The 49052-nt window shown below is 59.1% G+C and carries 40 protein-coding genes, 1 tRNA gene and 3 pseudogenes; 28 read left to right on the forward strand and 16 right to left on the reverse strand.

Going from position 1 to position 49052, the window contains the following annotated elements; genetic code table 11:
- Together ABRP84_RS10070 and ABRP84_RS10075 are read left to right on the forward strand one after the other, a co-directional pair.
- Window positions 1-1104, forward strand: a 1104-nt coding sequence (locus ABRP84_RS10070) for an NAD(P)-binding domain-containing protein (RefSeq protein ID WP_349853626.1), incomplete at its 5' end; no start/stop codon positions are given.
- 127 nt (window positions 1105-1231) lie between these two features.
- Window positions 1232-2470, forward strand: a complete 1239-nt coding sequence (locus ABRP84_RS10075) for an FAD-binding oxidoreductase (protein ID WP_349853627.1) — start codon at window positions 1232-1234, stop codon at window positions 2468-2470.
- On the opposite strand, the gene ABRP84_RS10080 is transcribed toward ABRP84_RS10075, so the two are convergent.
- Complete coding sequence (locus ABRP84_RS10080; protein WP_284637508.1) at window positions 2467-3282, reverse strand: carbon-nitrogen hydrolase family protein; 816 nt, start codon at window positions 3280-3282, stop codon at window positions 2467-2469. The genes ABRP84_RS10075 and ABRP84_RS10080 overlap by 4 nt on opposite strands.
- Window positions 3283-3373: 91 nt before the next feature.
- Between ABRP84_RS10080 and ABRP84_RS10085 the strand changes: the two genes are divergently transcribed.
- Both ABRP84_RS10085 and ABRP84_RS10090 read left to right on the forward strand, forming a co-directional pair.
- A complete protein-coding gene (locus tag ABRP84_RS10085; protein WP_034659553.1) occupies window positions 3374-3637 on the forward strand; it encodes a hypothetical protein in 264 nt (87 codons plus the stop codon).
- Window positions 3634-4812 (forward strand): alpha/beta hydrolase, encoded by a 1179-nt coding sequence (locus ABRP84_RS10090; RefSeq protein ID WP_349853628.1) that lies wholly within the window; start codon window positions 3634-3636, stop codon window positions 4810-4812. Before ABRP84_RS10085 ends, ABRP84_RS10090 begins: the two co-directional genes overlap by 4 nt.
- 28 nt (window positions 4813-4840) lie before the next feature.
- Here ABRP84_RS10090 and exaC read toward each other — a convergent pair whose 3' ends face one another.
- The 5 genes from exaC to dnaK form a co-directional block, all read right to left on the reverse strand.
- Window positions 4841-6361 carry an acetaldehyde dehydrogenase ExaC gene (gene exaC, locus ABRP84_RS10095; protein WP_349853629.1) on the reverse strand — a complete coding sequence of 507 codons (1521 nt, stop codon included), beginning with the start codon at window positions 6359-6361 and terminating at the stop codon, window positions 4841-4843.
- 360 nt (window positions 6362-6721) lie between these two features.
- Complete coding sequence (locus ABRP84_RS10100; RefSeq protein ID WP_349853630.1) at window positions 6722-7249, reverse strand: heat shock protein transcriptional repressor HspR; 528 nt, start codon at window positions 7247-7249, stop codon at window positions 6722-6724.
- A gap of 20 nt (window positions 7250-7269) precedes the next feature.
- Window positions 7270-8475, reverse strand: a complete 1206-nt coding sequence (dnaJ, locus tag ABRP84_RS10105) for a molecular chaperone DnaJ (RefSeq protein ID WP_349853631.1) — start codon at window positions 8473-8475, stop codon at window positions 7270-7272.
- A 98-nt stretch (window positions 8476-8573) separates the two neighbouring features.
- On the reverse strand, window positions 8574-9296 hold the full coding sequence (grpE, locus tag ABRP84_RS10110) for a nucleotide exchange factor GrpE (RefSeq protein WP_005279390.1): 723 nt from the start codon (window positions 9294-9296) through the stop codon (window positions 8574-8576).
- On the reverse strand, window positions 9296-11158 hold the full coding sequence (gene dnaK / locus ABRP84_RS10115; protein WP_349853632.1) for a molecular chaperone DnaK: 1863 nt from the start codon (window positions 11156-11158) through the stop codon (window positions 9296-9298). Before dnaK ends, grpE begins: the two co-directional genes overlap by 1 nt.
- Before the next feature lie 459 nt (window positions 11159-11617).
- Here dnaK and ABRP84_RS10120 point away from each other — a divergent pair, with 459 nt between their 5' ends.
- From ABRP84_RS10120 to ABRP84_RS10145, 6 genes are all read left to right on the forward strand, one after another.
- Window positions 11618-11803 carry a hypothetical protein gene (locus ABRP84_RS10120; protein WP_023024121.1) on the forward strand — a complete coding sequence of 62 codons (186 nt, stop codon included), beginning with the start codon at window positions 11618-11620 and terminating at the stop codon, window positions 11801-11803.
- 204 nt (window positions 11804-12007) lie between these two features.
- Window positions 12008-13186 carry a sensor histidine kinase gene (locus ABRP84_RS10125; RefSeq protein ID WP_349853633.1) on the forward strand — a complete coding sequence of 393 codons (1179 nt, stop codon included), beginning with the start codon at window positions 12008-12010 and terminating at the stop codon, window positions 13184-13186.
- 91 nt (window positions 13187-13277) lie between these two features.
- Window positions 13278-13433, forward strand: a complete 156-nt coding sequence (locus tag ABRP84_RS10130; protein WP_349853634.1) for a hypothetical protein — start codon at window positions 13278-13280, stop codon at window positions 13431-13433.
- Window positions 13418-14092, forward strand: coding sequence for a response regulator (locus ABRP84_RS10135; RefSeq protein ID WP_349853635.1), 675 nt, complete (start codon window positions 13418-13420; stop codon window positions 14090-14092). The genes ABRP84_RS10130 and ABRP84_RS10135 overlap by 16 nt, the downstream gene beginning before the upstream one ends.
- 602 nt (window positions 14093-14694) lie before the next feature.
- Window positions 14695-18135: a bifunctional proline dehydrogenase/L-glutamate gamma-semialdehyde dehydrogenase gene (locus ABRP84_RS10140; RefSeq protein ID WP_349853636.1), complete on the forward strand. Its 3441-nt coding sequence runs from the start codon at window positions 14695-14697 to the stop codon at window positions 18133-18135.
- Window positions 18136-18280: 145 nt separating this feature from the next.
- Complete coding sequence (locus ABRP84_RS10145) at window positions 18281-19741, forward strand: AI-2E family transporter (RefSeq protein WP_349853638.1); 1461 nt, start codon at window positions 18281-18283, stop codon at window positions 19739-19741.
- 57 nt (window positions 19742-19798) lie between these two features.
- Here ABRP84_RS10145 and ABRP84_RS10150 read toward each other — a convergent pair whose 3' ends face one another.
- Window positions 19799-20389 carry a nucleosidase gene (locus ABRP84_RS10150; RefSeq protein WP_349853640.1) on the reverse strand — a complete coding sequence of 197 codons (591 nt, stop codon included), beginning with the start codon at window positions 20387-20389 and terminating at the stop codon, window positions 19799-19801.
- 219 nt (window positions 20390-20608) lie between these two features.
- Here ABRP84_RS10150 and ABRP84_RS10155 point away from each other — a divergent pair, with 219 nt between their 5' ends.
- Complete coding sequence (locus tag ABRP84_RS10155; protein ID WP_349853642.1) at window positions 20609-21271, forward strand: hypothetical protein; 663 nt, start codon at window positions 20609-20611, stop codon at window positions 21269-21271.
- Window positions 21272-21431: 160 nt separating this feature from the next.
- On the forward strand, window positions 21432-22106 hold the full coding sequence (locus ABRP84_RS10160) for a hypothetical protein (RefSeq protein WP_023024149.1): 675 nt from the start codon (window positions 21432-21434) through the stop codon (window positions 22104-22106).
- A 141-nt stretch (window positions 22107-22247) separates the two neighbouring features.
- On the opposite strand, the gene ABRP84_RS10165 is transcribed toward ABRP84_RS10160, so the two are convergent.
- Genes ABRP84_RS10165 through ABRP84_RS10175 form a run of 3 tightly spaced genes read right to left on the reverse strand, consistent with a single transcriptional unit; the run spans window position 22248 to window position 25215 of the window.
- Complete coding sequence (locus ABRP84_RS10165; RefSeq protein ID WP_349853644.1) at window positions 22248-23531, reverse strand: sulfate adenylyltransferase subunit 1; 1284 nt, start codon at window positions 23529-23531, stop codon at window positions 22248-22250.
- On the reverse strand, window positions 23531-24430 hold the full coding sequence (gene cysD, locus ABRP84_RS10170; RefSeq protein WP_349853645.1) for a sulfate adenylyltransferase subunit CysD: 900 nt from the start codon (window positions 24428-24430) through the stop codon (window positions 23531-23533). Before cysD ends, ABRP84_RS10165 begins: the two co-directional genes overlap by 1 nt.
- Window positions 24430-25215, reverse strand: coding sequence for a phosphoadenylyl-sulfate reductase (locus ABRP84_RS10175; protein ID WP_349853647.1), 786 nt, complete (start codon window positions 25213-25215; stop codon window positions 24430-24432). Before ABRP84_RS10175 ends, cysD begins: the two co-directional genes overlap by 1 nt.
- A gap of 172 nt (window positions 25216-25387) precedes the next feature.
- Between ABRP84_RS10175 and ABRP84_RS10180 the strand changes: the two genes are divergently transcribed.
- The 3 genes from ABRP84_RS10180 to ABRP84_RS10190 all read left to right on the forward strand — a co-directional run bounded on the left by ABRP84_RS10180 (window position 25388) and on the right by ABRP84_RS10190 (window position 29636).
- Window positions 25388-25804: a methylenetetrahydrofolate--tRNA-(uracil-5-)-methyltransferase gene (locus tag ABRP84_RS10180; RefSeq protein ID WP_349853648.1), complete on the forward strand. Its 417-nt coding sequence runs from the start codon at window positions 25388-25390 to the stop codon at window positions 25802-25804.
- A 125-nt stretch (window positions 25805-25929) separates the two neighbouring features.
- Window positions 25930-27672, forward strand: coding sequence for an ABC transporter ATP-binding protein (locus ABRP84_RS10185; protein ID WP_349853649.1), 1743 nt, complete (start codon window positions 25930-25932; stop codon window positions 27670-27672).
- On the forward strand, window positions 27672-29636 hold the full coding sequence (locus tag ABRP84_RS10190; RefSeq protein ID WP_349853650.1) for an ABC transporter ATP-binding protein: 1965 nt from the start codon (window positions 27672-27674) through the stop codon (window positions 29634-29636). Before ABRP84_RS10185 ends, ABRP84_RS10190 begins: the two co-directional genes overlap by 1 nt.
- An 18-nt stretch (window positions 29637-29654) precedes the next feature.
- Here ABRP84_RS10190 and ABRP84_RS10195 read toward each other — a convergent pair whose 3' ends face one another.
- The 3 genes from ABRP84_RS10195 to ABRP84_RS10205 all read right to left on the reverse strand — a co-directional run bounded on the left by ABRP84_RS10195 (window position 29655) and on the right by ABRP84_RS10205 (window position 31478).
- A complete protein-coding gene (locus tag ABRP84_RS10195) occupies window positions 29655-30182 on the reverse strand; it encodes a hypothetical protein (protein WP_239269257.1) in 528 nt (175 codons plus the stop codon).
- A 98-nt stretch (window positions 30183-30280) separates the two neighbouring features.
- Window positions 30281-31048, reverse strand: a complete 768-nt coding sequence (locus ABRP84_RS10200) for a DUF6114 domain-containing protein (protein WP_349853651.1) — start codon at window positions 31046-31048, stop codon at window positions 30281-30283.
- Window positions 31038-31478 carry a DUF6230 family protein gene (locus ABRP84_RS10205; protein ID WP_232208551.1) on the reverse strand — a complete coding sequence of 147 codons (441 nt, stop codon included), beginning with the start codon at window positions 31476-31478 and terminating at the stop codon, window positions 31038-31040. Before ABRP84_RS10205 ends, ABRP84_RS10200 begins: the two co-directional genes overlap by 11 nt.
- On the opposite strand from ABRP84_RS10205, the gene ABRP84_RS10210 reads away from it, so the two are divergent.
- The 10 genes from ABRP84_RS10210 to ABRP84_RS10255 all read left to right on the forward strand — a co-directional run bounded on the left by ABRP84_RS10210 (window position 31477) and on the right by ABRP84_RS10255 (window position 44438).
- Window positions 31477-31653 carry a hypothetical protein gene (locus ABRP84_RS10210; RefSeq protein WP_349853653.1) on the forward strand — a complete coding sequence of 59 codons (177 nt, stop codon included), beginning with the start codon at window positions 31477-31479 and terminating at the stop codon, window positions 31651-31653. The genes ABRP84_RS10205 and ABRP84_RS10210 overlap by 2 nt on opposite strands.
- A gap of 373 nt (window positions 31654-32026) precedes the next feature.
- Window positions 32027-33103 (forward strand): oxygenase MpaB family protein, encoded by a 1077-nt coding sequence (locus ABRP84_RS10215; RefSeq protein ID WP_239269260.1) that lies wholly within the window; start codon window positions 32027-32029, stop codon window positions 33101-33103.
- Between the two features lie 78 nt (window positions 33104-33181).
- A complete protein-coding gene (locus ABRP84_RS10220) occupies window positions 33182-34768 on the forward strand; it encodes a succinic semialdehyde dehydrogenase (protein WP_349853654.1) in 1587 nt (528 codons plus the stop codon).
- 166 nt (window positions 34769-34934) lie between these two features.
- Window positions 34935-35741 (forward strand): NAD(P)-binding protein, encoded by an 807-nt coding sequence (locus ABRP84_RS10225; RefSeq protein ID WP_349853655.1) that lies wholly within the window; start codon window positions 34935-34937, stop codon window positions 35739-35741.
- A complete protein-coding gene (locus ABRP84_RS10230; protein ID WP_349853656.1) occupies window positions 35741-36640 on the forward strand; it encodes an oxygenase MpaB family protein in 900 nt (299 codons plus the stop codon). Before ABRP84_RS10225 ends, ABRP84_RS10230 begins: the two co-directional genes overlap by 1 nt.
- Before the next feature lie 106 nt (window positions 36641-36746).
- Window positions 36747-39701, forward strand: coding sequence for a (Fe-S)-binding protein (locus tag ABRP84_RS10235; protein WP_349853657.1), 2955 nt, complete (start codon window positions 36747-36749; stop codon window positions 39699-39701).
- A 34-nt stretch (window positions 39702-39735) separates the two neighbouring features.
- Window positions 39736-41043, forward strand: coding sequence for a cation:proton antiporter (locus ABRP84_RS10240; protein ID WP_349853658.1), 1308 nt, complete (start codon window positions 39736-39738; stop codon window positions 41041-41043).
- A gap of 75 nt (window positions 41044-41118) precedes the next feature.
- A complete protein-coding gene (locus ABRP84_RS10245; protein ID WP_349853659.1) occupies window positions 41119-41769 on the forward strand; it encodes a DUF1707 SHOCT-like domain-containing protein in 651 nt (216 codons plus the stop codon).
- Between the two features lie 55 nt (window positions 41770-41824).
- Window positions 41825-43054, forward strand: coding sequence for a pyridoxal phosphate-dependent aminotransferase (locus ABRP84_RS10250; RefSeq protein ID WP_349853660.1), 1230 nt, complete (start codon window positions 41825-41827; stop codon window positions 43052-43054).
- 256 nt (window positions 43055-43310) lie between these two features.
- Window positions 43311-44438, forward strand: coding sequence for a YibE/F family protein (locus ABRP84_RS10255; protein WP_349853665.1), 1128 nt, complete (start codon window positions 43311-43313; stop codon window positions 44436-44438).
- On the opposite strand, the gene ABRP84_RS10260 is transcribed toward ABRP84_RS10255, so the two are convergent.
- Together ABRP84_RS10260 and dcd are read right to left on the reverse strand one after the other, a co-directional pair.
- Complete coding sequence (locus tag ABRP84_RS10260; RefSeq protein ID WP_349853661.1) at window positions 44435-45757, reverse strand: UDP-glucose dehydrogenase family protein; 1323 nt, start codon at window positions 45755-45757, stop codon at window positions 44435-44437. The genes ABRP84_RS10255 and ABRP84_RS10260 overlap by 4 nt on opposite strands.
- A gap of 36 nt (window positions 45758-45793) precedes the next feature.
- Window positions 45794-46363: a dCTP deaminase gene (dcd, locus tag ABRP84_RS10265; RefSeq protein WP_349853663.1), complete on the reverse strand. Its 570-nt coding sequence runs from the start codon at window positions 46361-46363 to the stop codon at window positions 45794-45796.
- 63 nt (window positions 46364-46426) lie between these two features.
- Here dcd and ABRP84_RS10270 point away from each other — a divergent pair.
- A tRNA-Gly gene (locus tag ABRP84_RS10270) sits at window positions 46427-46500 on the forward strand.
- 96 nt (window positions 46501-46596) lie between these two features.
- Here ABRP84_RS10270 and ABRP84_RS10275 read toward each other — a convergent pair.
- Window positions 46597-47256 (reverse strand): annotated as a pseudogene (locus tag ABRP84_RS10275) (integrase core domain-containing protein); the annotation flags it as partial.
- A 189-nt stretch (window positions 47257-47445) separates the two neighbouring features.
- Here ABRP84_RS10275 and ABRP84_RS10280 point away from each other — a divergent pair.
- Window positions 47446-48781, forward strand: a pseudogene (locus ABRP84_RS10280) (IS256 family transposase).
- Window positions 48782-48804: 23 nt separating this feature from the next.
- Window positions 48805-49052, forward strand: a pseudogene (locus ABRP84_RS10285) (transposase); the annotation flags it as partial.

A 49052-nucleotide genomic window follows, 5' to 3' on the forward strand; every position in this document is an offset into this window, starting at 1 on the left:
GCCGATGCCTCCTCCCCCGCCTCCCAGGTAGTTGCCAACTATTACGGCGCCTACGAAGAGAAGTTTCAGCTGCGGCCATACCGCCCGGCGCGCGTCAGCAGCGTCCGTGCCCTGCCCGGCGCGCACGGCGCGCGCAATGAACGCGGAGCACACACTGAACGCAGCGCGCACGATGAGCGCGCAACAGAAACCCCAGACGAGCCACGCAGTGTGCACGCTTCGCACGACGAGCCCGAGCCGCGCGGTGCGTTCCTCGTGACGTTGGAATCCGGCGAGCAGTTTTCCGCGGACACCATCGTCAACGCCACTGGCGCGTGGGATAGGCCGTATATTCCTTATATTCCGGGCATCGGCAGTTTCGGCGGGCGCCAACTGCACACCAAGGACTATTCGGCGGCGGAGGATTTTGCAGGCCAGCGCGTGTTGGTCGTTGGCGGTGGGCTATCCGCGGTGCAGTTCTTGCTGGAGCTTGAGGGCATCGCCCAGACCACCTGGGCGACGCGGCGGGCTCCGGATTTTACGGATACGGAGTTTGATAAACAGTGGGGCTTGGATGTGGAAAAGAAGGTCCGCGAGCGGGTCTTTAGCGGCAATCCTCCAGCCTCGGTGGTCTCGACCACCGGGATTCCGCCCTGGCAGGAATACCTGGATGCGGTAGAGCGCGGCGTTTTAGTCTCGCGCGGAATGTTCGATGCCATCGACGCGACCGGCGTGCGGTTTGGCGAGGCTGCGACGAGTAGCAGGACTGCGGCGAGCGATGAATCTGCGGCGCACCGTGAGACGGTGGCGGACGGCGACGCTGCTGTGAGCGGTGGGGTTGTGGGGGCATCGGAAAGCGTGGTGGCATGGCGGCCGTACCCGGCGGACACGCACGTGGCGGTGGACGTCATCTTTTGGAATACCGGTTTCCGCCCGGTTCTGGACCACCTGGCGCCGTTGCGCTTGCGCTCGCGCAAGGGCGGGATTGTCATGCGCAACGAGGTCTCGCCTGTCGCGAACCCACGGGTTTTCCTCGCCGGATACGGGTCGACAGCCTCGACGGTGGGGGCGACGCGCGCGGGGCGCTTGGCGGCGCGCGAGGTTATCAAGGTGCTGGGACTGTAGCGCGGGGACGATAATGCGGGGCTGCTAAACCGGAGGCCGTTGGAGCGGGCGCCGCTGCCCACCAAAAAGGCAGGCGCGGGGTGAAAGTGCGAAATAGAGGCGAGCAAGCACACTAGGATGGGAAAGCATGTGGGAATTGGGCGAGCACTTCCGGAAGTATGCAGACGACTACCGCGATGCGGTACATGACCAGTTTTTCCTCATGGTGCCGGAGGCGCGGCAGGTCTTTTCCCTTTCTATGCAGGACACCCACCGGTCCATGGTGCACGCATTGGCGTGGGTGATTGAACATACGGAGCCCAGCAAGGCCGGCACGGGGGTTGGATCCGGGGTTGGGGCTGCGCTGCCCGAGGGCGTCCGGGAGAAGATTGCGCAGCTCGGCCGCGATCACCGCAGGCACGGCTTCCCGGCCGAGGTGTACGCGCGGTTCGAGGAGGCGCTCATCAAGGGCCTGCGGGTATTGGCGCTGACGCGGTACCAATACGACTTCGCTTGTGCCGTCATCCACGAGGTCTGCGCGGAGATGGCCACTGCGGCGCGCGAGGCGGACCTGGCCGGGGAGGCGCCGGCGTATTCGGGGCAGGTGGTCGCGGTGGATCGGCCGACGCGCGAAACCGCGACCATTCGCGTCGAGGCGGGAATGCCCGCAGCCTTTGAGCCGGGACAGTATTTCCCCGTTACCACCCAGTACCTTCCCGGCCAGTGGCGGATGCTCACCCCAGCCCAGCCAAGCGATGCCACCGGCCAGCTGGTCTTCCACGTCGCCGCGGTGGGCGAGGCTTCGCGGTCGCTTGCGCATACCAAGCCGGGTGATTGGTGGACTTTGGGCCGGCCCACCGGGTCCATCTGGCAGGACCTGCGCGCGTTGCGCGGGGGCAGGCTGGTCATCGTGGCCTATGGCACCGGTTGGGCGGCGGCGCGGTGCTTAGCGCTGGCGGCCCGCCAGGCCGCGGATGCGGGCGAGGAGGGACTCGCGAAGAACCTGGACCTGCAGATTTTTGCCGTTGCGGATAGCCCCGGCGCGCACTATGACACGCATTTCCAGCAGAACCTTGCGGCCCTCTACCCCGATCTCAACCTGCGCCGCATCATCCGGCAGGAAAACGACCCGTGGTTGCTGGGGGCACGGCCGCTTGCCGATGCCGCCACCCACACCCTCTCCCCCGACCCGACCGATGTAGTAGTCAACGAGGTCGAGTTATCCACAGGCACACCCACTTACTTCGCCCTCTTCGGCAGCGCCGAGGAGGTAGCGGAAGGAAGGAGGGGGTTGGAGAAAAGGGGCATCGGCAAGCAGTGGATCTTAAGCCACAGCTGGGGCCGCGACCGGGAGTGGCTGCCGGAGGATTATGCGGCGCAGTCTTAGTCGTTAAGTTCTAGCACCGGCAGGGAGCGGCGCGTCTTCGCTACTTCTTGCGGGTCGATATCGGCGTAGAGGATTTCGTCTTCGTAGCCGGCCTCGGCCACGCGCACGCCGTTGGGATCGACGATGGTGGAGTGCCCAATGCCGGTCGGGCCCGAGGGAGAACCGGCCTCCGCATTGCCGCCCGGGCGGGATTGGCCCGCGGCGAGGATATAGCTGGTGGAATCCAGTGCCCGCGCCGCCGTGAGCAGGCGCCACTGCTCCAGCTTGCCGGGGCCATCTGCCCAGCTGGTGGGCACGACGATGAGTTGCGCGCCCTCGCGCGCGAGGTCCTTGAACTGCTCCGGGAAGCGGATATCGTAGCAGACCACGACGCCGACGGTGAGGTCATCGACGTCGAAGGTCACCAAGGATTCCCCGGGCTGCACCGTGTCGGATTCGCGGTAGTCAAAGGCATCGTAGGTGTGGATTTTCTCGTAGCCGCCCAGCACGCCAGGGCCCGCGACGAGCGCGGTATTGGATACGCGGTTGATGGTCTTATCCTCGCGCTCGATGGTATCGGCTGGGCAGAACATGCCGACGACGACGGTGACCTCCAACTCCTCCGCCGCTTCCTGAATCGCGGTGGCGAACGGGCCTTCGAGGTTCTGCGCTTGCTCGTCTAGGCGGCCCGAGCGGAAGTTCTGCGAGGTGGCCTCTGGCAGCACGATAAGGCGCGCGCCCGCCGCCGCGGCCTCGCGGATTTTATCCAGGGCAAGTTCTTGATTTTCCTCGATACTGCCGGTAGATGTCAATTGCACTGCTGCTACTTTCATAAATCCCAACTTAGTGCAGCGTCACCTAGTTATCCACAGGTTGGCGATTTTGCCCTCGCGGCCACAGCCCGCAGCGGCCACGCTTAAGGCCATGAGTTATGTAGATATTCCTGAATACCTTCCCGCACATGTACGCACGTTGAGGGCGCGGCCGGCGGCGGCTATGCCGGGGGCACGCTTAAGCGTGGCTTCCCGGACGTCTGCCGCCCTGCAGCGCGCGGTGGCGCAGTGGTCTGAGACGCAGCAGCTTAGCGATGCCACCGTTTCCGAGCGCCTGCGCAGCCTCCACGTCTTCCTGGACCGCAGCGGCGCGCTCGATTCCTCGCTCGCTGCGAGCTTGAGGAGGGCGCGATGAATTTATCGACTGCCCTGCGCCACAGCGCCGCGCAGCTCGCCGCGGATCGCTCTGGCCTGCACACTCACTATGTGGACTCGCACCACGATTGGCACTCGCTATCGCTGGGTGGGCCCGCGGGCGTGGCGGCGCGATCCGGGTTAGCGGAGGCGACCGAGTGGCTGAGTAGCCCCCTTGGGCAGATGGAGCAGGTCATCGAGGTGCTTGACCGGCACGCGGACCTGCAGGCCTGGCGCGAGGGGGTGGAAGCGCAGATCATTTCTTTTCTAGGCAAGGTTGATGAGTTTTCTGGGCCCGCCGCGCTAGCTGGAGGCGTGCTGCTGCGGGAGGTGCGCGCGCTTGGCGATGCCCTCGACTGGCTCTGCTCCCAAGAAATCGACGCCCTCTGCACGCCCGCGGGGGTGGAACCGCCGCAGCGGCTCGAGGATTTTGCCGATCTTCCCCTCGATACCATCCACGAGATTAACCTCGCCCAGGCCAGCGACCGCGTGGCGAAGCTGGCCGCGGATAATCCCGATATGCGCATCGTGGAGACCAGCCCCGGACGGCTGGTGGCGCTGGTGGATCCTGAGGGCTTTCGCACGGAGCCTGCGTCCGTGACCACGTTTGTCGAAGGCGTGCATTCCTCCGACCCCACTACCTGGCAGCGCGCCGTGGACCGTGGCCGCAATATCGCTAAGGCGAGCGGTGGTCCTGCCGCCGTGTGGTTGGGTTATCAGGCCCCGTCGAGTTTGCCGCGCGCCGTGCATGCCGATCCCGCGCGGGCGGCGGGGCAGGAGTTGGTGCGGTTTCAGCGGGGCATCGGCAAGCGGTATCCAGGCGCAAAGCGAACGGTGGTGGGTTATTCCTATGGCTCCGTCGTGACCGGATACGCGGCGCGCGAGGAGGAAATCGCCTCCGATATCGTACTGGTGGGAAGCCCCGGCACGAGTGCTCAGCATGCCCGCGAGCTGCACGGCACCGTGTGGGCGGCGACCAATGACAATGACCCCATCGCTATCGCGACGGGGCCACTGAGCGGGATCCACGGACCGGATCCCACCGTCCAGTCCTTTGGTGCCACTCCCCTCCCCGGCGCGGATGGCCTGCCCGGGGACCACGGGTCCTATTGGGAGGACCCACAGTTCCTGCACGGGCTGGGCACGGTGACTGCTGGGGAATCGAGGACGGATTAGCGCAGGTTGGGGAACGCCAGTTGTGGGTTTAGAACAGGCCTGCGGGGGCGTCCGAATACGAGACCAGCATGTTCTTGGTTTCCTGATAGTGGCCGAGCATCATCAAGTGATTCTCGCGGCCCAAGCCTGATTCCTTGTAGCCACCGAAGGCGCTGTGTGCTGGGTAGTCGTGGTAGTGGTTGACCCACACGCGGCCGGCCTGAATATCGCGCCCGGCGCGGTAGCAGATGTTTTGCTGGCGCGACCACACGCCGGCGCCGAGGCCGAAGTTGGTGGTATTCGCGATCTCGATGGGCTCATCGTAGTCCTTGAAGGTTGCCACTGAGAGCACGGGCCCGAAGATTTCCTCTTGGAAGATGCGCATCTCGTTGCTGCCCTTAAATACCGTGGGCTCGATGTAGTAACCGTTTTCGAGACCCTCCACCTTGTTCACGTGGCCGCCGATGAGCGTTTCCGCGCCTTCTTCCGGGCCGATCTTGAGGTACTCGGTAATCTTGTCCATCTGCTCCTGGGAGGCCTGGGCACCCATCATGGTTTCGGTATCCAACGGGTGGCCAATCTTGATCTTCTTGACGCGCTCGATGGCAAGCTCCAAGAACTTATCGGCAATATCCTCATGGACCAACGCACGCGATGGACAGGTGCAGACCTCGCCCTGGTTGAGGGCAAACATGACGAATCCCTCGACGCACTTTTCCAGGTAGGAGTCATCTTCATCCATGATGTCTTTGAAAAAGATGGACGGCGACTTACCGCCGAGTTCCAGGGTGACCGGGATAACCTTGTCTGCGGCGGCCTTATTGATGAGCTTGCCCACCGGGGTGGAGCCGGTAAACGCGATCTTGGCGATGCGATCCGAACCCGACAATGCCGCACCGGCCTCCTCGCCCACGCCGTTGACGATATTGAGTACGCCATCTGGGAGGAGGTCTCCGATGATGTCCATGAGCAAGAGGATGGATGCTGGCGTTTGCTCCGCAGGCTTGAGCACGATGCAGTTACCAGCGGCTAGGGCCGGTGCAATCTTCCAAGAGGCCATGAGCAGCGGGAAGTTCCACGGGATGATTTGGCCAACCACGCCGAGCGGCTCGTGGTAGTGGTAGGCCACGGTGTCTTCGCTGATCTGGGACAGGCGGCCCTCCTGTGCACGGATGGCGCCCGCGAAGTAGCGGAAGTGGTCAACGGCCAGCGGGATATCGGCGGCCAAGGTCTCGCGGACGGCCTTGCCGTTTTCCCAGGTCTCCGCCACAGCGATCTTTTCGAGGTTTTCTTCAATCCGGTCCGCGATGCGGTGCAGCAAGAGCGCGCGCTCTGCTGGCGTGGTCTTGCCAAAGGTAGCAAACGCCTTTTCCGCGGCGTCGATGGCCGCATTGACATCGGCTTCCTTGCCGCGGGCCACCTGACAAAATACTTCACCGGTCACGGGGCTGATGTTGTCCATGTATTCGCCATCGACTGGCGGGACCCACTTACCGCCAATGTAGTTGTCATAGCGGTCGCGGTAGTTAACGATAGCCCCTTCGGTTCCGGGCGCTGCGTACAAAGTCATGATGGTGGTGTCCTCTCGTGTAGAAATTCTGACTGTGGCTCTTGCCAGGTATGGCCCTTGCCGGGTATGGCTCGGACCACTGCAGGCGCTCTACTGTGGTGTACCTCACCTGCTTTCCGGCCATAGTAATGCAATTTTTCGCATCTCGCACAAAATAGGGGTGGGGAATTAACATTTCTTCACAGGCCAAAGTCCGGTTATGCGGGTGTGGCATTGCCAGGGTGAGGGACTTTTGGGCAGAGATAAACCCTCCATACCTGTGCGGGCGCTACGCCGTGAAAGGTATGGAGGGTTTAAGTTGAGGTTTCTCGTCCGCAGGACGAATTAGGCGGTTTAGCCGGTTTAGCCGGTTTAGCCGGTTTAGCCGCCGTTGTTTCGGCGATTGCGTTTGCGATCGCGCGCGGTGCGCGGGCTCCACATCACCACGGAGGTAGACCGCGGGACGTGGACGAGCTCACCGCTGCGTTGGGAACGCACTGGGGCCTGCGAACCTTGCGGGCCCTGTGCGCCGCGGGTGTACTGCCCCTGCGCTTGGGGGTGCTGTGCCCCCGAGCGCTGCCCGGCGGCGAGCTGGTCGCGGAGGGTGCGGACCTCATCGGCAAGCGCATCGCGTTCGGCCTCGAGCCGATCGCGTTCTTCGGTTAACTCGATGATGGATTTGATGCCGGCAAGGTTGACGCCATCGTCTTGCGAAAGCGCCTGAATCTTGCGGAGCAGTTCAATATCGCGATCCGAATAACGGCGGCCGCCGCCGCGAGTGCGGGCCGGGGAGACCAAACCCATGCGGTCATAGGTGCGCAGGGTTTGGGCGTGCATCCCGGAAAGCTCGGCGGCCACGGAAATGACGTAGACCGCGGTGGCGGAGCCTTCTGCCTTTCCAGTACTCATTGTGCAATGCACCTCCTGCCTTAATTGCTCTCCGCGCCGGCCCAGCCTGCGCGGGGATTAAAGCCAGAGTCCTTTTCGGCTTGTGCATAGGTGCGCAGGGCGCTAGAGGCCGCAGCATCGAGCTTGGAAGGCACGGTGACCTGCACGCTCACCAAGAGGTCGCCAGACTTGCCGGCGCGCTTGGCAATGCCGCGCCCACGCACGCGCAGGGTGCGGCCATCCGGGGTGCCAGCCGGGATCTTCACGCGGACCGGGCTATCCAAGGTAGGAACCGTGATGGTGTCACCAAGGGCGAGCTCGGCAAACGAGACGGGGACGGTGATGTGGATATCGTCGCCGTCGCGGGTAAAGACCTTGTCAGGCCTGACGGTGACCGCAACGAAGAGGTCACCGGCCGGGGTGCCATTCGGGCCTGCCTCGCCTTGGCCGGCGATACGGACCTTTTGGCCGTCGATGACGCCGGCGGGGATGCGGACCGTGATGTTCCGGGTGCGGTGCACCGTTCCGGTGCCGTTGCAGTCTGGGCACGGATCTGTGATGCGGCGGCCCGTGCCATCGCAATCCTTGCATGGGGCGGAAAAGCCGAACGCACCGCGGTTTTCCGAGGTGTATCCGGAGCCATTGCAGGTCCCGCACGTTGAGGTCTTGCCGGAGGAAGAACCCGAGCCATGGCACGTGGTGCACGGCGCGTTACCGCTTAAGGCCAGCGGGATGGTGGTCCCCTTGGCGGCCTCGCGGAAATCGAGGGTTATTTCCGTTTCGACGTCGGCCCCCCGCGACGGTTTAGCTGAGTGGCCAGCACTACCGCTGCGGTTGAAAACGCTACCGAAGATATCCCCAAAACCGCCGCCTTGAGACGATCCTCCAGTGGCGCCTCCGAAGAGGTCCGAGAGGTCGAAGTCTTGCGCACCTTGTCCACCCATGTTCGTGGATCGAAACCCGCCGGGAAAGCCGGCGCCTCCGTTCCGTCCGAAGCCACCGCCATTGCGCAGCATGGCCTTGAACTGGTCGTATTCTTTGCGTTCGGAGGCATCAGAAAGCACATCGTATGCTTCCGCAACCCGCTTGAACCGGTCCGCTGCCGCAGGGTCATCGGGGTGGGTATCGGGGTGGTTTTCGCGGGCAAGCTTGCGGTACGCGCGCTTGATCTCGCTTTGGTCTGCGGACGAGGAGACCCCCAGATCCGCGTAATAATCTTTGTCTGCCCATTCGGGTTTAGCGCTCACTGGGCATCTCCTCCTTTCAAGAAGAATCGGTTGTAATTAGTAAAAAGGGCGCCGGGGGAAGTTGAATCAGTCAGTTCCCAAGGCGCCCTTTTCCCGGATTAATCGGCTTGTTCGGTGCCTTCCGAACTGCCGGAATCCTCACCGGGGTCCGCGATGATGACCAGCGCGTTGCGCACCAGCCTCTCGCCTACGCGGTAGCCCTGGCGCAGCACGGTGCCGAGCACCTGCTCATCGCCGGAGGACAAATCCTGCACGGCCTCGTGCATCTCTGGGTCGAAGGGTTCGCCCTCTTCACCAAAGGCGGTGAGGTTGTGCTGCTCTAGGCCCTTGCGGAGCTTATCCGCAACCGCCTTGAGCGGGCCCTCCAGGTCACCGTGCTGCTTGGCCAAATCGAGGTCATCGAGCACCGGCAGCAAGTCACTAATGACCTTTGCCTTCGCGGTTTCGATAACGGATTGGCGGTCACGCTCGGTGCGGCGGCGGTAGTTGGTGTATTCCGCATTCAGACGCTGCAGGTCTTCGGTGCGTTCTGCCAACTGCGCCTCCACATCGTTGGTGGCAGCGCCGGTGGAGGTGGGCTCATCGCCCTCCGCCTCGGCTTCGACCTCATCGGCGTTGACATCAGCCAGCGCGTCTTCGAGGTCCGCATCAAGGGTGGGATCCAACTTGGCTTCTTCGGAGGCATCAGCCTGCGCGTCGTTGGCAGCCTGTGCTTCCTCAGCCTTTTCGGCGGCAGCCTCAGCGCGGTCAGCCGAGGTAGCCTCCGGATCCGTGTTTTCCGGGTCGCCTGGGTTTTGCGGCATTCCGCTGTCCTGAGTCATTACTTGTCGCCATCCTTGTTGTCGTCGGAGTTCTCGTCTTCGTCCACAACTTCAGCGTCGACCACGTTCGGGTCGCCCTGTGCGGCGCCGGCATCGCCAGCACCCTCAGCGCCGCCCTCTGCAGCCTGTGCCTCGTAGATCTGCTTGCCCATCTCCTGGGATTCGGTGGACAGCTTCTCTACTGCGGACTTGATGGCGTCGAGGTCATCGCCCTTCAGCGCCTCGTCGACGGCGTCAGCAGCCTCGGTGACCTTGGTCTTGGTGTCCTCAGAGACCTTGTCCTCGTTGTCCTCCAAGAACTTGCGGGTCTGGTAGGAGGTGGACTCTGCGTTATTGCGCAGCTCCTGCTCCTCGCGACGCTTCTTGTCTTCCTCAGCGTGCTGCTCGGCGTCCTTGACCATACGGTCGATCTCTTCCTGGGAAAGGCCAGAGCCTTCCTGGATCTTGATGGTGTTTTCCTTGCCGGTGCCCTTGTCCTTGGCGGTCACGTGGACGATGCCGTTGGCGTCGATGTCGAAGGTGACCTCAATCTGGGGCATACCGCGAGGTGCCGGTGCGATGCCGCCGAGCTCGAAGGAACCCAGCAGCTTGTTGGCGGTAGCCATCTCGCGCTCACCCTGGAATACCTGAATCTGCACGGAAGGCTGGTTGTCTTCTGCGGTGGTGAAGGTCTCGGACTTCTTGGTCGGGATGGTGGTGTTGCGCTCGATGAGCTTGGTCATCACGCCGCCCTTGGTTTCAATGCCGAGGGAGAGCGGGGTGACATCGAGAAGCAGCACGTCTTTAACCTCGCCGCGCAGCACGCCTGCCTGGAGGGCAGCACCCACTGCAACGACCTCGTCCGGGTTAACGCCCTTGTTCGGGTCCTTGCTGGTCAGCTCCTTAACCAAGTCAGATACGGCCGGCATACGGGTGGAACCGCCGACCAGCACAACGTGGTCGATATCGCCGACGGAAAGGTCAGCATCCTTGATGACCTGGTTGAACGGAGCCTTGGTGCGGTCCAGCAGATCCTGGGTGATCTTCTGGAACTCGGTGCGGGTCAGGGTCTCATCCAAGAACAGTGGGTTCTTGTCGGAGTCAACGGTGATATAAGGCAGGTTGATGTTGGCCTGCTGGGAGGAGGACAGCTCAATCTTGGCCTTCTCTGCAGCCTCGCGCAGACGCTGCACGGCGCGCTTGTCCTTGGTCAGGTCAACGCCCTGGGAGCTCTTGAAGCGGTCCACCAGCCAGTCAACGATGCGCTGGTCCCAGTCATCGCCACCCAAGGTGTTGTCACCTGCGGTAGCCATAACCTCAACGACGCCATCGCCAATTTCCAGCAAGGATACGTCGAAGGTGCCGCCGCCCAAGTCGAAGACTAAGATGGTCTGCTCTTGCTCGCCCTTTTCCAGGCCGTATGCAAGCGCAGCCGCGGTGGGCTCGTTGACGATGCGCAGGACGTTCAGGCCGGCGATCTGGCCAGCTTCCTTGGTGGCCTGACGCTGTGCGTCCTCGAAGTATGCAGGAACGGTAATAACGGCGTCCGTAACATCCTCGCCCAAGTAGGACTCTGCATCGCGCTTCAGCTTCATCAGCGTGCGAGCGGAAATCTCCTGGGAGGTGTAGTCCTTGTCATCGATGTTGACGGTCCAGTCAGTACCAATGTGGCGCTTGACGGAGCGGATGGTGCGGTCCACGTTGGTCACGGCCTGGTTCTTGGCGGACTGACCAACCAAGATTTCGCCGTTCTTAGCAAACGCTACAACGGAAGGCGTGGTGCGGGAGCCTTCGGAGTTAGCGATAACGGTGGACTCGCCACCTTCCAGTACGGAAACGACGGAGTTCGTCGTACCAAGGTCAATACCTACTGCGCGTCCCATGATTCATTCTCCTTTTTATCGAGTGCAGTTAATAAAGTTGATTGTCAGTGACTCAACTTCTCGTTGCGTCCGTGCGCTACTCTAACAGAAGTTGCGAACTCGTTCATAAATTCTTGAGCCCGTGTCACTCAATCTTTATAACCGTTAAGGCTCAAATCTTATTCCCACCGGCTCAACTCTGCTTTAAAATTATTCCATTGCCCCAGCTCTTAGCCTCAAACCCCGCTCCCCTCTTCCGCTTCAAACAGGAGCGAACTACTTTTAAAAACACACTCTGACACACCTAAAAGCTACCCAAAGCGCCGTAAAAAGGTGGCCAAAAGTTACCTCACAAAGGATCCAAAAGAGGCTTGGCAGGCGTATTCAACTCGCACATACTGGAAACCACAGCAGCCACTGGTTGCTACCCAGAGAGATTGATTTGTAGTTTCACTCCGCCAATTCGAAAGGAAACGTCCAATGCTCGACACCCTCGTAAACCTCAGCTCCTCCCTCGATTTCGAGGCAATCTTCAAGGCCATCAAGGGCGCTGCTGAGCTGTCCTCCGAGTCCAACTCCGACTCAGTGGACCTGTCCTCCGTAATCGAGGGCCTGTCCTCCAAGGACAACGCTGACGCTGCTACCGAAACCGCAGCCAACGCTTAAGTAAACCTTCGCGTTTACACTCCTTCATGAAGACCGACTAAACCCCCGCACTTTTCCACGCAGGTTTTAAACCTCGCACCGGAAGGTGCGGGGTTTAGTTGTTTTCATTTGCTGGTTTCACGCTTCCAGGCCTTAAGCTAGGTGCGAGACGCCAAAAGCTTTTCACAACTATTCAGCCTGAGCACCAAAGAAGCACATTCCACCGTGACTTTTACTCCGCCACTTCCATTTCGCCACCGCCTTCGCGCGGCGATGACCCTACAGCGCACCGCAGCGCTAATCGCCATCATTTGCTTGGCGCTTACCCTTTTCGCCGCATTTCTCACCCCAACTAAACACCAACTTTCAGCGGCAATCGTCGGGTTAATTTTGACGGCCATCACTACATCTGCCTATCGATACCCGAAGACCATGGCAGTGGGGTTTCTGGCAATTTGGATTATTGCCATCCTTACCGTGGGAATCCCCTACGCCAGTTCCGTTTTCTTAGCCCCGGTATTCCTTGCCGTATTCGCTTTTCGCAGTACCAAGTGGCAGTCGATTCTTCTCTGCGTAGTGTTTTGGCTGGTAGGACTGGTAGATCCTAGTACGTTGCGGCTAGTCCTCAATCCAACACCGGCACTGGTCTGGGGAATTTTCTTGGTCATTAGCACCTTCATCGGCAGCTCACTCGCCCATTCCGCACGGCGCTATAAAACCGCCATGGTGGAGTGGAATAACGATGTCAAGCGCCGACAGTCCGACCTAGCTGAAACCCTGCATAACTCGGTAATTTCCAGCCTTACCGTCAATACCATGCAGTTAGAAGCGCTCAGTTTGGAATACACCACCACACCGGAGCTCAGCCGCCGCCTCGATGAATTAAGCGATGCGATGCGCTCGTCGATGTCTGAAATACGCGCTTTAACTAAAGTCTTGCGTTCCAATATTGACGGCATCAACGACGAACTCAGTTTTAAACCAGCACCACGCCCTACAAGCCTTGCACAGGTACTGGCCTGGGAAGAAGAACAGCTATCAAAGCTCAACCGCACGCCAATCATTAAGGTAAGCGGAGAAGATTTTTGCCCCCAGTTTTCTCCTTCTGTTCTTGACTCGGTCGCAGCCATCACCAGGGAGGCTTGCCTCAACGCCGTCAAGTACTCGCCGCCTGGGGCGGAAATTAGCGTATCGGCACAACCACATTTGGGATGGACGATTCTTACTATCCGCAACCCTATTGCCAAGCCAACGAGCACCACGCCGGAGACTTCCTCCGGCATAGGAATTAATTCGATGACGCGCCTTGCGGCAACTATCGATGCTCGGCTGGAGGCAGGTCGTGTCAATGAATACTGGGAGCTCACGCTCGCGCTGCCCCCGTCTGCGCATGAAGAACGTTAGTTCAGCCACCTTCGCTGGCAGCGCCACCATTCCTTTACTACACTTACGTATGTTTCTTATAAATCCGGTTTTTATATAAAGGAGTCGTGCAATGCAGGCTGCCCTCGCTAGCTTTCTCGCGCCCCTCATGCTGTCCGCCTCTCTCGTTGGCGCAGACCTCACCCCTGGCGACCTCCCGCAAAACAATAAATACGAGTCCTCGGCAGAGCTCGTCTTCGGCTGCCCAGCCCCATGGTGCTTCAAGTAAAAACTTCGCTGCTCCTAGTCGATGATGACCCACTAGTCATCGAGGCACTCGGCCACTATTTCGCTGCGGCCGAAGATATGGAAATCAGCGCCGTCGCAGAAAATGGGAAAGCCGCATTACAGCAGCTAGAACAACACGATGTCGATGCCGTCATCGCGGATATTCATATGCCGGAGATGGACGGCACAGCACTGCTGCGCGAGCTTAATGAGCTGCCTAATCCACCGGTATTCATTGCTATGACCGCAATGGATAATGACGACACCCTAAGGGAAGTCCTGTCCAATAAGGCGGCAGCCTATATCCTCAAAAGCTCGAAGCCGGCCTATATTTTGGATACGGTGCGCGAGGCCGTCCGCGGTGGCACGGTCGTGGCTCCCCAACCTTTAACGCGCTTATTCCAACAAATGCCTGGCTGGAGCGAAAACGATGCTCAATCTACGTCTGCGGTTTCCGCCCCTGAGCACCATATTTCGCCTGCTCAAGCTCAGATCCTCGATTTAGTATGCGAGGGAAAATCCAACGAAGAGATCGCAAAAAGCACTCACTATGCTCCGGGAACGGTAAAGAAATATGTTTCTAGCCTGTTAACCGAATTTCACGCCAAGTCTCGTCTCGAGCTAGCGGTCAAAGCGCTAAAAGCGGGGTACGGCAAATAGCTGCATAACAGCGAATGGCGCCTGCCCTTAATCGTGGCCCCACCCCCTCTAAACCCCACATGCTGGGATTTTATTTTTTATCTTTTTACCCCCACAGCCGATTTTGCTAACGAGACTAGCATCACTATATCGGCAACCCTATAATTGATTTCACACACAACTACATAGCATTTCCCGCGCATCAATCGGCTTCATTCGGCCGGTGATGCCCACGCTAGAACCGGAATAGAAAATCACTTCTGAGCTTTCTTTTCTGTCCCCTAGCTCCACATCGCCACAGTGTAGAAAGCAGGTGAGTGTTGAACACCAACTTGGCACGCGTTCGCCGCCATAGCGACAGGCCCCCGGTCCCCAATACCGGTAGCACTATGGCTTGTTGATTCGCTTGGTTTAAACCACCGAGCAGCGGCGCGCGCACTCCGCGTGTTCCACTCCCTGCCACGTATGCGGCGTCCTATTAGCCCGCATGCTTTCCAATTTCCAAAGACTTACCAGCCACTTTCTGCCACCGGCGCTAAAAGTCACAGCACAAAGGCCACACCGCGGTGTGGGTTGGCCACCAACCTGGAAGTACACGTTTCGAAAAAGAGGTTGAATTCCACATGACTTCTCCCGCATACACCCGCACGCCACTATCCGATGATGTTGAGGCCGTACTGCCCGCCGCCATTAAGCGCGCACAGGGCTGGCTCGATTCCACCGCAGATGAAAAGGACAAGGCCACCGAGCAGCTCGCGGAGCTGTTGCGCGATGACAACGGCGTGAAGTTCACCATGGACTTCGTTGACCGCGTCATGCGCCCCGAAGATGACAAGGTCGCGGCCAAGGCGCTGAAGGACATTTCTTCCCAGTACGATCCGTCCTTCCTGGGCAGCATCAATGGCGCGCTCGTCGGCGCCGGCGGTTTCTTCGGCCCGATCCTGCCTAACCTGGTCATGCCGGTAGCGCGCCTGTACATGCGCAAGATGGTTGGCCACCTGGTGCTGGACGCGGAATCGGATGCGCTCAATGACACCCTGGAAAAGGCCGCTGCCTCCGGCGAGCAATTGAACCTCAACCTCCTGGGTGAGGCCGTGCTCGGTGAAGAGGAAGCAATGTCCCGCGCGCGCCGCACGCTGGAGCTCATCAAGAACCCGCGCGTGACCTACGTATCCGTCAAGGCGTCCTCGATGGTGGCGCAGCCGAATAACTGGGACATCGGCAGTTCCGTGGAGCGCCTGAAGGACCGCCTGCGCCCGCTCTACCAGGAAGCCGCACGCCGCAACCCACAGGTCTTTATCAACATGGACATGGAGGAATACCACGACCTCCACTTGACGCTGCGCCTGTTCAAGAGCCTTTTGAGCGAGCCGGAGTTCAAGAACCTGGAATCCGGCATCGTGTTGCAGGCTTACCTGCCCGATACCTTCGACGCCCTCCAGGACATCGCGGAATTTGCCAAGCAGCGCGTGGCAGAGGGCGGCGCCAAGGTCAAGGTGCGCATTGTAAAGGGCGCCAACCTGTCCATGGAGACCACAGAAAGCGAAGTCCACGACTGGCCGCTGGCTACCTACACCAACAAGCTGGACGTTGACGCTAACTACTACCGCCTGCTGGATTACATCCTCCAGGAGGAATTCGCGGACTGCATCCGCATTGGTGTGGCCAGCCACAACCTGTACACCGCCGCCATGGCTTATGAGCTGGGTGTAAAGCGCGGTGTGCTGCACATGCTGGATTCTGAGATGCTGCAGGGCATGTCCCCGGCGCAGCAGGCAGCGGTGCGCAAGGTCTACGAGGGCCGCCAGATCCTCTACACCCCGGTGGTCCACGCAGATGACTTTGACGTCGCCGTGTCCTACCTGGTGCGCCGCTTGGAGGAGAACTCCGCGCCGCAGAACTTCCTCTACGCCCTCTTTGCCCCGGGCGAAGAACCACTGGCAAGCCAGGAAGAGACGTTCCGCAAGGCCGTTGCCAAGCGCTGGGATACCTTCGCTGGATCGCGCCGCACCCAAAACCGCCTCGAGGATTCCGGGCGCCAGGCACCGGATTCCGGACGCTTCAGGAACGAGCCCGATACGGACCCGGCAATTACCCCGAACCGCACCTGGGCCAAGCGCGCGCTTGCGAATGACCCTGGTGAGCACGGCGTCCAAGAGGTCACCGACCCCACCGCTGTTGAAAGCTACGTCGCCCGCGCCAAGGAATTGGGCACCGAATGGGGTAAGCGCCCCGCCGCAGAGCGCGCCGCTGCCCTAGACGCCGTTGCGGACCAGCTGGCCGCCAAGCGCGGAGACTTCATCTCCGTGGCAGCCTACGAGGCCAATAAGACGGTCACCCAGACTGACCCTGAGGTCTCGGAAGCCATTGACTTCTGCACCTACTATGGGCAGTCCGCTCGCTTCTTGGAAGAGGCACACTCCGAGTTCCACCCGCACACCGTCACCGTGGTGACCCCACCGTGGAACTTCCCCATCGCCATTCCTACTGGCGGCATTGCGGCCTCCTTGGCTGCGGGCTCGGCGGTCATCGTCAAGCCTGCTCCCCAGGTAGTCCACTGCGGCAAGATGGTGGTTGAGGCCTTCCGTACCGCACTCGAAGCAGAAGGCTTGGACCCGGATCTGGTGCAGCTGGTGCTTACTGATGAAGGCGATGCCGGCAAGGCCCTACTCTCCCACGATGACGTGGACAACATCATCTTGACCGGTGCATCCGATACCGGCGCGCTCTTCCGCTCCTGGAAGCCCAAGATGAACCTGATGGCAGAGACCTCCGGTAAGAACGCGCTGGTCATCACCCCGGCCGCCGACCCGGACCTGGCTATCCAGGACCTGTACAACTCCGCCTTCGGTCACTCCGGCCAGAAGTGTTCGGCAGCCTCGCTGGTGATTTTCGTTGGCGCTGCGGGCAAGTCCAAGCGCCTGCGCGAGCAGCTGCTGGATTCCGTCAAGACCCTGAAGCCTGGCCCGGGCTATGACATCACCACCACGATGAACGGCCTGGCTGAAAAGCCGAGCGAGAAGCTGCTGCGCGGCCTGACCCAGCTGGAGCCGGGCGAGAAGTGGCTGCTGAAGCCAGAGAAGCTCAACGAAGAAGGCACCCTGTGGTCCCCGGGCATTCGCGATAATGTCCAACCGGGCTCTTGGTACCACAAGAACGAGTGCTTCGGCCCCATCCTTGGCATCATGTACGCCGATACCTTGGAAGAGGCCATCGCTTGGCAAAACAGCACCGGCTATGGCCTGACCGGCGGCATCCACTCCCTGGATGACAAGGAAATCGAGTACTGGATCGACAACGTTGAGGTGGGCAACGCCTACGTCAACCGCGGCATTACCGGCGCGATTGTCCAGCGCCAGTCCTTCGGTGGCTGGAAGAAATCCGTCATGGGACCGGGCGCCAAGGCCGGCGGCCCGAACTACGTAGCCCAGATGGGTACTTGGACCGATGGCGAGCTCAAGCCGCGCGACGTGGATATCGCCCCAGCCAGCGTGAAGATTCTGCAGCGCCTGCGCGATGAGCTTTCTGATGAGCTCAGCCAGAACGATCTGGAATGGCTCTGGCGCTCTGCCGAGCTGGACCGGATTGCATGGCTCGAGGAATTCGGTCGCACCCACGACCGCACCGCACTGGTTTCTGAGGCCAATCGCTTCCGCTACCGCCCACTGTTGACCAAGCTGCGCATCCGCGTGGGCGAGGACTACAAGCTGCGCGATGTCGCCCGCCAGGTACTGGCTTCCGGGATTACCGGCACCGAGACGGAAATCTCCGCCGCCCCAGAGGTTGCCGGCCAGCTGCAGGAGCTCGGCTTCGACGTGAAGTCCATTTCTGACGGTTCCTTCGCCGCCGCCGTGGCCAATGACGAGTCCTCCCGCGTGCGCGCCCTGGGCACCGTGCCGGATTCCGTTTACGAGGCAGCGGTGCGCTCCAACTCCGTGGTGCTGGACCAGCCCGTGCTTGCCGATGGCCGCCGTGAGCTCATGCCTTACCTCCTCGAGCAGGCAGTCTCCGTGACCATGCACCGCTTCGGCATCATCCGCAACGTGGGCAACCTGCGCGACTAATACGCCAGTTGCCGTCGCCGCGGCACAGTGACTAAGCGCCCCACCTTCTTCCGCCCTTTTTCTGCTGGGAATTGGGTGGGGCGCTACCTTTTTCTCTGCTTTTCCCGCGCTATCTCTAGGTGGTTTCGTGTGGCATAGTAGATGAATGACTACGCCAGATAACCACTCTTCCAGCGGCACCGAGCAGCACCCGGGCCAGAACTCGGCGCAGGGCGCGCAGTATCCGTCGACGCTCGAGCAAAACTCCGTCAACCGCAAGGCTGACGCAAAGAACCCCTTTGTCGCGCCGCTGGTCTCCCCCGATGAATCCCAATTGGGCGCTGAGGTAGCCACCGCCGATCCCGCCGATCGCGATAATAAATCCGCCGTGCTGGCCAAGGACTTCCGCAGCATGGCCAAGATTTCGGTGTGCTTTATCCTCATCGTCGCAGGATTGGGCCTGGCGGGTTTCCTGCTGCGCTTTATTTGGGTGGGTCTGCTGCCGGTTATCCTCGCCATCTTGGTCTCGACGGTGCTTTATCCAGTTAGCGCCTACCTGCGCTCCAAGGGCTTTCCCCGCACCCTGGCAGCGGTCACAACGCTTTTGGGTTTGGTGGTTATTTTCGGCGGCATCTTTGCCGCCATGGCGCCCATGGTCACCGCGCAGTCCAAAGTGCTTATCAATGAAGCCGAAGCCGGCATTATGCAGCTGACCAAGATGGTCAATGATTCCCCACTGGATATTGAGGTGGACCAACTGCAGTCGGTCCTCGAGGACATCGTGTCCTTTGCCAAGGGCCAGGCTTCCACCATCGCCACCGGCGTGCTTTCCGGTTTCTCCATGGCCAGCTCCATTGCGGTAGCCACCGTCATCATGCTCTTTATCACCTTCTTCATCATTAAAGACGGCGATAGATTCCTGCCCTGGCTGCGCAAATACACCGGTAACTCCGCTGCCTGGCACATCACGGAACTTACTTCCCGCGTGTGGAAGACGTTGTCTGGCTTCATTCAGGCCCAAGCCCTAGTCGCGCTTGTCGATGCCGTCTTTATCGGCCTCGGCCTCTGGGTCCTCCAGGTCCCACTGGCACTGGCCATCGCCGTCATCACGTTCTTCGCGGGCTTTATCCCCATCATCGGTGCTGTCACCGCCGGCGCCTTGGCCGTCATTATCGCCTTGGTCTCCAACGGGCTGACCAATGCGCTGCTCGCTCTGGCGCTAATCATCATTGTCCAGCAGGTAGAAAGCAATGTCCTCCAGCCCATCCTGCAGTCCAGGGCCATGGGCCTGCACGCGGCCATCGTTTTGCTTTCCATCACCGTGGGCTCCACCCTGGCCGGCATCGTGGGTGCTTTCCTTGCCGTGCCAGTCGCCGCGACCATTACCGTTGTCCTGCGCTACCACGCAGAGATGGCCGCCCTGCGCGCCGGTGAGGTCTCCCCCGATGACATCGAAATCGTCACAGGTTCCAAGTCCACGTCCAAAGACGAAGAAGCTGAGGACGCGGACAATACAGACCCCGAGAACAAGCGCACCGGCGAAGAAGGCGACGGCGACAGCACGCTCGAAGAGTCTCCTCGCGAAAAGGTAAAGCAGCTTTTCGCGGCCATGAGCCCGCAAACCTAAAAAGCCCCGCTCTTCCTCCGCCGTGCGAAACGGCGAGGAAGGCGACGGAGGCATCGGCTAGCGCAAGAAGCCTAAATCGGCTGCGGCAGCGGCAAGCTGGCGGGCGCTGCGGTCCAAGACGCCAGCCCAGGTGCCCATCGATTCCTCATTAGCGGAATCGGACACCTGCTTCAGCAGCGTGCAAGGCACACCAAAGCGCTGGCAGGTAGCGGCAATAGAATAGCCCTCCATATCGCATAGCTGGGACTTTTTCACCAGCTCATTGCGCAATGCGGTAGTAGAGACAAACATGTCACCGGTGGCCAACCCGCGTGCCGGAAGCTCGCCGGAGGTCTCCAGCTCAATGAATTCTGGCAGGAGGTAACGGCTGATATCGGTCAGCACTTCTAGCTTGAAATCGTGCTTGGTCACTTTATTGATCTCGAAGACGCCATCCATGCCATCGACAAGCGCGCCTGCCGTACCAATATTGACCACGCGTTCAGGCAAAGCATCGTTTGCGCGGGCCTCTGCCAATACCTCGGTCAGGGAAATCGCGGCTGGAACCGTGCCGATTCCGGTAATGAGCAGCGCTTCGCCGTCTGGAATGTGCGCAGCTTCGGCGTCCACGGCCGCCACGAATAGTGTTCGTCCAGATAAGTTTTCCATGTCTGCGACAATACCTACACTCCACGTGGTCGCTGGACTCGCCTGCATAGATGCTTATCCTTCCGCGCCGCTGGGAGCACTGTGGTCGGCTGCGCCCGAATTAAAGAATTCCTACGACAAGCCCCGAATGTCCCAGCTATGGTTTAGGGAAAGCCCTTTCCCGTATCCCCACTCTTTTCTCCAGCTTAAACTGCCCTTTAGTTTTAAGGAATCTTTCTCGTGAGCAAGAACAATTCTTCGCAAGAACCAGAATCATCCCCCGCCGCAGATGCAAGTCCGTCGCCGGACGCTGGGCCGCGCGCCGCAGCCCAGGAAGGCACCGAAAAAGGTAAAGGCAAGAGGGGCGTGATGATCACCATCGCCATCATCGCTGTTATTGCCTTGGTGGCGGGAGTGACCTTTTCCTTTAATAGACCGGCAAGCTCCACCAATGAAGCCGCGGAGCCCGCATTTTCTGATTTACAAGAATCCTCCCCTAAGAATGCACCCGGTTCCGAGGAAGATGAATCCACCGACACTGCGGACGACCCTGCGCCTCAAAAGCAAGAAGAGGCTGCGCCTAACAAGCAGAAGGATGGGGCTTCCACGAAGGAAGAATCGAAAGAAAAGAGCATATCCACGGAAGAAAAATGTGGCAGTTACTACGGGGAAGCGATTGGCCAACTCCATCGGCCCATCCAGTTACATTGCGATGACAGCTGGCTTTATGTGGCCGAATCCGGCACCTCGCATTTCTCGCTCTTTCAGTGGAGTGGCAACGGCTGGAATAGGATGCGGCCGGATGGCATGATCCATCCAGCGGAAATTGCCTGCTATACCCGGGGCTACCTGGAGGAAGAAAATGTGCCAGAAGATCTTATTGAGGAAATTGAGCCGTGCTAGTAAGAATCTACCTAGTTACTAGGGCGTACCTACCGTACTAAAACCCGACTTTTTAAATGGTCCTAAGGCAATGGATGGATATAGTATGGCGCGACTTCATTAATTCTCATCAAGTTTTCTACTCAATCCTCCAACCGAAGCATGCAAAGGAGCTCCCTCGTTGACTAATAATTCTTTGGGTCAGCCGGATCCCTCTCAGCACCAATCGTGGAATTCCTCTTCCCCCACCGGAGATTCCACAGGTGATGGTGGAAAAAATGGCAAGGCCGCACGCTTGGCGATGATCGTCCTCGCAATCATTGCCATCATCGCAATCACCGCCGGTGTCACGTGGGCGCTCACGAATAACAGCGACTCTGCTGATTCCACTGACGTCGACGCCTTTGTCCCCGTCACCACGTCTCAAGAGGAAACCGAATACGCCGAAGGTCCTTCCCCTGAGGCTGCGCAGACCGGTAAGGAGGATGAGGACGCGGCCGCAGAGAAACCTGAACCTGCGACGGAGACGACAACGGAGACCCAGATCCGCTCCGATCAATCCACCGGAAATGATCAATGCGATGGCCGCTACATCATGATCGTCGAGTCTGCCATCATTCCTGTGGGCGAAGATCCGTCAGCAGAGACGCAACGCGTGCAAAACAAATACCCGGGTTCCAAGATTCTTTCCGGCAATGCCTGTAGTTCTCTCCGCGGCCAAGTCGACGGAGGCACGGCCTATGCGATCTACTTCGATGCCGGCCACAGCGTGGACAAAGTCTGCGAACTCAAGGCGACGTACGGCGGCAACGCCCGATCCCTAAATAACAACGCAGACTTCAGCGATCCCTGTTAAGAAGGGCTTCTGCCTTTTCGGCGATGGTCCTGATGAAGCGCGCACCACATATGTCTACAGCTACCGCGTTCTCCTCGGATTCGCCCTAGCATCGAGCGAATCGCGGTTGCTGTAGACATCTGTGCGCTTGGTACATGAGTCTTAGCGCAGGCGGTGGCCAACGAAGCCGGCGGCCAGGGTATTGCCGGAGGATTGGTCAATGAGCAGGAAGTTTCCCACGGCGCCGCGGGCGGCGTAATCCTCCACGGGCAGTTCGGCCTGGGTCTGGATGGTGATGCGGGCGATATCGTTCATGACAACGGCCTCGGGATCATCCACGTCAGATACGCCATCGAGATCCAAGGTGCGGGCAAGGGCAGCGATGCGGGCCTTGACCAAGGAGGATCCGTAGCGCAGCTTTACCATCTGGCCAGGTTTCAGGTCTTTTTCGGTAAGTCCTACCACCGTGGCATCGAATTCCCGGGTGGCCGGGGGACGCTGAGCGCCGGCGAGGAGATCGCCGCGGGTGAGATCGACGTCATCGGCAAGCAGCAGCGTCACAGAATCACCGGCGGCGGCCAAGGAGGCAGGACCATCGGCGGTATCGATCTGGGTGACGGTGCTGGTGCGGCCTTCGGGGAGGTGCACCTCGTCGCCCACGGCGATGGACCCGGCTTTCACGCGGCCAGCGTAGCCGCGGTAATCGGTGGCGTGCTCGCGGATGACGTACTGGATGGGAAAGCGAAAGTCCAGCTCATCGGCGCGGCCAGTAGCGACGGGAATGGTCTCAAGGACCTCGAGGACCGTGGGGCCGGTGTACCAGTCCATGGTGGTAGAGCGCTCGACCACGTTATCGCCCTTGAGCGCGGAAATGGGCACGACGGTGGTATCAGTAATGTCCAGGCGCTGCGCAATCTTATGGAATTCGGCCTCGATATCGCGGAAGACCTGCTCGTCATAGTCCACGAGGTCGATCTTGTTGACAGCGAGGACGACGTGGCGCACGCCCAAGAGCGCGGCCACGTTGAGGTGGCGGCGGGTTTGTTCGACGACGCCGTGGCGTGCATCGATGAGCAGCACCACTACCTGCGAGGTGGACATGCCGGTAACCGTATTGCGGGTGTACTGCACGTGGCCTGGGGTATCGGCGAGGATGAAGGTGCGCTTATCGGTGGCGAAGTAGCGGTAGGCCACGTCGATGGTGATGCCTTGTTCGCGCTCGGCACGCAGGCCATCGACAAGCAGGGAAAGATCCATGCCATCGAAACCGCGATCGGAGGAAGAGCGCTCCATGGACTCGACCTGGTCCGCGAGCACGGACTTGGTGTCATAGAGCAGGCGGCCGACGAAGGTGGATTTGCCGTCATCAACGGAGCCAGCGGTGCATAAGCGCAGGGTATCGCGCTGTTTGAGGGCGCCGACATTCGGCTCGAGGGTAGTCGTCATCAGAAGTAGCCTTCCTTCTTGCGGTCTTCCATGGCGGATTCGGAAAGTTTGTCATCGGCGCGGGTGGCGCCGCGCTCAGACAGGGTGGAAATGGAAATTTCCGCGAGCACCTCATCGGGGCTGGATGCGGTGGAGTCAACGGCACCGGTGCAGGACATATCGCCGACGGTGCGGTAGCGCACGGTGCGGGTCTCTAGCTGCTCATCGCCTTTCGGCCCACCCCATTCACCCGGGGAAAGCCACATGCCGCCGCGGTTGAAGACCTCGCGCTGGTGCGAGTAATAAATGGACGGCAGCTCGAGCCCGCGCGCGCCGATGTATTCCCAAATATCGGATTCGGTCCAGTTAGAAATGGGAAAGACGCGCACGTTTTCGCCGGCCATCTTGCCGCCGTTGTACAGGTCCCACAGCTCGGGGCGCTGGCGGCGCGGGTCCCAGCCACCGAAGGAATCGCGGATGGAAAAGATGCGTTCCTTGGCGCGGGCGCGCTCCTCATCGCGGCGGGCCCCACCCAGCACGGCGTCGTACTCGCGCTTGGCGATGGTCTCTACCAGCGGCACCGACTGCAGCGGGTTGCGCGTTCCATCGGGCCGTTCCTGCAGTTCGCCGATATCGATCCAGTCTTGAACGTGGGCGACGTGGAGGCGGGCACCGGATTCTGCGACCAAGTCATCGCGGAATTTGATGACCTCGGGGAAGTTATGGCCGGTATCCACATGGAGCAATTCAAATGGCACCGTGGCCGGGGCGAAGGCGCGGCGGGCCAGTTCGAAGACGACGACGGAGTCCTTGCCGCCGGAAAAGAGGATGCCTACCTTATCGAATTGCCCGGCCACCTCGCGCAGGATGTGGATGGATTCATTTTCTAGGTCTTGTAGGTGTGGGGAAAGTGTGCTCATTATTCGTGTAACCCGCATTCTGTCTTGCCATCTCCAAATACTCGCCCGGAGCGGGCGTCTTCACCATCGCCGACCGGAAAGGTCAACGGCGCATCGCCGATGGACCGGTATCCCTGCAGGGTCAGCGGGTGGATGATGAGGTCATTATCTGCGATGTACTGATCGGTATCGTCCAAGTTCCAAGTGATAATCGGCGAAATCTTTAACCGCCCAGTGCGGTCCAGGCTGAGCGCCGGGGCGTGGGCGCGGTGCTCGGAATCGGCCCGGCGCAGGCCCGTGACCCATCCGGCATAAGGGTCCATGGCCATGTTCAACGGCTCCACCTTGCGCATGCGGTTATACGCGGCAGTATCGCGCGCGTACAGGCGCGGGCCGTAGACCTCGTCTTGTTCTTCGGGGCTCAGCAGCGGCAGCACGCGGACAAGGGGGAGATCCGGGTAGCGCTTATCCACCTCTTCGGCCACTTGGAGGGTTTCTGGAAAGTGCCAGCCGGTATCAATGAAGAGGAGATCCGCTGCGAGCCCGGCGCGGTGGGAGAGCTCTGCCAGCACGGTATTTTCCATGGACATGGTGACCGCAAGCCGGCCAGGGGCGTGCTCGGCGGCCCACTCGGTGATGTTTTCTGCGGATTCGTAGGCGAGCTTATCCGCCCACTTGTCCACTAGCTGTTCATTGCGCGCGGCCACGTCAGTGGAAAGCGGCGCGGTATCGCGCGTGCCTTCGGGCGAGATGTGGGGATCGCGAAAGGACTTTCCGCCATCCAGCAAGTTCGTCGTTGAGTTCATGAGCTCACACACTAGGCAACCCCGGTAGCTCACGCAGCACGTTTTTCCGGAAACGGCGCTGAGCTTGGCCGAAGGGAAGAATAAAATGTTTTATTTCTGAACCAAGCTGACTAGATTTATAGACAATGTAGTCTATCGCGGGCCGACTGAATTCGCCCGAGGAGGAACTTTTATGCAGCGTGTTGCCATCATTGGAGAAGGTCATGCCGCCTTATCCACCGCGGAAAGGCTCCTGAGCGCCGGCATGTGCGTAGACCTCATCTCAGAAAAAACTGCACCGTTCGGTCTACTTCGTCGGTTCGCGGGGCTTGCCGGGGTGCTCGAGGAGGCCGTGCCGCACGAGTGCGCACCGGGTACTACTCCGCGGCTGCGCCTGCTGGGAAACGTGCGCGTGGGAGTAGACGGCGATATCACCCATAACGAGGTCCACCAGTTGGCCGCCCACGGTGACCGCGAGCTCATCGTCATGGAATTAAAGGCCCGTGGCATTCCCGTCACCACGTGGGAGGGACTGTGCACGCCAATCACGGATTTTGAGGACTGGACCAGCGTCATCGCTCAGGCACAGCTGGCACACGTCTTGGTCTAGATTCGGCCTTGCGGGCAGGTATCGAACGGGCAGGTACTAAAAACTAAATATCGTTCGACCCACGTGCGCCAACCAGATATACTTGCGCGGCTAACCCCTATCAATCCCGAAAGAAGCGCAGGTTTATGGATCTAGTCCGAATCCTCTTCACCCGCTCGGCGCCTTATACACCCTACGTAATAGCGGTACTTATCCTGCAGGCGCTGTCCACCGCGGCGACCCTGTATCTGCCCTCCTTGAACGCCAAGATCATTGATGACGGCGTATCTAAAGGCGATATCGACTATATCTGGCGCACCGGCGGAATCATGCTCATCGTGGCCTTTGTCCAAGTCATTACCGCCATCGGCGCGGTGTGGTGCGGAAGCCGCACCGCTATGGGTGTGGGCCGGGATCTGCGCAGCGAGGTCTTCCGCAAGGTCACCACCTTCTCCGCAGAAGATATGAGCGAGTTCGGCACGCCCACGCTTATTACCCGTGGCACAAATGACGTGCAGCAGGTGCAGATGGTCTACATGATGATGCTGAACTTCATGGTCACCGCACCCATCATGTCCATCGGCGGTATCATCATGGCCATCCGCGAGGACGCCGGCATGTCTTGGCTAGTGTGGGTCTCTGTCGCGGTACTGCTGGGCACCATCTCCGTTATCATCGCGCGGCTTATGCCGCTTTTTAGATCCATGCAAGACAAATTGGACGCCATCAACGGCACCCTGCGCGAGCAAATCACCGGTATCCGCGTCGTGCGCGCCTTTGTGCGCGAGGCCTATGAAACTGAGCGCTTTACCAAGGCGAATAAGAATATTACCCAGCTATCGCTGAAAATCGGCCAGCTTTTCGTGCTCATGTTCCCGCTTATCACCATCATCTTGAACGTGGCGACGGGCGCCGTGCTGTGGTTTGGTGGCCAGCGCGTGGATGCCAGGCTTGTCGATGTCGGCGGGCTGACCGCCTTCCTGCAATACCTGCTGCAAATCCTCGCCGCGGTCATGATGGGTACGTTTATGGCGATGATGCTCCCGCGCGCCATCGCCTGTGCCCGCCGCATCACCGGGGTCTTAAACCACGAGCCATCCATTACCCCGCCGAAAGATACCGTCGCCCCAGCCACCAATTCTGGCACCGTGGAATTTCGCAATGTCAGCTTCTCCTACGCAGGTGCAGATGCCCCAGTGCTAGAGGATATTTCCTTTACCGCCACCCCCGGAACCACCACCGCGATCATTGGTTCTACCGGCGCGGGCAAGACCACGCTGCTCTCCCTCATCCCGCGCCTGTACGTTCCGAGCGAGGGCGAGGTGCTGATCGATGCCACCCCTACCACCTCCCTCTCCCGCCCGGACATCGTCAGCCGCGTCTCGCTCGTGCCGCAAAAGGCTTACCTCTTTAGCGGCACGGTGGCATCCAACCTGCGGTTGGGCCGCCCCGAGGCCACAGACGATGAACTATGGGAGGCGCTGCGCGTGGCGCAGGCGGACTTCGTCGATGACCTGGACATACCTATCGCACAGGGCGGTACCAATGTATCGGGCGGGCAGCGCCAGCGCCTGTCCATCGCCCGCATGCTCGTGGCCCAGCCGCGCATTTATCTCTTTGATGATTCCTTTTCCGCGCTGGATGTGGTCACGGATGCCAATGTGCGCGCTGCCATGCACCAGTCTTTTGCCCAGCGCGGCGAGGCCGTCACCACCATCATCGTGGCCCAGCGCGTGGCATCCATCCAAGATGCTGATCAGATTTTGGTCATCGATGCAGGACGGATCGTCGCCCGCGGCACCCACGCGCAGTTACTGAAATCCTCGGGCGTGTACCAGGAAATCGTTGAATCCCAAGAAACCGCTGGAGTAGCTGGAGGAGAGCACTAATGGCCAAGGACACCACACACAACTCCTCCGCTGAGGACGCCGAGCTCCAGGAGCTTGAGGCCAAGGTCGCCGCCGATGAATGGTCCGGTTCCGCGCCCCGCCAAGCCAAGAATTTCTGGCCTTCTGCCAAGCGCTTGCTACTACTTCTCATGCCCTATAAACGGCTGCTAGCGGTAGTGGCAGCGATGAATGTCGTCTGCGTCTTCCTCGCGGTCTTCGCGCCCAAGGTCTTGGGCGATGCCATGGACGTCATTTTCTCCGGCGTTATCTCTCGCGAGCTGCCGGCTGACATCTCGGCGCAGCAAGCCATCGACGGCATGCGTGCCCAGGGCCAGGATCAGGTGGCCGATATGGCCTCAGGCATGGATTTCACTCCCGGCGAGGGCATCGACTTTACCCGCTTGGGCACGCTTATCATCGCGGTGATCGCGATGTACATCGTCTCTGCCGGCTTCCAGCTCTGGCAGGGGCTCATCTTAAACCGCCTGACCATCGACACGGTCTACGAGCTGCGCCAGCGCGTGGAGGCCAAGGTGCATGCGCTGCCGTTGAATTACTTCGATTCCCACCAGCGCGGCGATATCCTCTCGCGCACCACCAATGACATCGACAATGTGCAACAGGCCCTCCAGCAGGCGCTCTCCCAGCTGTTTTATAACATCCTGATGATCCTGGGCATCACCGTGATGATGTTTAGCATCTCTTGGCAGCTAGCCCTATTGGCGCTCTTGGCGCTGCCGCTAACTGGGCTGATCATCGGGGTCATTGGCGGGCGCTCGCAGCGCCAATTCAAAACCCAGTGGCGCGCTACCGGCCAGCTCAATGGCCAGGTGGAAGAGTCCTTCTCCGGCCACGATCTGGGCATCGTCTTTGGCCGCACTGAGGATATGACGCGCCAATTTGATGAGCGCAATGACGAGCTCTTCCGCTCCTCCGCGCTGGCGCAATTCCTCTCCGGCATCATGATGCCCATCATGCAGTTCGTGTCCTACTTGTCTTATGTGGCCATCGCCGTCCTGGGCGGCCTGCGCGTGGCGCACGGGCAGATGACCTTGGGCCAGGCCACCGCCTTTATCCAGTACTCCCGCGAATTTAACCAGCCGCTGGGCCAATTGGGCGGCATGATGCAACAGGTGCAATCCGGCGTGGCCTCTGCCGAGCGCGTCTTCGAGTTCCTCGATGCAGAAGAGCAATCGTTGGAGAGCACCAGCGATGAGCTACCCGGCCGGGCCCGCGGCCGCGTAGAGTTCCAGGACGTTGACTTTTCCTATTCGCCGGAAAAGGAACTTATTACCGGGCTCAACCTGCGCGTGGAGCCGGGGCAAACCGCGGCGATCGTAGGCCCTACCGGCGCGGGCAAGACCACCATGGTCAATCTGCTCATGCGCTTTTATGACATCGATTCTGGGCGCATTCTTATCGATGGCCACGATACCGCTCACATGCCCCGCACCGCCCTGCGCTCCCAAGTGGGTATGGTGCTACAAGATGCCGTCCTCTTTGAGGGCACCATCATGGACAATATCCGCTACGGCCGGCTCGATGCCACGGACGATGAGGTCATCGCCGCGGCCAAGGCCACCTACGTCGATCGCTTCGTGCACTCCCTGCCGGAGGGCTATGACACCGTCATCGACCAAGATGGAGGCGCCATCTCCGCCGGTGAGCGCCAGCTGATTACCATCGCTCGCGCCTTTTTGGCCCAGCCCGCATTGCTCATCTTGGATGAGGCCACCTCGTCCGTGGATACCCGCACCGAGGTGCTTGTCCAAGAGGCCATGAATGCCCTGCGCGCAGAGCGCACCTCCTTCGTCATCGCCCACCGCCTATCCACCATCCGGGATGCTGATCTGATCTTGGTGATGGAAAACGGGGGCATCGTCGAGCAAGGCTCGCACGAAGAACTGCTGCGCGCCCAGGGCGCTTATTGGCGCCTGCACCAATCGCAGTTCAACGAGGCTTAAGGGGGAGCCGCTGCGTGGTTACTGCACGTTGAGCTGGACCTGCGGGGCATGCAAATTAGCGCCCTGCAGGTTGACCAGCTCCATGGTGACATCTTGCAGCGAAATGTGCTCCATCAAAACGTTTGGGATAGGAGCATCGGGCACCACGTGCGGGTCAGGAACGCCCAATTGATCAAGCACCGCGTTGAGATCGCCGTTGGATAGATCGACGTTTACCGGAATGGTGGGGTGATCCACCACTGCAGGCGTTGTCTGCAGTCCAGTGGTCAGGACGGTGACCGGCCCGTCCGTGACGGTGGTTTCCACGTCACCAGTGGTTAGCTTGCCTTGTCCCATAGCTGCGGGCAGGGTCAACGCGAGGTTACGCGCCGCCAACTTATCACCTACGAGCTTCAGTGCTCGTTGTTCACCCTGTGCGGTAGGCACAGTGATGAGCGAGGCGCTTACGTTTCCAGTCAGGGTGACATTATCAGCAGTCACCGTGCTGAGTTCAGATTGCGCTAAGGCCAAGCCTTCCTGCGCACGGGTTTCCTCAGGTTGGTTCACCGCACACACCGCTGTAAAAGCGCAGAGCACTGCGAGCGCACTACCTTTTACCACACGAGCGGAGCGACGACGCGGTAGTGAGCTCAGCCTGAATAGCTTCATGCTGAAACCGCCAGTTCTTTGGCCTGGGACTTTTTCTTCTTCTTGCGCTTCTTAGGAGACTTCTGGCGATCCTGTGGCTGCCAAGCAAATGCGAGCGCACCACCGATAATGCCCAAAAGGCTGCCTATAACGAAGCCACCCAGGTTGGTGGTGGGAAGCGCGACGATCGCTACCAAGATGGCTAAAACACCCAGGTAAGACGACGTCTCCTGCCTAAACCAAGATCCTAGGCCGAACATGATAAGTGCCGCACCAATAAGAAGCGTCGAAACGCCCGACACCGTGGAAATCATGACCAGCAGATCAGAAATGCGCACAGTAATATAGGCCGGCGCAGCGATGGCGATGCCGGACAAGATAAGCAACAAGCCACCCGCGAACGGACGACGCTTGCGCCAGTGTTTAAACCGCTTCCACCAGCTCTCTTTAGGGGCCACTCTGGTTACGGCTTTGTCATTCTTGTTATTCGCTGCGGAATCCTGCGGTTCATTAGCACCTTTGACCGCATCCGCTACCGACTGCGATGTGTTCTCTCCATCGCTTTCCGCTGTGGCCGTGGCTTCAGCACCAGCATCAGCGGTGTCCTCGGCCTTCGTCTCCGAAGCACTAGCATGATCGGCGCCAATGGCGGCCTCGCCAGCGGTATTTCCGGCCGACTCCTGGGAGGAATCTTGTGCGCTGCGTGCAGCTTCGCCGTTATCGGTATCGGTTTCGGTCACCGCAGGCATGCGCAAAGTCTCATCATCAGAAGACTTAGCAGCCATTGTTGTTGCTTCCCCTCTTCACCGTCACATTCACACCAGAGGCAGCGAGCCTTTCTGCTCCCACCGAGGTCGTACGAATATCATCCGCGCTCAGGGTCACCTTCTGCGCGTACAATCCCCACGAACCTGGATCTGCCTTGTCATTGACCTGGCTGGCGTCAACACCCACGTTGGCGTTCGTCAGATCGAGCTGACCCTTAATGTCGGTAGCACCAACCAAGAGGTTTTCTACCTCCACACTGTCATCACCATTCGCGCGAAGAGCGAAGGTGGTCTCGCCAATCCCCGGGACATCAGGAAGATTGGCAGACAGGCACAAGTTGGAAGCCACGGCGTGCTCAAACTTCAAGCGCGCGGCCGGGATGGTTTCCTCTCCCATCTTGTCCCTATCAACGAAGATCGACAATCCCTCACCCTCTAGGTGGCTCATGTTCACCTTAAAGAAGGTTCCTGAAAGTGCGATATTAGCGGTCAAGCCACCTTGGGCTACCGCAAAACCTGTTACACCAAAAGCCGCAAGCCCGGCAGCCAGTGCGGTTGCAAACTTTGGAATGCTAATCCTGCCCATGAAGGAACCTTTCTGTGGAATTGAAAAGGCGGGGTAGCAGCCTGTTTTAGCGGCATCCCCCGTCTACGGTGAATTTTCAGCCCACTCTTTACCGCGGCCAGAGGTACACAAGCCGACGATGAGTATTAGACCTACGCAATCCACTGATTAAATGAGCTTGAACACACGTTAACACTACCTGAGACACGTCACACAAATAGGGGTGCAATTAAATACGCCCGCAACGGTGTAGCCCAAGTCATATGTTTAATGAAGATTATCGCACCCCCTGCCGTTGTCAACTTCCGATCCCCCACTAAACCTGCAGCGCACATCGTTGCACCCCCAAATTTGTGCGCCATGTAATAGGTGCGCACCGGTGTGTGTTACGCTACACAACCATCAGATTTTATCGACTAAGGAGGGTCGAATTGTCCAACTCACTGAAACCCGAAAATGCACAGGCAAACGAAGAAAATACCCACATTGATTCCTCTCAGTCCGGTGCAGAAGAAGTAAACGCTCAGGACAAGAAGGAAGAAAAGCGCGAACTGCGGCGCGCTCCTTTGGGCCCGGATTCCCTGTTGTGGAAGTGGGGCTCGGACAACCGCCTGCAGCTGCTGCGCGGTTACACCGGCATTTTGCAGAATATGCACCCAGCGATTGGTCAGTCCCTTTTGGACCACTCGAAGTTCTTCGACGAACCTTTCGCCCGTCTGCAGCGCTCTACGCCGCAGATTATTCAGTCCATCTACGATGATGGGGACATCGGTGAGCGTATCCGCGACTACCACGTCACCATTAAGGGCACGCTGCAAAATGGCGAGCGTTACCATTCCCTGAACCCAGAGACCTACTACTGGGCACACGCTACCTTCGTCTACCGCGTTATCTACGCCCAAGATCTCTTCGGTACTCCGTTCACCAAGGAAGAGCGCGACCAGATCGTTCGCGAGGGCGTGACTTGGTGGGACAAGTACGGCATGTCTGAGCGTCCGGTCATTGATAACTACGATGACTTGATCAAGTACATGGATGACATGGCAGACACCGTGCTCGAGCGCAACCAGACCGTTGACTTCGCACTGCGCACCGCACGCGTAGAGCCGGTCAAGGCTCCGGAAGGCGTTCCAGAGGCCGTATGGAAGGTTATCTGGAAGCCCATTATGCGCAGCGCCATCTGGTTGACTGTGGCTACCCTGCCGCAGAAGTACCGCGACATCTTGGATCTGAAGTGGACCAAGCGCGACCAAAAGCGCTTCGACCGCATCGCCAAGTCCGTTCGCTTCATCATGGACCACCTCCCAGAGGACAAGCGCTACATGGAGCCTGGTCGTTCCTTGATGATCAAGAACGGCATGATTGAGGGCAAGTACAAGGAGCCGAAGAAGATCCAAGGCTACAACGCCGCCCAAGCTAAGGACTCTGCTGCCACCGCGGAATCTACCGACAAGCCGGATTCCGATGATGCAGTAGCCGCACGCCGTGCTGCCGGCTGCCCGTTCTAAAACACACCGGCTTCCCAATTGTTCGTGAGCTTTTTAGCTCACGAACCTTTTCATTGATCTTTCTGGAGCGTGCATTACATGTCTTTACCACGCCGTCTACAAGAACGGCCCTTGCCACAGCATTTACTGACTGAGCTACAACATCTCACCACTAACTACTCCACTGGTTCGCTGGATAAAGGCGAACACCAAGCGGTCCATTCCCCCCTATTCGAAGAAGAATTAGGATGGGTTGGAGTAGGTTCCGAAGAAGACGTAGATGAGGCTTTCCGCCGTTCGCGTCAGGCCCAAAAGGCCTGGGCCGACACCGACGTTAAGCAGCGCGTAAAGGTAATGAAGCGCTTCCACCACCTCGTGGCTAAACACCGCGAGCTGCTGGCGGATTTCATCCAACTGGAAACCGGCAAGGACCGCACGGCCGCTTTTGATGAGGTACTCGATGTACTAAATAACGCGCGTTATTACTCAAATAATGCGCCAAAGCTACTGGCCACTCAGAAGCAGCCGGGCGCATTTCCGCTCATCACCAAAACTCACTTGCAGCGAGTTCCTAAGGGCGTTGTGGGGCAAATCAGCCCGTGGAACTACCCATTAGCATTGGGCATCTCCGATGCCGTTGCGGCACTACTTGCCGGCAATGGCGTTGTGGCCAAGCCCGATGGATCCACCCCATTTTCTAACCTGATTTCCCTCTACCTCTTGAAGGAAGCAGGACTGCCGAAGGATCTGCTGCAGATCGTTACCGGCTCCGGCCGAGTTGTCGGCTCCGCCATCTCCGAACGCTGCGATTACCTGATGTTTACCGGTTCCACCAAGACCGGCAAGATTTTGGGCACCACCGTAGGCGAGCGCCTCGTTGGATACTCCGCAGAACTGGGCGGCAAGAACCCAATGATCATCGCGCCGGATGCGGACATCGACAAGTATATTGACACCATCGCTACCGCCTGCTTTTCCAATTCAGGCCAGCTGTGCGTGTCGATTGAACGCATCTACGTGCCCGATGCCATCTTCGATCAATTCATTACCGCATTCCGCCGGGCAACCGAGTCCATCAAACTTGGTTCCGGTTTGAACTGGGACTACACGATGGGTTCTCTCATCGGCCAGAACCAATTGGATGTGGTGCAGCACTTCGTCGATGATGCGGTAGAAAAGGGTGCCACCGTTATTACCGGCGGCAAGCCCCGGCCGGATATTGGCCCCTACCACTTTGAACCCACGGTTCTCACTGATTTGGGTGAAGGCACCGAGCTTGCCGAGCAAGAGGTCTTTGGCCCAGTGGTGTATGTGCAACGCGTGCGCGATGTTAAAGAGGCCATCGAGCAGGCAAATAAATTGCCCTACGGCCTGAACTCCTCTGTATTCGGCCAACCCGAGACCGCGCAGGGCATCGCCGAGAAAATCGATGCTGGCAGCGTGACCATCAATGATGGCTACGCCTCCACGTGGGCCTCGATTTCCACCCCGCTGGGTGGCGTCAAGGAGTCCGGCGTTGGCCGCCGCCATGGCCACGAGGGGCTGACCAAATATACGGAAGCGAAGAATATTTCCTCGCAAAGGATCATGCCGATGCGCGGGCCAAGTTGGCTTCCCAATAAGTATTACGGCACCCTGCTGAGCTCCGCGTTGCGCTTAGGAAAGGCCTTGCGCTTCCTCCCCTAAGCACTGCGCAGCATAACCAGCCAGCCTTTAAATCCAGTAACCCACTTCACAATTGTTGGGTATATGTGTACTATCACAACATATCCACAAATTGTGTTCTCTCTGAGTACATAAATTGCCAATACACAGCGGCCGTAAGCGCCCTGTGAAACTCGAAAGGAACAGTATGTTCAAGCCATACCGCCGACCGACCGTCGCAGTCGTCGGTGCCGGAGTAGCCGGATGCGCCGCGGCTTCTGAATGCGCATTCTCTGGATTCGACACCGTTCTTTTTGAACAAGAACCACACATCGGCGGTCACTTCAATTCCGCTGATGCCACCAAGGTCTCCCGGAAGTACCACTTCCGTACCCCGTACCTCCGCCTCACGAAAACTGACGGGTCGCCAGCTTCTGTAGTACGCCACCTTGAAGAGGCTGTTGCTGCCAGTGGCGCCGAGTTCCGCGGTTCCACCGCCGTTACGGGTGCCGAATTCGACCGCGCAGAAGGCAAATGGGAAATCTCCTACCTCGGTGATTCCGGTCAGGAAACCCAAACTTTCGATGTGTTGATTCGCGCCACCGGCGAGGAATCCCCGTGGATTTCCGTTCCGGGACGGTCAAAGGCCAGCGTCGATGACATGTACCTGCACCACGGTGTAGAGGTATTTGGGCTGCCTAATGCCCTCTTTGTTGACGGCCCCACCCCGCGCGACTCTTACCTCAAGCGTCGCCCACTGGCTGTCATCGAAGCCCGCGCCGATCACTGCCGCCGTTACGTCCGCCAGCTCGAGATTCGTGGACCAGGAGAACTAACCGTCAAGCACGATAAGTGGTTGGTTCAGCCCGGTACCGTACGCGGAATCCGCGAAGTGCTCGCAGGGTTCGATGCACCGGCCCACGATTTCAAGCGAGCATCCAACTACGCCCCTGAGTCCGCCTCGTCCGAACGCCAGAATCAACAAAAGTCCGCTACTGCCCTTAAGGAGGCATAATGACTACTCTGAGCAATCCTGAAAGCACTGTAAACGACAAGCACACCCAACCTGCAGATAACAACACCGATAACCTGCCTGAGCTGGGTCCAGATTCCATCCTGTGGCAGCGCTTTGGTGACTGGCGCTCCGCATTCGTCGCACTGTCTGCTGGTCTTTTGCAGATTGCCCAGCGTGACGTCAGCCGGTCCTTGGTGCAGCACTCGAACGTTTTCGATAACGAGGTTGCACGCTTGGTTCGCTCCGCCTTCCCGATCATCCGGACGATCTATGAAGGCCCTGAAGTTGGCGTCATGATTCGTGACTTCCACAAGGACATCAAGGGCACCCACCCAGATGGAAGCCGCTACCACCCGCTGAACCCGGATGTGTACTACTGGGCACACGCCACCTTCGCTGCAATGCCGTACCAGCTGGCCGGCAACTTCATGGATCCTCTGACCCCAGAGGAGCGCGAGCAGCTCTTCCAGGAGACCCGTACCTGGTACACCTTCTACGAGGTTGCAGAGCCCGACGATGCGCCAAAGACGTACGCTGAGTTTGAAGAGTACGTGGACAACATGATCGATACCCTCGATATCAGCGAAACCATCGAGCGCTCTCGCATCATCAACGGCCTTACCCTCGACACCCCAGATCCCAAGGTGCCCAACTGGCTGTGGAAGCCCATTGCACCTTACGCATCTCGTCTGCTGTTGTGGGTTGCTATCGGCATGATTCCGGACAAGCTGCGCAACAAGCTTGGCTGGGAGTGGACCAAGAAGGATGAGCGCAAGCTCAAGATCTTCTCCCGTGCCGTCCGTGGAGTCTTCTCCGTCCTCCCGCGTAAGGCACGTATGGTTCCTATCGCTACCCGCGCCTTTGAGAAGGCGGAAGCTGAAGGCGGCTTCCACTACTAAGGCCAATATCCCTTCACTCATAGTTACTGAATACTGACTCCCACGATGGCGCCTTGAGGCTTTAAGGTAGATAACAACGTGGAGCATCAGTAGTGAAGGAGCACGAATGACAACCGTGTCCGGTTGGATTGCTATAGCCACATCGATTCCGGTGTGGCTATACTTTTTCGCCCGCATAGGCGCGCTCATTAAGTTCATCCGCTCGGGCGGGCCAACCCAACTAGAGCGCACCAATAGCCCTCTAAAACGCCTCGGGCGCGTGCTGGTAGAGGTCTTCGGCCACACCCACTTCAAGGGAAAGCCATTGGTCAATGCCGCTCACTGGGCGGTCATGGTGGGCTTTTTATTCGGCATCCTGGTGTGGTTTGAGGCCTATATCCAAACCTTCGCCCCGGATAAAGGGTGGCCTGGCTTAAGCACCTGGCCGGTGTATCACTTTGTAGAAGAAATACTTGGCATCGGCACGGTGCTGGGCATCTGCTTCCTCATCGGAGTGCGCCTGAAACTAGGCGATACCGAGCGCGGCAGCCGCTTTTTCAACTCCCAAACGGCGGCGGCCCGGTGGGTAGAGGCCATTGTATTCATCGAGGGCCTCAGCATGCTCTTGGTCAAAGCTTCCAAGATCGCGGCCTTTGGTGGCGGTTCCGCAGTCGCGGATTTCTTGACCGTTCACTTAGCTAAGGCACTGCCTGAGTCCCCGGCACTGGTCAGCTTCTTCGCCTTGGTCAAGCTGCTATCCGGGCTCCTTTTCATCTTCTTTATTGCCCGCAATTTCCAGTGGGGTGTCATGTGGCACCGCTTCATGGCGTTTTTCAATATCTTTTTCCAGCGCAATACCTCTGGGGATAAGGCGCTTAAATCCCTGCCCACCCCGGACCTGGAAGAAGACATCACCCCTGGCAGCTGGAAGATGCTGCTGGATTCAACCGCGTGCACTGAATGCGGCCGCTGCCAAGAGCTGTGCCCGGCTTGGAATACCGATAAGCCGCTCAGCCCCAAAAAGGTCATGATGGACTTGCGTCAAGGTGCGCTAGATAATTACAACCCGCACGAGGGCCTCGATGTGCTCTCGATGGCTGGTGTCATCGACGATGACGTCCTGTGGTCCTGCACCAACTGCGGGGCCTGCGTGGATCAGTGCCCCACTGATATCGAGCACATCGACCATATTGCAGACCTGCGCCGCTTCAAGGTCTTGGCGGAATCCGATTTCCCCTCAGAGCTCACCGGCCTATTTAAGAACATGGAAACCAAGGGCAACCCCTGGGGCCGCAATAATTCCGAGCGCCGCGCTTGGATTGATGAGGCGCGTGCCGATGGCATCGAGGTACCCATCATTGGCGAGGACGCCGCCGACTTCTCCGATATGGAATACCTCCTCTGGGTCGGCTGCGCCGGTGCCTATGATGACAATGGCCGCCGCACCACCCGCGCCGTCGTGGATCTACTGCACACCGCCGGCGTAAAGTTCGGCGTGCTTTCTACGGGTGAGACCTGCACCGGCGACCCCGCCCGCCGCGCCGGCAATGAGTTCTTATTCCAAATGATGGCGCAACAAAACGTGGAAACCCTCAATAACGCTTTCGAGGGCGTGCCGGAAGGCCAGCGGAAAATCATCACGACCTGCCCGCACTGCTTTAATACCATCCGCAATGAGTACCCGGACTTCGACGGGCATTTCGATGTCTTCCACCACACGCAGCTACTCAACCGCTTGGTGCGCGAGAAGCTGCTGCAGCCTGTTCCGCGCACCCCAGAAAACCGCAAGCCCATCACTTATCACGACCCGTGCTTCTTAGGCCGGCACAATAAGGTCTTCGATCCACCACGCGAGCTTCTCGAGGCCACGGGCGTCGAGCTGCGAGAGATGGACAAGTCCCGCGATGAGGCCTTCTGCTGCGGCGCCGGCGGCGCCCGCATGTTCATGGAAGAAAAGCTGGGTTCTCGCATCAATGAGTTCCGCACGGAGCAGGCACTAGAGACCGGCGCCGAGGAAATCGCCACTGGCTGCCCGTTCTGCAATGTCATGATGACCGGCGGTGTGAAGTCTCTGGCCGCCGAGTCCACCCCCACCACCCAGGTCAACGACGTGGCCACCATGCTGCGCAATTCCATTTCCCTGGATGACAAGGGCACCCTTCCAGAGCCTCGCCCCAAGGCCTTCTTGGGCACCCCAGTGCGCCACCGTGCGGCCTCAGCTACCACCACCGCTGAATCCCCCAAGGCACCCACGCCTGCCGATGCCCCCTCCTCCAGCAATACCCCCACCGCTGCCACTCCACCTGCTGCGCCCTCCGCGCCTTCTGCTCCTTCGGCACCGGCAGCTCCAAGCGCGCCCTCTGCCCCAGCCACACCCTCTGCTCCGACGGCTCCGGCGGCTCCCAATGCTGCGGCTCCATCCGCACCGGCTCCTTCGGCACCGGCGGACCCCAAGGATCCTTCGGCACCCAACGCACCCAGCGCACCGAGTGCCCCGAAATCCACTAATGCCCCGGCGGCACCTACTCCACCTTCTGCACCGAGTGCCCCCTCCGTGCCCAGCGCACCAACCCCACCGGGTGCTCCCACGCCGCCAAAGGCTCCTAAGGCCCCAGCGGCTCCGGGTTCTTCTTCGACACCAAGTGCCCCGGCGGCTCCGAAGGCTCCGGCAGCTCCAGGTGCCCCGACTCCGCCGGCTGCTCCAGATGCGAAAGCACCCGCGGCACCCCAACCGCCTAGTGCCCCGCAGCCACGCGCTGCATCGCAAGCATCGGCTGCGCCAGAACCACCTGCAGCTCCACAACCGCCAAAGGATCCGCAAGCTGCCAAGGCACCACAGGCTCCGGCAGCGCCAAAGCCACCGCAGGCTGACAAAAAACCCGAGGCAGCTGCGCCGCCAGCCCCGCCAGCCCCGCCAGCCCCGCCAGCCCCGCCGGCTCCGCCGGCCTCGTCCGCGCCGTCCGCGCCATCCACTCCGCCTGCACCACCGGCGCCATCGGCAAGCGCAGAGCCTCCCAAGGCCCCCAAGCCACCGGAACCGCCGAAGCCACCCACGCCGCCGAAAGACACGAATACCGAGTAGGCATGTGCAGGGATGAGTGCGTACGCTGTGATCCATGCATTTAGATGTGGGATGGGCTGCGGATACTGTTGTTCTGGCAGCGGGTGCGACGGAAAACACCACTAGCCTCGTTTCCTTTGCCTGGATCATGTTAGCGGCGCTGTTGGCGCCCATAGTGTCGTTCATGTTGGGCAACCGGCTGCCGGCCGTTGCCCTTTTGATCATCTTTGGCATGGTCATCGGCCCATCGCTTTTGGATGTCGCGCATGAGGATGCCGGCATCAGCATGCTGAAAGAGCTGGGCGTTGGTGCGCTGTTCTTGCTCGCCGGTTTTGAGATCGAGATTTCTACGCTCAAGACCAAAGAGGCGGGAACCGCGCTGTCCACCTGGCTTATCTGCCTCGTGGCTTGCGGCATCGGTGCGTACTTCTTGGTCGATAATGTCCCAGGTGCCATCGTGGTGGCGCTCGCGCTGACGTCCACGGCACTGGGAACGCTGCAACCCATGTTGAAGCAGGACCGCGTGCTCGAGACCAAAGTGGGCAAATCGGTCATGATTCACGGTGCTATTGGTGAGGTCGCCCCCATTACCGCGATGGCGCTGCTGCTGAGCACGCGCTCCACGTGGACCACGCTGCTAATTATGCTTGCGTTCATCGGCATCGCCGTGGCCGTCGCCATCATGCCGGCGGCCATTGCCACGACGATTCCGTGGGTTAAAGCGGCGTTTATCTCCGGTGCGGGTTCCACCAACCAGACCATTTTGCGCCTCATCATTCTGATCCTTGCCACGCTCATGGCCGTCACGGCGGTCTTTGAGCTAGACATCGTGCTGGGTGCCTTCGCCGCCGGCATTATCTTGAACCGCATCATTCCGGATGAATTCCATCGCCGGCTAGAACACCGCCTCGATGTGGTCTTTCACTCCATGCTCATCCCGGTCTTCTTCGTGGTCTCTGGCATGACGATTAACTGGGATACCATCGCTAATAACCCGGGGAAGGTACTGGGCATCCCGGCGCTTATTCTTGTCACCCGCGGCCTGCCGGTATTCCTGCGCGAAAATGTGGGCCATACCGGCTCCGAAATTGAAACGGTGCGCGAGCGCCTCCAGGTCAGCTTGTACACGGCGACCGGCCTGCCGATCATCGTCGCCGTAACCTCGCTGGCGGTTAACTCCGAACTGATGAAGCAAGAAACCGCCTCGATCTTCGTCGCCGGTGGCGCATTGACCGTTGCCATCTTCCCGTTCCTGGCCAACTTGGTGGGAAGGAAGGACTCCAAGACGGTTGATGAATCCGATCCACAGAAGAAACCGGATTCTGACGAGGACGATAAGGAAGAAGAGTCGCAAGAACTCTAGCCTGTGTACTCCACGCTAGAAGCCATGCCCTGCCACCGTGGCAGGGCATATTCTTTTTGAATCAGCTTGTCTATTATGGTGACTGTGACTAATAGCTACGGATCCTCCCCTTATGACCGGACACTGCGTTTATCCGATTCAGAGCGCAACGATGCCCTGACCGATCTAGCCCGCGCAGTGGGCGAAGGCCGCTTGTCCATGGACGAGTTTGAGGAGCGCTCCGATAGCGTCATGCAGGCCGTGACTCAGAAGGACCTGGCACCGATCTTCAGCGATATCCCTGCGACCGGCTCGCAAGAGGTAAAGATCTACTCCCAAGGCGATGTGGACCGCGCCTTTAATGCCGCGAAAAAGCCCCGCATCGCTACCGCGCTGACCAGCTCGGTGGTTCTGCTCGCGGCATCGCCTACTCTTGTCGCGCTGAGCGCCACCATGAATAGCCCGTGGCTGCTGGCGGGCGGCGCCGCGGCCGCAGCGCTCATTCCCATCGTGTGGATCCTGTTGTACGTGGCCAAGATAGGCCCGCAATCGTGGCATGCCCCGTCGGTGCGGCAAATTGAGCGCCAACAACAGCGCGAAATCCGTGCACTGACGGCTCACGAGCGGGCGCACCAAAAAGAATTAGAGAAGAAAATGTGGGCCGAGCGCCGCCAGCAGGCCGGTGAAATTACTGGTCAAGCTATGGAAATGGCGAAGAAGCAAATCAGCAAGTGGAATAAAAAATAGCACTGAGTTGCGCTGCAATCCTTCTTAGCGCTGTGAAAGATGGCACAATATGGCCATGACTTCTCCCACACCCCGCATCTTTGACCAGTCCGAAAAACTAAAAGGCATCGCCTACGATATTCGCGGTGAGGTCTCAGCGGAAGCGGAGAGAATGGAGCTAGATGGCCACACCATCTTAAAGCTCAATACCGGCAACCCTGCCGTATTTGGTTTCGATGCACCCGATGTCATCATGCGCGATATGATCAGCGCCTTACCCACCTCCCAGGGCTATTCCACGTCCAAAGGCATTAGCTCGGCCCGCCGGTCCATCGTCACGCGCTATGAGCTCGAGGACTTCCCACCTTTTGATATTAACGATGTCTTCTTGGGCAATGGCGTATCCGAGCTCATCACCATGACCACCCAGGCGTTGCTCAATAATGGCGATGAGATTCTCATCCCGGCGCCGGATTACCCGCTGTGGACGGCAGCAACCTCGCTGGCCGGTGGTACCCCAGTGCACTACCTATGTGATGAGGAAGATGAATGGAATCCGTCTATCGAGGATATTAGATCCAAGGTCACCGAAAAGACCAAGGCCATCGTGGTCATCAACCCGAATAACCCAACCGGTGCGGTGTATTCGCGCGAGGTCCTGCAACAAATCGTGGATATCGCGCGCGAGCACAACCTACTCATCTTGGCCGATGAGATTTATGACCGCATCCTTTATGACGATGCGAAGCATATCTCCATCGCCTCGCTGGCCCCCGATCTCTTGACCTTTACCTTTAATGGCCTGTCCAAGGCCTACCGAGTATGCGGCTACCGCGCGGGCTGGATGGTCATTACGGGCCCGAAGCATCATGCGTACGGACTCATTGAGGGGCTCGAATTGCTGGCAGGTACCCGCCTGTGCCCGAATGTTCCCGCGCAACACGCCATCCAAGTGGCGCTGGGCGGCCGCCAATCCATCTTCGAGCTCACCGGGGCTGGGGGACGATTGCTGCGCCAGCGCAATATCGCCTATGACAAACTCAACGAAATTCCGGGTGTCTCCGCAGTAAAGCCGAAGGGCGCGTTGTATCTCTTCCCACGCTTGGATCCCAATGTCTATGACATTCACGATGATTCCAAACTCATGTTGGACATCCTCAAGGCGGAAAAGATCCTTATGGTCCAAGGCACCGGCTTCAACTGGCCGCACCCGGATCACTTCCGCGTGGTCACGCTGCCTTGGGCCTCCCAATTAGAAAACGCCATCGAACGCTTGGGCAATTTCTTAGTAAGCTACCGCCAATAGCACCCCAGCAGGCGATTGGCAATTGCAGTGATAATCGTTCACAATACATCGTATGGGACGGCATTCCTCGGTTTCTAATTCCACTTCGGGCTCGGCTTCGCGGCATCGGCAAGCGCAGCGTCGGTCGGGGCCCAGCGGGCATGCGCAGAACCGGTCAACGGTAGAACGCTTAAATCCAATTCAGCTGGCCCAGGAGGTATCCGGCCACCCGTGGCGCATTGGCCTGGTCACCGCCATCGGTGCGACCCTTATCGCCATGCTGATAGGCCTCGTCCTACTCTGGCCCTCTAGTGCCGCCTCTGATCACACCTCGGAGGAGTTCGAGTCCACCTACGCGCTGAACCACCCGCAGGTCGAGGGAACTGTGGAGAAGACCGACCATTCGGCGTGCCAATCGGAACAGACCGGCCTGGCCTTCGATACCCCGCCGCTGATTCCGGAAAAGGAAGAGGTGGACTGCGACCGGGCGCTGGTGAAAATCACCTCCGGCGAAGATGAGGGAAAGATGACCCAATTGGTCACCTTCGGCAACGCGGGCGACCCAGACTTGCAGCCAGGCGATAAAATCGTGCTCTCGAAGGCCACCGATCCCACCGGATCCGTATCGTATGCCTTTGCCGATTATCAGCGCAGCAATAGCCTCCTCCTCTGGGGCGTGGTCATCGCGATTGTCATCATCGCTTTCGCGGCCTGGCATGGGGTGCGCGCGATCGTCGGCCTGGGGTTAAGCCTTGGCATCGTCTTTAGCTTCCTCATCCCAGCGCTCATCGCAGGCACCAATCCCCTGTGGGGAGCGCTCGCCGCCTGTACCGCCATCATTCTCCTTGCCGTTCCCCTCGTCCACGGCGTGAATTGGAAATCCGCCTCCGCGGTGGGCGGTTCCCTGACCGCGCTTGCCATCGCCGCGTTCCTTGCGTGGGCGGCCATCGATAGTTCGCAGCTGCAAGGCTATAGCTCCGAAGATAACCTCAAGCTGCTGCTGTATATGCCCAATGTTTCCATCCTGGGCGTGCTGCTGTGCGGCTTCGTCGTGGGTGCGTTGGGCAGCCTTGCCGATGTCGCCATTGCCCAAGCCTCCACCATCACCGAGCTGCACGAATCCGATCCCGCTGCCTCACCGCTCGAGCTTTTCTTATCCGCCATGCGGGTCGGCCGCGACCACATTGCCTCGATGGTCTATACCCTCATTTTGACCTATACCGGCGCCGCATTGCCCCTACTTCTGCTCATCACCGCCGCCGAACGCCCCGCGGGGCAAATCCTCAGCAGCGATCTCGTCGCCACCGAGCTCCTGCGCTCCGGCGTCGGCGCCATGGCGCTGACCCTAGCGGTACCGATTACCACGCTGATTGCCGCGTTTACGGTCCCGTCGCGCCGCCGTTAAAGCGTGCGGCCCAGCGCCTGAATCTTCCAGCCGGCGTTGGCCCAAGCCGCAACGTCGAGCACATTGCGGCCATCGATAATGTGCTTATTATCCACGAGCTCGCCGGCCTCGTTCGGGTCCAGCTCCTTAAATTGCTGCCACTCGGTGGCTAGGATGACCAATTCCGCCTCCCGCAAAGCAGATTCCGTATCGGCGGCATAGTCCAAGGTGGGAAAAACCTTCTTGGCGTTGTCCATGCCCTCGGGGTCATAGACGGTCACCGCAGCACCCGCCAAGGACAAGGACCCAGCGACCGAGAGCGCCGGGGAATCCCGCACATCGTCCGAGTTCGGCTTAAAGGCACAGCCCAGCACGGTAACGCGGTGGCCCAAGAGCGAGCCATTGAAGGCTTCTTTAGACAGATCCACCATGCGGTCGCGCCGGCGCATATTAATCGCATCCACCTCGCGTAGGAAGGTCAGCGCTTGATCGGCGCCGAGCTCACCGGCGCGCGCCATAAAGGCACGAATATCCTTAGGCAGGCAACCACCGCCAAAGCCCAGGCCCGCGCCCAGGAACTTGCGGCCGATGCGCTTGTCTATGCCAATGGCATCCGCCAGCGCCACCACATCAGCACCCGCGATCTCACAAATCTCAGAGACCGCATTGATGAAAGAAATCTTGGTGGCCAAAAAGGCGTTGGCGGAGACTTTTACTAACTCTGCGGTCTGCAGGTCGGTCGCGATGAAGGGCGTATCCTGTGCTAGCGGCTGTGCGTAGATCTCGCGGGCAAGCTCCTCCGCGCGCGATTCTGATTCACGGGTACCAATCACGATGCGGTCTGGGGTGATGGTGTCGTGCACTGCATAACCCTCGCGCAAAAATTCCGGATTCCACGCGATTTCCACGCGGGTTCCCTCGGGCGCCAAACCATCCGCCAGTTCTTGTAGTTCCGCCGCCGTGCCTACCGGAACGGTGGATTTACCAAAGATGACGTGCTCCCCACGCAGCTTGGGCACCAAGTCCGTGATAACGGCCTTAACGTAGGTCATATCCGCTGCATAAGAACCGCGGCGCTGCGGGGTTCCCACGCCGAGAAAGTGCACGTTGGCGAATTGCGCGGCCTCGTCATAATCCGTGCTAAACCCTAAGCGCCCAGCATCAATATTGCGTTCGAGCACCTCCGGTAGCCCTGGCTCAAAAAAGGGAACCTTGCCCGATTGCAAGACGGCGATCTTATCCTCGTCTACATCGACGCCTAAAACTTCATGCCCCAATTCCGCCATGCAGGCGGCGTGGGTGGCACCCAGGTAACCGGTGCCAATAACAGTCATCCGCATAAAACCTCATCCTAGAGATTTTATGTAAATACCAGATTAATCCCTGCGGAAGTTCAGGTAAGACTTTGATGGCGTTGGCCCGCGCTGGCCCTGGTATTTCGATCCCAAGGCACCCGTGCCATAGGGGCTTTCCGCCGGCGAGGTCATCTTAAAGATAGCCAGCTGGCCCACCTTCATCCCCGGCCACAGCGCAATGGGCAAGTTCGCGGTATTGGAAAGCTCTAGAGTAATGTGCCCGGAAAAGCCGGGATCGATAAAGCCCGCAGTGGAGTGGGTCAAAAGGCCCAGCCGCCCCAGCGAGGACTTTCCCTCCAGCCGTCCAGCCAGGTCAGCCGGGAGGGTGAATTTTTCCAGCGTGGCACCAAGGACAAACTCACCGGGGTGGAGAATGAAGGATTGCTCCTCTTCTACCTCCACCAAGGTGGTAAGTTCCGGCATCTCCGCTTTGGGGTCAATGTGGGTATAGCGAGAGTTATTGAATACCCGGAAGTACTTATCCAAGCGCACGTCAACGGAAGAAGGCTGGATAAGCTCACTATCAAAGGGCTCGATGCCCAGCTCTCCGGAATCAACGGCGGAACGAATATCACGATCTGAAAGAAGCACGGACCCGATTCTACTCAATCCCCTACCTAAGGTGTATAGTAGGGAAAGCGCATTTAGCGCAGTGCCGACGTAGTTTAATGGTAGAACTGCAGCTTCCCAAGCTGCTGGCGCGGGTTCGATTCCCGTCGTCGGCTCCACTGTCATGAGTCGCGACATGCTTGACGGGTGAGTCGCGACATCGTTGACAAACCGGCATCTCAGTTTCTTTTTGTTCTGAGATGCCGGTTTTGTTGTTATTTGGGGTCTAGGGGTGGGTCTCCTTGTTTCCAGTAGGGCTTTTGGTAGTTGCGGCTGGTGTCGATGTAGTGTTCGGTGATGACTTCGCCGGTTTCGGCTAGTGATGTGATGACGTGGTTGTCGGCGATGACCATGAGGATTTTCTTTCTCTTCCATTTGCGGCCGATGCCTAGGTGGAAGAGTTTGCCGGCGTAGCGCACGGTGGTTTTGCCGTTGTCCCAGACGACGTCGTTTCTTGTGCGCCATTCTTGTGTCGGGTTGTGGGCTGGGTTGGCTTTGGCGCCGGTGGTATAGGCCTGGTGTGGGGTGCGTCGGCCTAGGGCTTTGTGGGGGCGTGTGGTGTTGTAGTAGTCGCGGAATTCATTGAGGAGTGTCTGCAGTTCAGCGACGGCTTTAGCGGGTGGTCGGGCGTTGATCCATTTTTTGAGTGTTTGGTGGAAGCGCTCGATTTTTCCTTGAGTTTGGGGATGGCCTGGACGACCATTTTTCTGTTGGATGCGGTGGTGGTTGAGGGTTTTCTCGAATGCGTTGCGGCCTCCTTTTCGACCTGTGAGTCGTGCCGTAAAGACCAGTCCGTTGTCGGTGAGTGTGGATGCGGGTGGCCCGTAGGTGTCGATGAGGTGTTGGAGCGTTTCTGCGACTGCAGTGCCTGTAAACGCGTGCTGTGAAGTGTCCCAGGTTTTGTTCCGTTTGAGTAGATGGGAAAATCTGGAACATGCCAAGAAAATTTGACCAGGATGCCAAGGACCGCGTCGTTCGCTTGGTGGAGGATCGCATCCGAGAGTGTCTAATGGTTTGTGTGTGGGAACCTAACCCGCATAAGGAGATGAACCAGAATGACTACTATGGCGAGACGAGATCCGGCTGATAAGGCCAAGATTGATGCGATTGAAAAGAAGCTGCTTGCTAACCCAGAAATCGCGAAACTGATTGATGAGCTAGGCACGTCCACCACGGATGCCAACGACCTAGTTCGGGGCATGTTGCAAGCCTCAATTACCCGGGGTTTGAATGCTGAAATGGATGCCCACCTAGGCTATGAGCCCGGCGATAGAGCAGCTAAAGCTACTGCTGAAACAGACAATCACCGCAACGGCACCTACCCGAAAACCGTGGATTCTAACTACGGGCCAGTAAACATTGATGTTCCACGAGACCGGGCCGGGACGTTTATCCCAACCATGGTTCCTCAAAGGCTCTAGGCGGCTAACAGATGTTGACGATATGATTGTCAGCTTATATGCCGGCGGAATGACCATTCGGGATATCCAGCACCATATGGCAACTGCGATGCGGGTTGATATCTCCCATGAGACGATTTCGGCGGTTACAGACGCAGTCTTGGATGAGGTCATGATCTGGCAAAACCGCCAGTTAGACGAGTTCTACCCCGTGATATTCCTGGATGCGTTGCGCATTAAAGTCCGCGACGGCGGCCGGGTAGTTAACAAGTCCGCGTACATGGCAATCGGGGTGGACCTCGACGGGATCAAGCATATTTTGGGATTGTGGATTGCCAAAGAAGAAGGTGCTTCCTTTTGGGCACACGTGTGCGCCAACTTATCTAACCGCGGGGTCAAAGACGTCTTTATCGTCTGCTGTGACGGGCTGAAAGGCCTACCAGAAGCAGTGGAGGCAACCTGGCCGAATTCCATGGTACAAACCTGCATCGTGCACCTGATACGTGCCGCGAATCGATGGGTGGCCTACGGGGATCGCCGGGCTGTATCAGCCGCGTTGAAGAAGGTTTATACGGCTACTGATGAATCCACGGCAGAAGCAGCGTTGAAGGAATTTTCCGAGTCTGAACTGGGTGTGAAGTATCCTCAGTCGGTCAAGGTCTGGCAGGACGCATGGGATAGATTCGTGCCATTTTTGCAGTTCCCACCAGCAGCAAGGAAGGTCATCTATACAACGAATTCCATTGAATCGTTTAACAACCAGCTGCGTAAAGCCACCCGCAACAGGGTGCAGTTCACTAACGATGAATCCGCGCTCAAGACGCTGTGGTTGATGATCTGCAACATTGAAGACAAACGAGCCGCAAAGAGAGCGAAACAAGGCAAACGAGCCTCGGCTACCGCCAGCAGGCTCGTGGAAGGAGCCCGAGTTTCCGGCTGGAAACAAGCCATCAACCAAATGGCCGTAGCCTTTCCCGCCCGCTTCGACAAATACCTATAAACCTAGCCCCACACACAAACAACTTGACACGCTCTCGCATCCTGGCAGAAAACATGTCGAAGCAGGCTGCGTGCCAGGCAGTAGCTCCAAAGTTGGGGGTTTCATGGCACACGGCTCGTCAATGGACCCAGCAGGCCCGCCGTTCGGGAAACATCCCAGAACCTGTGTGTGAAGATTTGGCCGCCGAAAACGCGAGGCTGCGCCGTGAAAATCACCAGCTACGCGACACTAATGAGCTGCTGAAGGCTGCCTCAGCTTTTTCGCCTCATGA

It is taken from the genome of Corynebacterium sp. KPL2861, assembly GCF_040225475.1.
GTDB lineage: Bacteria > Actinomycetota > Actinomycetes > Mycobacteriales > Mycobacteriaceae > Corynebacterium.

Excerpts from the sequence above, each read along its gene's own strand:
- ABRP84_RS10205 (WP_232208551.1), bottom strand. The coding sequence starts at position 31,478 with ATGAGCCACCTAGAGGGTGAGGGATTGTCGATCTTCGTTGATAGGGAC.
- ABRP84_RS10100 (WP_349853630.1), bottom strand. The coding sequence starts at position 7,249 with ATGAGTACTGGAAAGGCAGAAGGCTCCGCCACCGCGGTCTACGTCATT.
- ABRP84_RS10190 (WP_349853650.1), top strand. The coding sequence starts at position 27,672 with ATGGCCAAGGACACCACACACAACTCCTCCGCTGAGGACGCCGAGCTC.
- ABRP84_RS10130 (WP_349853634.1), top strand. The coding sequence starts at position 13,278 with ATGCAGGCTGCCCTCGCTAGCTTTCTCGCGCCCCTCATGCTGTCCGCC.
- ABRP84_RS10255 (WP_349853665.1), top strand. The coding sequence starts at position 43,311 with ATGCTGATAGGCCTCGTCCTACTCTGGCCCTCTAGTGCCGCCTCTGAT.
- ABRP84_RS10075 (WP_349853627.1), top strand. The coding sequence starts at position 1,232 with ATGTGGGAATTGGGCGAGCACTTCCGGAAGTATGCAGACGACTACCGC.
- ABRP84_RS10085 (WP_034659553.1), top strand. The coding sequence starts at position 3,374 with ATGAGTTATGTAGATATTCCTGAATACCTTCCCGCACATGTACGCACG.
- ABRP84_RS10145 (WP_349853638.1), top strand. The coding sequence starts at position 18,281 with ATGACTACGCCAGATAACCACTCTTCCAGCGGCACCGAGCAGCACCCG.
- ABRP84_RS10220 (WP_349853654.1), top strand. The coding sequence starts at position 33,182 with ATGTCTTTACCACGCCGTCTACAAGAACGGCCCTTGCCACAGCATTTA.
- ABRP84_RS10200 (WP_349853651.1), bottom strand. The coding sequence starts at position 31,048 with ATGGCTGCTAAGTCTTCTGATGATGAGACTTTGCGCATGCCTGCGGTG.
- ABRP84_RS10080 (WP_284637508.1), bottom strand. The coding sequence starts at position 3,282 with ATGAAAGTAGCAGCAGTGCAATTGACATCTACCGGCAGTATCGAGGAA.
- exaC (WP_349853629.1), bottom strand. The coding sequence starts at position 6,361 with ATGACTTTGTACGCAGCGCCCGGAACCGAAGGGGCTATCGTTAACTAC.
- ABRP84_RS10245 (WP_349853659.1), top strand. The coding sequence starts at position 41,119 with ATGGTGACTGTGACTAATAGCTACGGATCCTCCCCTTATGACCGGACA.
- cysD (WP_349853645.1), bottom strand. The coding sequence starts at position 24,430 with ATGAGCACACTTTCCCCACACCTACAAGACCTAGAAAATGAATCCATC.
- ABRP84_RS10175 (WP_349853647.1), bottom strand. The coding sequence starts at position 25,215 with ATGAACTCAACGACGAACTTGCTGGATGGCGGAAAGTCCTTTCGCGAT.
- ABRP84_RS10225 (WP_349853655.1), top strand. The coding sequence starts at position 34,935 with ATGTTCAAGCCATACCGCCGACCGACCGTCGCAGTCGTCGGTGCCGGA.
- ABRP84_RS10090 (WP_349853628.1), top strand. The coding sequence starts at position 3,634 with ATGAATTTATCGACTGCCCTGCGCCACAGCGCCGCGCAGCTCGCCGCG.
- ABRP84_RS10180 (WP_349853648.1), top strand. The coding sequence starts at position 25,388 with ATGCAGCGTGTTGCCATCATTGGAGAAGGTCATGCCGCCTTATCCACC.
- ABRP84_RS10185 (WP_349853649.1), top strand. The coding sequence starts at position 25,930 with ATGGATCTAGTCCGAATCCTCTTCACCCGCTCGGCGCCTTATACACCC.
- ABRP84_RS10140 (WP_349853636.1), top strand. The coding sequence starts at position 14,695 with ATGACTTCTCCCGCATACACCCGCACGCCACTATCCGATGATGTTGAG.
- ABRP84_RS10250 (WP_349853660.1), top strand. The coding sequence starts at position 41,825 with ATGACTTCTCCCACACCCCGCATCTTTGACCAGTCCGAAAAACTAAAA.
- ABRP84_RS10235 (WP_349853657.1), top strand. The coding sequence starts at position 36,747 with ATGACAACCGTGTCCGGTTGGATTGCTATAGCCACATCGATTCCGGTG.
- ABRP84_RS10150 (WP_349853640.1), bottom strand. The coding sequence starts at position 20,389 with ATGGAAAACTTATCTGGACGAACACTATTCGTGGCGGCCGTGGACGCC.
- dnaK (WP_349853632.1), bottom strand. The coding sequence starts at position 11,158 with ATGGGACGCGCAGTAGGTATTGACCTTGGTACGACGAACTCCGTCGTT.
- ABRP84_RS10120 (WP_023024121.1), top strand. The coding sequence starts at position 11,618 with ATGCTCGACACCCTCGTAAACCTCAGCTCCTCCCTCGATTTCGAGGCA.
- ABRP84_RS10135 (WP_349853635.1), top strand. The coding sequence starts at position 13,418 with ATGGTGCTTCAAGTAAAAACTTCGCTGCTCCTAGTCGATGATGACCCA.
- ABRP84_RS10165 (WP_349853644.1), bottom strand. The coding sequence starts at position 23,531 with ATGACGACTACCCTCGAGCCGAATGTCGGCGCCCTCAAACAGCGCGAT.
- ABRP84_RS10230 (WP_349853656.1), top strand. The coding sequence starts at position 35,741 with ATGACTACTCTGAGCAATCCTGAAAGCACTGTAAACGACAAGCACACC.
- ABRP84_RS10260 (WP_349853661.1), bottom strand. The coding sequence starts at position 45,757 with ATGCGGATGACTGTTATTGGCACCGGTTACCTGGGTGCCACCCACGCC.
- ABRP84_RS10240 (WP_349853658.1), top strand. The coding sequence starts at position 39,736 with ATGCATTTAGATGTGGGATGGGCTGCGGATACTGTTGTTCTGGCAGCG.
- grpE (WP_005279390.1), bottom strand. The coding sequence starts at position 9,296 with ATGACTCAGGACAGCGGAATGCCGCAAAACCCAGGCGACCCGGAAAAC.
- ABRP84_RS10210 (WP_349853653.1), top strand. The coding sequence starts at position 31,477 with ATGTTCACCTTAAAGAAGGTTCCTGAAAGTGCGATATTAGCGGTCAAG.